Genomic DNA, 57,671 nt, shown 5'->3' with positions numbered 1-57,671 from the left:
TGTAGCCGCATCTCCTGAGTGACCACATGGCTCTGGTTTTGGCTGCCGGGGTTGTCCAGATCTCTCCATCGACTCCCGGCGTCCGCTTGCCTTGATTCTCGGTCACTCGTTTGACGGCCAAGGCCCTGCCGCTCAGTGAGTGGGTCAGCAGCCATTGCAAGGCTTTCACCTTGCCGCGGTGACCATCCTTCGTGGCCTTGACGATACGGGCTTGCAGCTTCCTAACTGTTCGATGTGTGGTGCGCCAATCAAGATGCTCCCACCACACCGGGTTGCCGAAAGAGGCACACGCGGTGTTCGCACTCGCGTTCATTTGCGTTTCTTCCGTACAAGAAGTTCTGCCAACGTTCTCATCAAGAAAGACCTGCTGGAAGTCTGCACCTTTTCAGGTTAGGTATCTTCACCTTTGTGCCCCTATCCGTCCCATTACAAAACGGCCTTCGCTTGCTCCAGCATCTTCTACCCGCACTGCCATCAGCGTTCCTTACGGTTGGCTTGCCATTCGCATGGCAGCACTACGGGCTTACCGTGTTTCGTGTTATTGACGCGATGGCGTAGGTTCCGGCTATTCCCCGACGGCATTATGGTCCGTGTGTTCCTATGTGAAAAAGGAACAACCCACCGCACATCATTTTGGTTCAGGCTTATCAGCACCTTGAGCCTGTTACGTTTAACGAGGTTTATCACCGATTCACCTGAGTTAACCTTCCCATCAAGCCTAGCCCCCGATCCGCCTTGGTGCTGGCAGACCAAAGATTGCTTCGCAGCGTTCTCTTGGCTCGCACCGGGGTACATTGTCCTGGCCGCTTCACACCCCGCGATTACTCCCGGCGCATGGGCCAGTAGGCTACTGCTGACGGCACAGCAGGTCTGGTTAGACGATGTCCATTCCACCAGACAATCAACAATACGACTTTGCACGTCGCACTCCACAATAACGCTTATCCGACAAAATCACATTCACGTGTTTGCTGTAAATGGTTGGCGTCCATCTTAAAGCGATACCAGTTCGGCTCAATAAATCCGGCCTTCATGTTGAACCGCCGAAATAATCCATCCCCTTCAATGAGCGAACACGGTTGTACGAAGACAAAAATATCGTCTTTGACATTGGTAGCGCGGAAGGCCGTTCCCGGCTTGAGCGCGTCGCGGGACATGATGCATACAGTCCCCTGCTCTATTCGTCTTCCGCCGGGTCATCATCTTTCGGGAATAACACCACGTCACCGGACACCGCAATATTGGCGAACAATCGCAGGGAAATACTGCCTTTGTCATGTTGAAAGGCGGTGCCAACCGTGGTCCATGCGGTTTTTTCGTTGTCGTCGCTGTCTAGGAATTTTTCCGGGACCCATGCGAAGCATGGGGCAAGTGAGAGGAGCGAACGCAGGGGAGGTGTAAATTTTTAGGTGCGACGTGGCGTAGCGTTTAGAAAACACGAAGCCTAGGAGCCTTCTTTGAGGAAAAGTGATGGGAGTGTTGAATAATGCTGATATCGAGCTGCAATATTCCTCGAGCACGTGTTGGATGTCAGAAGCCTCGGGTCGGTTCAAAAAAGTCCGTCCAGCAAGGCCACAGCCATTTTGACGCGCGGAGCGTACTGGTTATACGTGAGCACGGCAAAATGGCGAGAACGCCGCTGGCGGCTTTTTTCAACAGACCCGTGATGGATATTGATGTCCATAGGAACAAGACTATAGATGTTTAAGTAAGGTTAAAGATTAAGAGATTTTAAATGAGTGAAAATGCCTAAAATCAAGGGCTTATAAGTTTTTTGTTGCCCTCTATGCCTACATGTGATGGCAGAAAATGAATTTTCAGGGAAACATCGAGACTACGATCAGACGAGAGAAAGGTTTGGGAAGTAGGGGCGGTAATATCCGCGATCTCGGGTTAATAGCTGATCGGCTCGAAGTTCCGCATGCGGTCCTATCAAAAAGTCAGCCACGATATGCTGTCGAATCCGTAGTGGAGCTTGGCACTGCGTACAGGGGACCTGTTGGCTCAGCCCGCATTTCGCACAGACCATGACAGCCTTTCGGCGTTTGGCATACATTCCCCAGGCCTGACCAGCACGAACCCACACTTCTTGGTCGCTCGTCAGGAGTTCGAGCCTGGTATCCGCGAGAAATACTTCCTATACATGAGAGCTTGGGAAATATGCTGCAAGCTCGGCTAAGACGACTTCGCTAAGGATCACCTGGCCCTTTTCACTCGCGTCGTCTAATTGATGCTGAGCTTCCTTAACATTTGAAGAACCGGGAATGAGGAGATCAAGAAGAATATTGATATCAACCGCCGTAATCATTGTCCACGCATATCTTCAATAAGCTCATCCGAGGTTTTTCCTTTGAGCGGTTTTAAAAACCCACGATATTTTGCAAAGCGGGCAGGTGATGCTTTCTTTTGTACTCGAATTCCATCTTTCACCTCCCTCAATTCAACCTCATCGCCAGGGTGTAGCCCTAGGCGGTTTCGTAACAGTTTCGGTATGGTGATTTGGCCTTTTTCAGTCATTCGACTCGTGCTCATGCTCCCCCTCCGACCCAGGAAGTAATACCAAATCTGGTATACCATAGAAATACCACACTGCCCTCATGCATCCGTCAATTTGAAATTCCCAACATCCCTTAACCTATTCGAACGCACACTTGTACGTTCAGGCAAGGGATTACCAATCAAATCGGGCACTCGGTATTATCTGAAAAGAAGGAGAGGATATCGCGAGGAAGAAAGAGTTTGGTGCCGAAGGCGGGCACTTGAAGTCGCATGAGCGGAAGCCTGGCTATGCTCCCACTAGGGGGCCACGCCCCCTCGTGCCTCCGCTACGCTCCGGTCACCCCATGAAGGGGACATACCCCCTTCAAAACCCCCGGTTCAAGTCCTAGCTATTTTCTGTGGTAATGTTCGAATATTGAAGCTGGCGAGTAAACTGTAGATTTCTGTGTTTTTGGTGCCGAAGGCGGGACTTGAACCCGCACGGCTTGCGCCACACGCCCCTTAAACGTGCGTGTCTGCCATTCCACCACTTCGGCACTCGGCCCCCATTATGAATCGCTTTTTTCCCCTTGTCAACGAACTGGGGCGTAAGTAAAATTTAGAGATTCTTTTGACGATTCATCCATTCATCTTAAACGTTTTCATAATTATTTCATGTCAAAGCCTTCTTCTCAGCTTCCGTCGCCTGAATATCAAGAAAACTGGATTGGGGCTTTTTTCGATGTTGATAATACCTTAATCCCCGGCCTGTCGATCGAAGTCCTATTTTTTCGGCATTTGTGGAAGTTAGGCGTGATTGGGTTTCAGCAGATGCGAGAGAGCGTGTGGTTTTTAACGCAACGCATCCCGCCGGTTTCGCTCAGCCCACTCCGTCGACATAAACTCTACTTGGTTGGTCAGCAGCCAGGGTTTATCGAACCGCTCGCTGAGGAATTTGTGCGCAATGAGGTGTGTCCAAAGCTCTCGATTCGAGGAGAAGGAATTCTCTCTCGCCATCAACAAGCCGGACATCATGTCGCGTTAATCAGCGGATCGCCGGATTTTCTCGTCAAACCGCTTGCAGAGGTGTTGGGCGTCTCCATCGTCCAAGCCGCACGACTCCAGACCACGGAAGGCGGATACACCGGCCGAGTCTATGCCCCACTCCCGTACGGTGAAGGGAAACGACGCATCATTGAAGATCTCGCCACTCTGTATCACCTGGATCTGACGCGCAGCTACGCGTATGGCGATAGTCCAGGGGATTACCAAGCCTTAAAGGTGGTGGGCAATCCCATTGTGGTGAATCCCATTCGCGGAATGACGCGAAGGGCCCGAGAGCAGGGGTGGCCGGTCACTGAATGGGTATAATGCACGTCGCACGTCGCTAGTATCTCGTATCTCGAGAGATAATCTTTCTGGGTTAGGCTTTTTCGTATGACAAGATACAATTCACAAACGACGAAATACGAAACGTACAATGTGTGTTAAGATTGTATTGTCATGAGGTCACTGATACGTTGTTCTGTTACTGACTCCAAACGATTCCTGATGGATTTGACGACTTCTCACCTTCAAATTACAGAAATTTTCCACAGCATTCAGGGTGAGTCCTCCTTTGCCGGACAACCGTGTGTGTTTGTCCGCCTCACAGGCTGTCCCCTTCGATGTACCTGGTGCGACACCGACTATGCATTTCATGGAGGAGACCGCATGACGTTCGAGGCCATTCTTGAACGGATACACGCCTATGATTGCCGGCTGGTCGAAGTAACGGGCGGAGAACCCCTTAGCCAATCCGGGACGCCGGAACTCTTATCCCTCTTGTGCGATCAGGGTTTTGACGTGTTGCTCGAAACCAGCGGGGCGATCGACACTACGCCGGTTGATCCGCGCACCCATGTCATCCTCGACGTGAAATGCCCCGGCAGCGGCATGGTGGATCGCATGGACTGGTCAAACATTGACCGGCTATCCAAGAAAGACGAAGCCAAATTTGTCCTAAAAGACCGCCATGACTATGAATGGGCGAAAGAAGTTTTAGTACGTTATGGATTACCCGATCGATGTTCGATTTTATTCAGTCCCGTCTTTGGTGAACTCGACCTGCAATCCTTAGCTGAATGGATTCTTGAGGATCACCTGCCCGTTCGCTTTCAAGTACAACTCCACAAATACATTTGGGCCCCGGATCTGCGTGGCGTCTAGAGCCATTTCATTTTTTTCACTGTTACGTCAAACTTTTAACTTTCTGATGAGGACTGCATGAAAACTACTGTGAAGCAAGGAACACTGACGGGAACTCCAACAGAAGTGTTGGTGATTCCGGGATACGAAGGCGAGACCGGCATTGGAAAAACCATCCAACCCCTGGACCGAAATCTCAGCGGACAATTGACCGAAATGCGAAAAAGTGGAGAGTTTCAGGGAAAACCCAATCAAACCGTCTTGATACATACTCGTGGCGCCGTTCCGGCAAAACGCATTCTGCTCGTCGGTCTTGGAAAGCGCGAAGATCTCACGCTTGATCGCGTACGACAGGCGATGGGAACCGTTGCTAAGCGCGTCTGCCAGACGGAAACGCGCACATTTGCCACCACACTACTCGGACTTGATCGATCAGGGCTATGGCCAGATGATCTCGCTCAAGCAATGGTCGATGGCGTAATTTTAGGGGACTATCGCTTTACACCGTACCGAACCGATTCCTCCAAAAAGAGTAAACCCTTGAGCAGCATGACGATCTTGGTCGATAAACCCTCATTACTCAATACCGTCAAACAGGGCATCGAGCGAGGCGAAGCGACAGGTGAGGCAACCTGTTTTGCGCGAGATTTGTGCAACCATCCAGCCAATGTGATGACGCCTTCTCGCGTTGTCGAAGAAGCTAAGAGAATTTCGAAGGAAAAGAAGGTTCGGTTAACCGTCCTCAATCCAGCCAAGATGAAACAACTGGGAATGGGTGGCGTACTGGGAGTAGGACAAGCCAGTCAACATCCTCCACAGTTTATTATCTTGGAATACCAAGGCGGGAAAAAGGGGGAGAAACCTATTGTCTTTGTTGGAAAAACGGTGACGTTTGATTCAGGAGGGATCTCCCTGAAACCTTCAGAAAATATGGAACACATGAAGGCCGACATGACTGGAGGCGCAGAAGTGCTGGCGACCGTTCGTGCCGCTGCCCGCTTGCGACTACCGCTCAATGTAGTCGGACTGTTACCCGTTGCTGAAAATATGCCGGGAGGAAGAGCCACGAAACCAGGCGATATCTTAACCATGCTCTCGGGTAAAACCGTCGAAGTGCAAAACACCGATGCCGAAGGTCGATTGATTCTCGCCGACGGCCTGGCGTATGCCGACCGCCTAAAACCCGCCTGCGTCATTGATATTGCCACTCTCACGGGCGCCTGTATTGTCGCACTCGGACAATTTGCGATCGGGATGTTGGGCAATGATGACACACTCAAAGATCAATTTAGGCAGGCAGGCGAACGTTCAGGTGAACGCGTATGGGAAATGCCGCTGTGGGATGAATACTTTGAACAGTTAAAAAGTGATGTCGCGGATATGCGAAATATCGGAGGCCGTGGAGGCGGTATGATCACCGCAGCCCTGTTCCTTCAACAATTTGTCGGAAAATTTCCATGGGTTCATCTTGATATTGCGAGTACCGACTGGAGTGCATCCGATCGTCCTTGCATCAGCAAAGGACCTACGGCTATTGGCACTCGACTCCTCATTCAATATCTCTTGAATGCTGTCGCGAAACCTCGTAAATGAGAGATTGAGTGATGACGCTGCGCGAAAAAGTCGGTCAACTGTTTATGATCGGATTTGACGGAACGGAGGTGTCTTCAGCGTTGAGCGCTTGGATTCAAGCCTATCAACCTGGAGGTATCATCCTGTTCTCTCGTAATTTAGTCGACGCGCATCAAATTGCACGGATGACCAACTCACTGCAGAAGCTTGTGACTTCTTCCCCCTTGTTGATGGCTATCGATCAAGAAGGGGGAAAGGTGTCGCGTTTGCCGCCAGGGTTTACGATCTTCCCGCCCGCTGCAACCGTCGCGGCATGCGGATCATCGGACTTCGCCTATCAAGCTGCCGCCGTAACCGCCCAAGAATTACGCGCAGTCGGGTTCAATATGAATATGGCTCCTGTCTTGGATATTAATACGAACCCGTCAAACCCTATTATTGGGGATCGAGCATTCAGCGCAGACCCAGAGACAGTCTGCACATTGGGCAATGCCACCATCTCCGGTCTACACGACCATGGCGTCATTGCCTGCGGAAAACATTTTCCTGGACACGGCGAAACAACCAAGGACTCACACAAGGAATTACCAGTGGTGACGCTGGCCAAAGAACGATTGGAGCAGATTGAACTGCATCCGTTCCGATCGGCGATCGCGCATGGGCTCCAAACGTTGATGAGTGCGCACGTTCATTACCCCGCGCTTGACGACACCGTTCCCGCCACGCTGTCACACAGGGTTATGACAACGCTTCTTCGTGATGAACTTGGCTTTTCTGGCGTCATACTCAGCGATGATCTTGAAATGAATGCCATTGCTGAACATATGACCATGGGGGATGCCGCCGTTCGATCTATTCAGGCAGGCGTTGACCTCATTCTGATTTGCCATCAACAGACTCGTCAGGCTGAAGCCATTGAAGCTGTCGAAGGGGCCGTCAAGACTGGTGCAATCTCTACAAGTCGGCTAGATGCCAGCCTGTCTCGAATTTCCGCGCTCAAACAACGTTTTCTCACTCCCTACGCACCCGTGAATGACGATGAAATCACCAACATCGTCGGGTCGCCTATGCATCGGAATCTTCTCGCGGACATTCAAACCATGACCTCGACTCAAACCTAAAGGCTACAACACATTACCTGAAACCATTCAGCATTGAAGAACATGGGATATTCAAGGTGCTCTAGCCGTTCCAGTTATGCCGAATCAGTTACATGTCGATCCACTGAATTCGGCTTGACCCTTCGTTATTGAACAGTCAATCGTATACAGGGCATCCAGGCGGGCATAACTTTCCTCTATGTTTGCGCTGTGTACATGATGTACATTCGGGTGGAAGTTATTTGGGTTCGCTATAGACATGCTATCCTGCAATCTGATGAGGTAGACACGTAATCATCCATTCATAGGTATTCGAATACGAATTTCTTCTTTTCGAGAGGGCCAAAGAAAGGAAGTTGAACATGGCACTGAAAAAAGGCGATATCATTGATGAACGAAAGCACTATCCAGACTCCTGCGGACTTGTCGTCAAGGTTATGAGCGGAGGTGAAGGGTTCGAAAAGTTGCGGTGTTGCGGACATGACCTGACCGAAGAGGATGTGGTCTCATCTCCGGAAACCAGCAAAGGGAGGAAAAAGGGCAGCCTCATGGTCGGCATGACACTTGACGAAAAAAAGCTTTTCCCTGGATCCTGCGGACTCCGCATGATGGTCATGGATGGCGGAGCAGGATTTCAGGAAATTATCTGTTGCGGCCACTCCGTGAACGAGGCCGCCATGCAAACCCTGGAATTTGGAAGTGGGATGCGGGGCCCGGCCACCGATCCCAATACACCTCAAACGGGCAATGCCTAAAGCGAAAACACTCCTATGCACGGCTGGACACCAGAATCGACAAAACAATGGGTGAAATGGATGCAATGGCTGGACCGGTGGGGGTACATCACCGCCTGTTTAAGCTTTCTCGTCCTGGGCATGCTGATTTTTGGATACAGCTGGATGGAATTTTTTCATCAAGCCCCTGACGGTTTTCTGGAAGCATCTATCACACTGATCAATGATTTACTGCTCGTCATTATTCTGCTTGAGCTGTTTCGAACCGTTCTGGGATTTTTACAATCCGAGCGTGTGCGCCTCGAACCATTCCTTCACGTCGGCGTCATTGCTTCCGTTCGAAAAATTCTGACCACCGGCGCTGAACTTTCCCATATCAAAGGCATTCCCAAAGAAACCTTCTATCATTACCTGATGGACCTCGGCCTTCATGTCGTCATCATTTTGGTGTTGATGCTTTCTCTCTATTTAGTGAGAAAAAGTGAGGTGCCTCCTCCCTCAACAGTGACGCTCTAACCCTTATCCAAGAACAATCCTCGTTCACCTCTTGATCGATCACGATTCGTTCCCCATTTCATTCAACACTTTTCTCTCCCCATACCTTGCCGTTTCTACTTACCTTGTGGCACTATATTTTTTTTTGGACGGGATCGAGGTAAGGATGGAATCACTCCCTGAGTTTGTCGGCACAGTTCATATTTTCCTAGGGCCCTATCGAGGAAACCCTATCGCGCTCTACATGCGACGAGATGAGGCTGTGTGCCATATTTCACCAAGAGTGTATCCTTGGAATCGTACCGTAGGCAGTGGAGAAACGCCGAATAAGGCTGCAGCAGCCTTTGAGGCGAAATGGAAAGAGAACGATCTTTCTGCTGAAATGTATTCAGGACCCCATTGGGAGGGTGGCATCAAACCGGAAAAGCCCAAACCCCCGCCCAAACCCGCAGCCCCTAAGCCTGCAGCTTCAGCAGCAGCAGAGGAAAAAGGCAAACCGAGCGCTCCGGCAACTGCAACCGCATCACCTCCGGCCAAACCTGCGTCTCCACAAGCCACTCAGGACAACCCTGCTCCACCTCAGCAGGACGCTGCTCCCACTCCAGTCAAGACTCCCAAGGAAGTCCCTGCTGCCAGCGTCACGTCCAACCAGGAAGCCAAGCCAGCACAGGCGAGTGAATAACGCGCCTCCAGCTCTGAAACGTTCAATTAAAACATTCCGTGATTGCGTATAGCCTGCCGAATACGGTCTCTATGCTGACCGCCTGGCGCGTGAGATCTTGAAAGACTTAGCGGCTTTCACAAAGGCTTGAAACAATTTCTTTTGGAGAGGATCGTGCTTATAGAGAAACTCAGGATGCCATTGCACGCCAAGAAGGAAAGGATGGGCTGGCGCCTCAATGGCTTCGATGACGCCGTCAGGAGATACGGCACTCGTCACCAATCGACCTGGAACTTTTTTCACGGATTGATGGTGTGAACTGTTCACACGGATCGAAGACTTGCCAACAATCTTGTGCAAGAGGGTCTGAGGTGCAATCGTAATTCCATGTGCCTTCTTCGTGGCGGAACCAGGCGGCAAATGCGCAATATCCGTCGAATGCTGTACGGCAATGTCCTGGATTAACGTCCCTCCTAAAGCCACATTGATAGATTGCATTCCACCACAAATGCCTAATGTTGGATGATGTGTTCCATACACTAATTTACTCACCCCCAGCTCGAGGCTGCTTCGTTGATGACTCATCTGCCGAAATGGCACACACTGGCGTTCCCCATACAACTGAGGATCTAAGTCCGACCCGCTTCCTGTAACCAGGAGTCCATCAACCTGGGACAAGAGTTGACGTTGCCGGACCCTATCGATGACCAATGGGAACAGAATAGGAAGCCCTCCCGCATCTTCTATGGCTTGCACATACCGAGCTCGCAGAAAATAGGTCGGCTCCTTTCCGCCCATATCTTCACGATCGCCAGCATTATAATCAGGCGTAATGCCTATGATAGGTTTCATGCTTGCTCACCTTCACAAACGTACAACAATGCCTCTCATACTTATCGGTTCAATGACTATTGATCTTCATAGGGAGACACACCGTAAAATCGCACGGCTTCATCGCCTTTCAGATGCGAAGGCGTAATGACATAGGTCCCGTGGAAACTTGGCTTCCACACTGTTTGGGCCGTTTCAAGGTCTCCACCCGTCAACACATAGGTAAACCCTCCTACCACACCACCCAATACGGCATACACAACTTTCAACGGGAAATACACAAGGGTCAGCAAACCACTCCCAATTCCCAATCCAGCCTCACTGCCTTGACTCTCCTCCTCTTGGGCTAACACTGCGCCTGGATGCAACAGCATAACGGCAGTAAAACACATGACGATCAAAGCCATTGTTCCACGCCCACCACTCATCGGTCGATGTCTCATAGAATAAGTACTCATGGAATGTATCCCTCCCTTCCAAACATAATAGATAAAATTACCACTGCTTGAGGAATTTTCATTTCTCTGGGCTCTGTCAAACTCTCCTAAATTATTATCGACTCGAATCATGTAAGTCAGCCGGCACGGTTTCGTTCCAGCATCTAGGACCACATGTCACTCACGTACGCTCACACACGAACGTGTAACTATTTCACCAAGCATCTCGTCAAGACTCATGGCATCTCACATGGCAGCTGATTCCTAAAAGTGATATGCCCTTACACATGCGGAATACCCCCCTAGCACTACAGGGATTCGTGTGTTGCACAACATTCATTTATGAAAACTCCTGAGCCACAATTTCTTGCACATCGAGTTCGGTCAGAACCTGATTTTTAATTTGTTCGGCTGCTTGGGTCGTCGCCGTGTCTAACTCTTCAACCAACATCTCATGCTCTAATGTACTGTTTTCCTGTTTGATTCCCTGCTGAATAGCTTGCTGTAATTTCATGAGACACACTTGTTGAGCAAAAAGATCTTTGGCTCGTTCTTTACTCTCAGACCGGAAATCTTCCGGGAGCTGCGCGACAATGCCTTCTAACCATTCATCGAACTGAACAGATGCCCCCACTCGTGTGTACTGCGATTGCTCGACATCGACAACGATTTGTACGCCGCCCTTCCAACTTCTTTTTTTGACATTAAAGATACATTGAATGATTTGGGGCGAACCTTCAAGATATTCCGGTCCATAAAACAGTGTAATGCGATAGGGTGGAACTCGTGGTGAAGAATGCGTAGACATCGATGGTGAATTTTATCATGCTCATGGAGAAATACAATTGTTATTCTCACGTTTCGACTTGTTGAGATTCACGTATTACTCAAAAACAGCATCGACCGCCATTCCTACTCAAATAGGAAAAATGGGCCAAGTTCGAAAGAGCGTCCACTCTCCTGATGACGATTCGCGGGTTGACACCCCCTTGCCCTGAAGGATACAGTTTCTTAGGAAAAACCTTTAATTGATCAACGATTCCGTCGGATAGGGATTGGAAGAGCAACATGTTTGGAACAATGGGGTTCTCAGAGCTGATTATTATCTTGGTCATCGTTCTGATCATATTTGGAGCCGGTCGGCTCCCACAAATTGGGGAAGGCGTCGGAAAGGCCTTAAAAGGCTTTAAGAAAGAGGTGAATGACATACCTCCGCCTGTCGATCCAAACGCACCGGAGCCAGAAGCACCGACTCAAGCCAATTCAGAGGCTCAACCGGAAGCTTCAGCTCAATCGCCGACGAATGCCCAACCCCAACAAGCTCCTCCTTCTAATCAACCGTATCAACCAGGACCGGAACTCACTCCTGGAACAACAGCCGCTCTGCTGTACAAGGGGGCTGGGCCAGAAGTCGTTCAACCGAAAACAGCTCAACATGCTGAGGCATCGACAAATACGGCTCCACCACCTCTGACGATGGAGGAACGAAGCATGGCAGCCCCGTCTATGTCTGCTCCAACATATCCAGCGTTACCGGCTTCAGCACAAACAAAGCCTATGGCGAAACGGCCTTCTGCCATTGTCAATAAACAGGCTGTTGCTCGGGTCCAAGCCCAACAAGCGGCTATGAAAGCCAAAGCACAGCCGGCTGTGGCGCCGGCTCCTCAGGATATGCAAACCTTGGGAGAAGGTCTTGGCAGTGCTATTCGAACGTTTCGGGATGCAGCTTCAGACATTAAAAACTCCATTGATCCAGAAATGCGGACCATTCAAGCCGAAATGGAGGCAGCCGAAAAAGAAATGCAAGAGACCATTGAAGCTGCCAAACAACCCGCTCCGCCTAAAGAGTAACGAACCACCTTCTAGAACCTAGCCCTTGATCAGGTTGCTGCTTTTTTATCCATTCCATCTCCTGCTTGTGAGTAGTATCGCCTTTACGACGTTCATAGGCTGTTCCATGGAACCTCGCTCTCACGATGCCAATTCTTTGGTTCCAATCCTCACCGACCTCTTAGCCCATGACCCAAGCGCTGACATGCGCCGTACCGCAGCCATGTCCCTTGGCAAGGTGGCTGACTCAAAAGGCATTCCAGCATTAACGTCTGCATTAAGCGATGAGGACCCCGTAGTTCGAGAATATAGTGCCTGGGCCCTCGGACAAATGGAAACCGAACTTCCCGACCATTCAGCCTTAGCACTCATTACCACCTTAGGAGATTCGTCAATTCAAGTGAAACAGGCTGCTGCTAGGGCACTTCGTAATGTCGTACCGGAAGAAACATTATCAAATCTGTTACGGCAGGTTTTGTTGATTTCAGAAGTTTCGACAAGACGGGCTGTGGTTCAAGCACTCACCGAACTGGAAATTCCCTCTTCCTACTCTATATTTCTTGATGCGGTAAAAGATGAAGACGCTCGTGTACGCCAGACAGCCTTAGCTGGACTTGGTGAACTTGCCGATACTCGTGCCTTGATAGTTTTTCGAACATTTCTACTGAACGATCCTGATGAAGGAGTTCGTACTGAAGCCGCGTTTCGCCTTGGCAAACTTGGCGGGAAAAATGACGTGACCGTTCTCAAGAAAGCCGTGGAAGCCGACCCGACACCCAATGTCCACCTCTGGGCATCATGGGCCCTCAAAGAAGCCGCCTCTAATCCCGATTAAGTTACCTGCCTTGTGCATATTCCGAGATAACGTCTCCTCTAAGGCAAATCCGAGTGCTCACTATCTAAAAATGTTTCGTGAACATCCACCCTCAGGCGTTGAAAATCAACATGCAATACGTTGCGATCTATGGGTCTAGGAAGGGAGAACCTTAGAAGAGGACTTACTTTCCTTGATGGCTTTTAATTGAGGGGCAATTTCTTTCTCAAAACAATGCGGACACACGCCATGGCTAAATTGAATATCGATACGATGTGATAAATACTCTTCAACTTGCTGCCAATAATTTTCATCATTCCTAATTTTCTTACAATAACTACAGATCGGCAGCAGTCCTTGAAGCTGCTTCACTTCCACCAGGGCCCGTTCGAGCCATTGCACACGTTCCTCGAGTTTTTCCTGTAGCGAGAGAACACGAACCCCAACACGAACCCGAGCCAGAAGTTCTTGCAAATCGAAAGGTTTGGTCATGTAATCGTCCGCTCCAGACTCAAACCCTTCAATAACATCGGTACGACTACCTTTCGATGTGACCAAGATAAGGTACAGCATATTTGCACTCTCAACCTCCTTAAGAGATTGACATACTTGAGGTCCATGTAAATCCGGCATCACCCAATCCAAAATACCGAGCATTGGCCCATCTGCATTTTTCAGTTTATCGAGAGCTTCAGTCCCATTCCCACACTCAATAGTCTCATACCCAAACCCCGAGAGCGCACGAACAAGGAGCGCTAGTGTAACGGGATCGTCATCTGCCACAAGAATTTTTATCATGGAATTACTCATTCAAAACTCAGTATATGCTGACGAAACTCAATAACCTCCAACAGGTCACCTGGATACGATAGCTCAATAGCTCAAGTCAATGTCCTAACTCATGACAGACGTTTGGAAATTAATAGGGACGGATATAGGAATTCAACAAGTGATAGTATCTTTATCGGTTTCTTTTGCTCTCACTAAACACGAAGGAACCATTTGAGTAACAGTAATGAGGTTCATTTTCATAAAATTTCAGAACCTGCTGAATGCCTATTGAGCACGTCCAGATTTATGCAATGCCTATCACCACCTAGGAAATCTCTAGCCCTATTCTTCGGTAAAGAGCGTAATTCAGGTGCAAATGACAACCAATCCAAATAATTGCCATTCCATGTTTTCAACTCACCCTGCGACAACATGGCTTCATCTGTCGGAAATGATGTGTATTGGTTCTAAGCTGACATAGACATCCAACGGTTGAACGTTCGTGACCTAGAATCCAATTGCCATGATTTGATTCGTTAGAGTTGAACCTTAACGAAGACTGGCGTAAAATTAGCCCACTTTTCACTATGAAATAGAAAATGGAACTCACACGTAGGTATTCATGCGACTTGGTATAAGCCTCATCATCACGTTCAGCGTCTTTACGTTTGTTGCTGGCTGCTCATCTGGACCACAGCAGTGGTACAAACCAGGCGCATCTTCTAATAATTTTGAACACGATCGACTTGCTTGTGAAGATGCCATATTAAACACCGGCACAACAGGCATTTCTGCTAATACCTACTCATTTGCAGGATGTATGGAAGAAAAAGGGTGGACGATCCTTGACTCTTCTACGCCATAACACGATCAACGATTAAGCCCTGCAGAAATGGCCTGCAGGTCATGCGCCTAAGATATCCTCAAGTTTTTCGACATACCCCCCAAAAGGGGAATAGCTAACATCCGGTCAAACATGGTTGATTGAAGTCATCACGACCTGATGACTTTGGTGGAGTTAACTGAGAACACAACACATGAAACGAGTCTTATTAGTCGACGATAACCATGACGCCCGACGGGCCCTTAAGCTAGTGCTCGAATCACAAGGCCTGGAATGCATTGAATCGATCAATGGGGCATTGGCCTTAGAATGGTTAGACTCTGGACAAGCAGACCTGATTGTGACGGATAATAAAATGCCGGTTTTAACCGGCCTAGAATTTATCGAACGTCTTTCAAGCAAATCGAAGACTCCTTCTCCTCCGATTATTCTGCTCAGTGGAAATCTTGATGAATCAGATAAGACGAGAGCACGTAATGCTGGCGCTTATGCAATTCTGAACAAACCCTGTAATTTCAGCGAATTCCTCTCAATTGTTTCGCTAGCACTTGAGCAACCTTCCTGACACCGCTTCGATTTTTTCAGTTACGGCTTAGAAAGAATACCCCATCGGAGGTATGTATTCCTTCAATGAGTCATGAGTACCATTCAATATCGTTGCTTGGGAGAAAACTCTCTATAGCCGTTCCAATTTACTTCCGTCTGTACGAGGTGTGTTTTTTGCGCTGTGTACATGATGTATATTCGGGTGAAAGTTATTTGGTTTCGCTATAGATATATTCATAGGCTTGTACACATAAAAAATAGGTAGGTTTTACTATGTTTAAACTATTTTGTGGAATGGTCATAGGCTCCATGATCACGATGACTCTCTTGGGAGGCGCGGCGGCGGCTGATAAAGTGATCAAGAATGCTCAAACGGTCTTCGAAGCACAATCTTCGGAATTACACACAACGCTGACTATTTACCTCTTGGCCTTCTTGGCTTTCTTATTAGTACAGTTAGCAAGATCCATCACCAAACAAAACAAGCAAACCGACCTAGTCATTAAGAGGTTGCGTCGTTTCACATAAGAGCTCTCTGACCACAAAGTTTCTCGTCAATTCATCTTCCACTCACTCCCCCTCACTGTCAATTTTCTCGCATGCCGACAATAACCGAGACGAAGCCAAAACCGACTCTCCTCAGGATTGAAATTCCTGAATACTCCGCTACGTTAATAATTTAGATTCGTGGTCACGCGTCTCACTGCGTATTCAAAGCGAATGACATGTGGTTTCTTTACTGTATTGGATGAAACGCAAGCGTAGTCAGGGAGGTGTAGACGAGAAAAGTTGTTTAGTGCACAGTAGCGAGCCTCACTATATCAAGAATGCGAATATACCGACGCTCTTGCTCAAGAAGCCCATATTGAACAAATTGCGCCATGAGCGTGCTCACCGTCTCTCTTGAAATCCCGATCAAATTTCCGAGATTTTCATGCGTTAACCGGATTCGTAATTCAATCACTCCATCTTCTAATTTCCCCATCGTCTCACTTAATTCCACGAGAAGCGCGGCAAGCCGAGCTGAGGGACTTTTAAAGACGAGATCATGCACTCTGGTTTCAAGCTGTCGTATACGACCACCCGTAAACGTTAAAACCTTTCCTCCAATATCTGTATAGGTCTGAATATATTTATCAAAATTTTTTCGCTGAATTTCACAGACAGCCACTGGCTCAATCGCTTCCAGTATTGATTCATACGAGGCAGGATTTGACGCATCCATTTCCCCAAAAATTTCCCCAGACTCAAGAATTGTTAGAGTGGATTCACGTCCATCCTTACTCACTTTTGAGATTTTCACCTGACCTTCCTGGACTAAAGAAACATGCTCATTAGAATCACCAGATAGGACAATTCGCTCACCTTTTCGATAGCGTACTATTCGAGTCGTGCGATCAAATTCCTTTTGTTCTTGCCACGACAGGTCAGAAAACACTTTAATCTTCTTGAGGTACCATAGTTTTTTCGTCTGCAATTCTTTTTCAGCTGCTCGCATAATGACTCCTCGCTCATAAACGTACACAACCAACCAGTATTGTCTTATAAATCTGACTCATGAAAATCCACTTTTCGACTTCCCCCAATCCTACTCACAATCAATCAGAAATGTAACAACAACAAAAAACGAAACCAACTTGACACATTCAACACCTCCTCAACCAGCGCAATTGAGTTTTTGCCCTAACATACCGATATTATTCTTATTTACCAATATAGAAAGATATGTCTTGATGGAAATTTCTCCCACGACAATATCGTATAACTCTCCTGCTCACTTCTTTGAGCCAAAAACGAATGTCAATTCCCGTAAAGCTGGGGCCTCCTCTCCCGAAAATGAAGGTGAACAGCAAGAGATTGCAAAGCTTCGAGCACGCGACAAAGAAGTCCGTGCTCATGAGCACGCCCACAGCGCTGCTGCCGGAGGACTTGCGAAAGGTGGAGCTAGCTTTACCTATGAACGAGGGCCGGACGGACGGCAATATGCCGTAGGCGGAGAAGTAAACATTGATACATCTCCAATTGCCGGAGACCCTGAAGCGACGATTCGCAAAGCTCAACAAATTCGAGCCGCCGCCTTAGCCCCAGCCGATCCGTCCTCACAAGATCGGGCCGTCGCAGCATCCACGTCTGCATTGGAGGCACAAGCTCGACAAGAGTTAGCCAAAGAACAAGAAGACGATACTAAAGAACAGTCAAAAAACCCTGCCTCTCTAAATCAACCACAGATAGATTTGTTCGTGTAATACATTCGCCTGCGATCTCTCCTATATATCACACGCACTCCTTGCTTCTCCCATTTCGAAGTATTGAGCAATGAAAAATTCCTCAACGTATTTTTTCAATATTTGCAATTAAGGGCACCTCTAAAAACCAGGATTTTTTCGTGAGTGCAAGGAAGTCGCGCGCGCAAAACCGCAGTGTCTCGAGCGAATTTCTGTGACAGTCGGTAGAGCAAAGAGGACAGCCACGGCGTCCTGAACCGTCTCAAGCTTGGGCAGTCGAGCAACGCGGCGAGAGGCCAATACATGAGGATTTGAGCACACGGCTGACGCTGCAATCGCGGAAAAGGACGGTTTTTAGAGATGCCCTTAAGAAAGCACTGCGAACTCACAACAAACTCACAATCTCTCAGCATTGCGAGAACCAAAGAGTGAGTCCAAACGCGAGATCAAGCAACACAACACTCCTAATACATAGGCAAAACTTCGTATTAAAAAATTCGTTTCAGTTACTCATTGCCTTTCTCTCTATGAACACTAATTACTATTTCCTACACGTTACCAAGTATTCAAATTTTGCTAGGCATCGCTTGCCCATCAACTGGAGTCTGTTGCCTAAAACTAGTATTGCTTTGCGGTTACTCAGCAGCCCTTGGCGAAGGCAAAATGCTCAAGGCATCACCCACCGTCAAGTCTTAAACAGCATAAAAATTCTTGGATGAACCTGGCAAACATCTTGCTAAATAATTTTCTATCAGTTTGAAATTTTAGCGTAGGAAGCTCATCAGGCCAAAACGTCTGCACCGCACCATTCCATAGAAAGTTTTGTCAGTCGCTATACAGACGCGTAGGGTTTCACACACAGCACAGTACATAGATCCAAGGAATTGTTCATGAACATCATCACAAAAATGAAACACGATTGGGATCGTCGGGCACAACATCACACGCGATATTGGATTGCGACAGAAGATTACGAGAACGAAGAGGTCTTTGCTGAATCTGGACAGCGGACAGCTGACGCCATTTTATCCACCCTTGGGCCACGCTACAGGAAAGGATGGACAGGGCTAGATATTGGATGCGGAATCGGCAGAGTATTAAAACCCCTCTCGTGCTCCTTTCACAAACTGATGGGAATCGACGTATCAGCTGAAATGATTATGAAAAGCAAGGCCTGGCTACGAGACATTCCCAATGCCGCAACATTTGAAACATCGGGTGTCGATCTAAAACTTTTTCCATATCGCCACTTTGACTTTGTGTATTCGTACGTCGCATTTCAGCACATGCCGCGTCCTGTGTTTGACCGATATCTAGAAGAAATTAACCGTGTCCTCAAAAAGCAAGGGCTCCTCGTCTTCCAAATCCCTATTGGAAATCAACCCGATGCCCCGATGGAGGATACCATCGCAGTCCGTTTTTATGACTACCATGAACTCAACAAAAAGCTACAGGACAGAGGATTTGAATTGTTAGAGGTTAAAAAGAGACACGCTGGGTCCCCGCAAGGGGAAGAACCGCGTCATGAGTTCCATCAATTCCTTGTCGCTCAAAAAGTCGCCACTATTCGCCCAGACATCAACGTGGGCTGGATTCAAGCTGAGTGTCAAGAGCACACGTCTTTTCTTGATACGCACATGTACCTGTCCTTTGCAGAAAATTGCCTCAAGCAGGGAAACCCAGACGAAGCCATTCAGACGTATGAGCAACTACTCTGCCACAATCCATCCAGTCTCGAAGCGTGGCTTCAACTTTCTAAGGTTTTTCTCGATCACGGAAAAATCGATCAAGCCGTTTCAACGCTATCAGATTTAACTCGCATTCACCCTACCTATCTTGATGGACACCGAACACTCAGAAATCTTCTGCAAAAACGTCAGAATATCGAAAGGGTTATGCGCCCGACCGGCTAAAATACCTACATCTCCCCACATCCCATCCCGAAAGCCGTTTAATCAAGTCATACCTGAGACAATTTTCTATTCGAATTTTTCTCTTTTCATATCAAATGCCTCTGCTATAATTAGTTTCGAATCGGACCATGGTGGACCGAGAGCCATAATAACCATAACTTGAGGAGGAAGCGCATGGGTAAAAAGTTATCGATGATGTGTTTGACAACAGTACTGTCCCTGGGAGTCACTGGCCTTGCCTTTGGCAACCCGCCAAACAGTGGCCCGGGTTGCGGTCTAGGCCATTTGGCCTGGTCTGGTAGTAGTGCAAATCAGAATGCAATAGGAACTCAAGTGCTTATGGCAACAACCAATGGAACATTCGGAAGCCAAACATTCGGCATCAGTTCTGGAACCTCAGGATGCACCAATGACGGTACGATTGTCATGAAAGAAAAGGTCAACGTCTTTGCCGCTGTGAATTTTGAGAATCTTTCCCAAGAAATGGCGCAGGGACAAGGGGAGCACTTGGCTTCCATGGCCACGTTGATGGGCGTTCCAGAAGCTCACCATGCGGAATTCTTTGCCATGACTCAAGAAAAATACACCTCTCTGTTGAATAATGGTGAAACGACGCCAAAGGCCGTGGTAAAAGCCTTGCATGACTCAATGGTTGTCCACCCTGTCTTGGCTCAACTCTCAACTCGATAACACCTTCCGGGCCCTAGCCTACGTGCTGGGGCCCATTTCATTTTTTTTTACAATCAGCCTTGCTTCTCTATCTCTATCCCTATCTCCGGTCATTACACATGCGGCTGAGAACACGACATATATCCAGGAACTCCAACAACAGGCAATCGACAAGCATCTCTTCGACAAACGATACTGGCACTTACTTCTCCATTACAAACCTAACACCTTAGGCGGATACACAAGTGAAGTCGATGATCCTGGTTTTTTTATGGCTGAATCCGGGAAAACCGATCCCAAAGCCGAGCTACTAGCCACACTTCGTCAATTCTTCTCACGCGATCCTGTTGGGCGATCTCAACAACCTGCACAATGCGCCCTCAGGGGCCGTTACTTCTGGTTAAAAGAAAAACTACATTTCGACGACGAACGTCTTCATCCTTTACCATGCCTACGTTTTGCGTCATGGATCAACGAACTTAACCCTGACAATATATCGATTATTTTCCCCTCAGCATTCATGAACAATCCCGCCTCAATGTTTGGTCATACATTTTTACGAGTTGACCAAAAAGGCCAAACGGCACACACACGAATCCTGGCGTATACGATCAATTATGCGGCAGATGTACCACAACATGCAGGGATTGAATATGCTTGGAAGGGGATCTTTGGTGGATACAAGGGATTTTTTTCAACCATACCCTATTACATGAAGGTCAAAGAGTATCGAGATCTAGAAAACAGAGACATTTGGGAATATCGGCTAAATTTCTCACCAAAACAGATGCACCGACTCCTTTTGCATGCCTGGGAGATGGGAAACGCCTACTTTGATTATTTTTTCTTTAAAGAAAATTGCGCCTATCACATACTTTCATTACTTGAAATTGCAAATCCGGACATTCACCTTACAGACAATTTTCAATTTTGGACTATCCCGGCAGACACCATCAGACTCTTAATGAAACAAGAAGGTCTTGTTGAGGATATCGTGTATAGACCCGCGCACAACACTCAAATTAAAAGAAAGCAAGAGGCCTTACGAGACAATGAAATTGCGCTTTTTCATAAAGTTACATCCGACACGACTGTACGCACCCTACCAAACCTTGAAACACTCTCACCTACACGACAGGCATTCCTTTTAGATTTGACAGCAGACTATCTTCGTTATAGGAGTCGCACTGAACAGGACAACGTCAAAGACATCAAGGCTTTAACCCAAAAAGTATTAGTAAGGCGAAGCCTTTTAGGCATTCAATCACCGCAGTTTACGATTAAACCATTTACAACGTCCCCTGAACGTGGACATGAAACGTCCAGAGTCGGCATCGGATTTGGGTGGAGAGAAGACGAGTTATTCGAACAATTTTCCATCAGAGGGGCTTACCATGACCTCCTCGACCCTGATACAGGCTATACACGTGACGCACAGATTGAGCTCGTATCCTTGCGACTACGGCATTACGAAAAGCGAAATCAATTTCGACTCGAGCGTTTTACCTTTGCAAACGTTTTATCCTTGTCTCCAATAGACTCGCTATTTACACATCCATCATGGAAACTCAACCTGGGCATGGAAACGATCAAGACACGAGATTGCGATCTCTGCAGTAACGGCAATGTTAATGTTGGTATCGGAGGAGCATTCGAAACAGATGTCATTAACCGGGAAGTCTACTTTATGTTTGCTGAAGGTGATGCAAACATCAGTGGAGCATTTGACGATCACCACCGCATCGGACCTGGAGTGACAGGCGGGGTTGTGACGAATCTCACAGACAATTGGAAAGCCTTATTTTCAATAGGCTATTTTTACTATCCACTCGGTGAACAATCCGATGACTTCAGAGTCTCATTTGGGCAACGCTATACGCTCAGCCAAAATTGGGCACTACGCACAGAATTCAACCACCGCGATCATGACAATGAAGTCATGCTCAGGGTACAAGCCTTCTTTTAAACATGACACCACACCTTATCAACACGCCAAGCTTTGATTTGAATATCAACGTGAATGCATTTGACGATACGAACATCATAGTGAGAAACTCGACACAGAAAGATTCTTTTGGAAAAAGTTTTGACAATCGCTAAAATTGATACCCAATTCCCCCAACCACAGATTGCGACCGATAATCAACTGAGAACTTTTTCCAGTGATACTTCGCACGAATATATTTAAACTCCCCGAATAAAAATATCTTTTCACTCACATTCATGTGCAACCCGGCAAAGTACTGATGTCCGAAGGCGATGGCACTTTCTACGTTTTTATTCTTCCGTCCTTCCACTTTCGCATTAATCAACAGTCCGCTTGACGAACCAACTCCAACCCCGACATACGGCCTGATCTGCTTATGTGGATACCGGACAATAAGATTTACCATAGAATGGAGAGTCACGAGATCACTTGTTGACTCACCTTGGCGACCAATTGGTTGAACACGAATATCTCCTCCCGTTCCACCATATTCCAACTCAATACCGAGTATTCGCTTGGTTACATCATGGAATAGCCCAATTTTTACTCCCCCGCCCAATCCACCACCAATCGACGACTGCTGAACAGTTCGCCCATGTACCCGAATATCTTTATTCGAATCTAACGGCATGCTTCCTTGGGCATATCCCCCCAAATATATATCGATCTCATCCAGTGCCATAAGTTCATCTGTAGAACCAACAAGGATTACTGCCACCATCAGTAAGAGTATGCTTTTCATAAAGATGTTGGATGGAGGAGAAGAGTGATTGAGATCACGTTCACGCAATGGCAAAAAGACTCTTCCAGATAAGCCAACAAAAAAAGGTCCCACCGAAACTCACATTTCGGCGGGACCCTTTTTAACATGTCAGTGAAAGACTTCTGTAAGACAAACTATATTGCGGAGCTTAATTCCCTCGCGCAACCGTACATAGCTGCGTCCACACTCCCCACACAATATTTTTGTACTCATAGTTTATATAGACAAGTTTTGAAATACCGCCATCAGCCATGGCTGTTTCCACAGTATTATCGCCACTGGCAACAATTCCAAGAATTTGGTTACTACACGATTTCCCCGTTTTTGTTGCAGCCACTCCATTATCGAGAACTTGAGTTCCACCTTTCACATCAGAGTAAATGCCAGCAACCGCAAAAGCCGCACTAGGCTGATTCAGCCCACCAACTCCGCTACATGCTGTCAACATTAATGCATACGCTGCAACAAACAACAGGGCAAGTCCTCTTTTCATAAATCCCCCTTTGAAGTAATTAACAGATTACGAAACACGTCTTTACTCGTAACAACTACCGGAGATCACCCATCATGTCAAGAACTTTTTGGTAGACCATTCTTAGCGATCATTTTATCAAAAACATAAATTTAGCGGACATATTGAAGAGGTGACCTTCTATCGCCAGACTATGCTCAAAGAAACTAAACTGCAGATCTTGCGTGACCATATTCTTGAGAACAACACTGAGATTCTCGTGAATGCCACGAGCAACTCAACGTCAAAAAGTATCTCATACCTATCCTCTATCGAGTAATGCTTCTCTCTGTCTTAGAGTATGAACAAAAATACTCCAAAGAGAGTTGAGACGATTACTGATAATTGGGGTAGTCTTTTCGGAAGTCAGGATGGTAAGGACCGGCAGGAATGCCCACGCCCTTGGGATTCACCGCCATCGTATTGGCTTGGATTGCTAAGGGTCGGTAATCGACTGCACCGGCTGTGACTGCAGCATCCACCGCGGCGACAATAAGGGCAGCAATTGGATTTCCTCCTCCACCGGCACCACTCTGATGCACGGCCGTTCTCGTTTGCTCCCAGAGTACCGTGCCTGAACTCGTGTCGACCAATTTATAATGGACGGTCACTCTGACTGACGAACTAATGACAATATAGGACGTGACCCATTCTTTAATCGTGACATAGAGTATCGCATCGGCCCCAAATACGTCTTTGAATCGTTGAGGCGAGGCTTCGGCAAGGACTCCTTCATCGGACAATCCCAGGTCAATGAGCACATCCCGGGTGAGAAAAACCGGAAACACATAATAACCACGCTCGGCCAGCGGTCTCGTGACTGTCGTATCAAAGACAACAGGAGCTTCGACGGCCGTCGTCGTATTCGACGCCGGCACCACCACAATCGAACGTGGATGATGCTCAAAGAACTGTGAGTAATCAGGTTTTGGCGGAGGAGTGATGCAACCTTGCAGGCTTATCCCCACCAAGAACCCGGCCAACAAGATTCGGAATATCATGTTCCAGATTGACCTTGTATTCTGGAGATAAGCGAATCCATAAAGTACTTTGACTCAGGGTAGAGAACCGCTTCCTTGTTAAAATACACCACCGCTTCTTTGGCATTGCCCCGTTTAAATAACAGATAGCCATAGTCGGCATAGACACCGGGCGCCAGTCTCCCCTCCTTGGATTCAGCTTCTTCTATTGTCTCTTGAAGCAGAGTAAACGCTTCTAATTGACCTTCTTCGCTCGTATCCTCATATCGCAGCAATAAACTTTCTTCATACTCACCCCAATGAAAGAGTGAACTCGTGCAGCCCACAGAGGTTAAGACACAGAGAACTCCAATAATCATGAGAAGGACGCGTGGCATCATATTCTATGGAAGCTCGATAGTTTTCGTTGATCCGGTGCCAATAAAAACCTTGCGGTTAAAGACACTTGAACCACCGTTGGTGATTTCGACCGTATGCGTGCCAGGCGACAATGCCAGCAAGGCATCAGGAGTAAACTTTTCGCCCGTTCCCACAGAATTTCCATCGACAGAGATCAGGTCATCACCCGTCAGATTCGCAAAACGAATGAACCCTTGATCTTTTCCCTGATCCACATTGCTCGTTGACGTTTGATAGACAGGTCCTAACACAGGTGCGAGTAATCCACATCCAGAAAAGACCAGGCATCCCAACAGGATGACAATCCCATGTTTCAAGGGTCTATAGCTCATGACACTCTTCTCCATTAGAATTGAATAAGATGGTTCGTCGTTGGAGTAGGTCCCTCGACTATTGTACAGATTGACCCTTCGTTGGTTTCTGAATCGCCAAAAAATCCCACAATTTCCAGGAGACCTTCTTGTGTATGAGGAAGCTGCACATTGAATCCCGTCTGTGGACTTTTGAGCACCTTGCCAGGGACCATAACTTTTAATTGATCACCAACTTTTAAGCCTTGCCGTTCTCCACCAGAAATCATCACTTGCTCCCCTTCGACCGCAAGAATTCCACTTGTCCACGGCTTATCGTCAAGTTTGTTCAGAATTTTATCGAGAAGATTGGCCACCGATGCAGAAAGGGCTTTATCATTAAGGGTTGAATCGAAGGTGGCGCGATCGCCAAGGCCAAGAATAGTTTGAGAATCTAAAGACGCTTCGCCAGACCCATCTTCGCTAAAGAACACATGGCCTGCTCGAGGATCTACCAAGCGGACATTTACTTTTGAATGTGCCGCCTGTTTTCTGGATCGAGAAAATAGCGCAACATCTCCCGTATCTTTTCGACCATATTCAACAACAGATCCCAAGATCAGTGCATCCACACCTACGAGGTTTTTCTTGAATTCTTCAGATGTCAAACCAAGCAGTTCGCTTTCAGCTTCCAATTTATTCAAATCTGTGCGTTCCAGCACGATAAACTTGCCAGACTTCGTGAGTTCTGCCGCTAAGATATCCGATGCTTGTTTACCGATTCGGTCATAGTTTTTATCTGTAAACAGTCCGGCTCCATATTTGGTCTCATTCGTAAACCGCGCGATGGCGACCTTTCGTTTGAGCACTCGAGACTCCATGCCCCCGCCTTGCCCAGATGTCGTAGCGACAGAACTGTGAGATTGCGAACGGGGCGGATCGGGAAGAGTTTGGACGACCTCTCGTTCATCGATAGATGCGCAACCAAACACAATGGCTGTCGCAAAACAGATCGGGATGACTTTTTGCATAGTTCCCCCTCATAGTAAAACCTCATACGATAAAAACTGTGAATGCTGCAAGATAAATGAATGACGATGAATGAAATAGGAATCGAACTCACGCTCGCTCCAATCACCGTACTGGCAAAAGCAACTATTACAAGAATGGAATAAAAACACTCTCATGATTCCTGCAAATGACGAGGAAAGAATGCCTCAAAGGCTATTCTTCCATCAGCATACTTCACAAGTATCGTACAATCGAGGAATTAGGACAAGACCAAATCATATCTTGACATTCACAAAGCGATTTTTTATTCATTCGCCGCTAAGAAATTTCTCAAGATAACCACACGCGATCATATTACGATCAGCAGCGACTGAGTAAAAAGGCCATACTCACAGAGTCCAATTGACAGCCAGCATTGGCGATACAACGAAGTAGAGAGCCATGCAATTTGGTTAGATTTACGATGCTAGGACCGTATGCTAACCTAAGCCATCATTCGTATAACAACTAGTACCTAAGTGCGTTTAGAAATTCAAATCATACAGGGCAGCATCCTTGATGTCGCTGCTCAAGTCATTGTCAATGCCGCAAACAGCTATGGACTAATGGGTGGAGGAGTTGCTGGTGTGATCAGGCGTGCTGCTGGCCCTGAAGTTGAAACAGAAGCAATGCAACAGGCTCCCATCCCTGTGGGAAAGGCAATTCTGACTTCAGGAGGAAAGACCGCGTTTCAGGGAATTATCCATGCCCCCACGATGTCGGAACCGGCCATGCGAATCCCGGCCAAGAACGCAGCTCTCGCAACTCGCGCCGCATTGCAGTTAGCGGATCGCAAAGGATTTGCGTCGCTGGCCTTACCGGGAATGGGCACCGGAGTTGGAGGTGTTCCTCCTACAGATGCTGCAGAGCACATGATGAATGAAATGCTTTCTTTCTCGCCGCAATCTCTGGAAAGGGTTATGCTTGTCGACGTCGATGCCGCTATGGTTCAAGCATGGCGCAATCGAGTATCATAGAGTAACGTTACTCGTGAAGCGTATCTCGTCTCTCGTATTGCATAAATGCAAAGAGAGCTTCTCACGAGAGACGAGCAACGAACGACGTTTCACGAATTCGGCCTTTTGGACCTATCGCATAATGAGCTTAGAAGACGATTTCTGCGACATTATAAAAAAGTCCCGGCACGGGCAAGATTTGTCATTATCGGCAGTCACTCAACGCAGCTATCTGTCCCAGCACGACCTGGAAGCGCTTGAACAAGGCTCTCGACTGCCCACCAGCGATGAAGTCAACACGCTGTCACAAGTACTTAGCCTTCGCGCACAACCTTTATCCAGCATTGCGCTTGATGGTTGGACACCAAAGGCCGCTCCATCTTGGATATCGCAAGATGGACTCATCACAACGGTGTTAGGAGATATAGGCGGGTACGAGGTAAAGGGGTACTTACTGTCCGATCTCATGACGCGAGAATCATTGATGATTGATACGGGCTATAATCCCAAACAAATGCTTGAAACACTTCAGGTTCATCAACTGAACCTCAAAGGCGTCTGCCTGACACATGGTCATACCGATCATGCAGGGGGTCTTGAGGAAATACTGGAACGCTGGCCGGTTCCCGTGTATTTGGGGCAAGAAGATCTTGACCTTCTTTCTTGGAAGCCCCCTCAGTCACTCCTCACGTTTCCTCAAAATAGACAGAAGATTCCAATTGGCTCTCGCACGATTGAATGTCTCGCCACACCGGGGCATACACCTGGAGGCTTGTGCTTTCATCTCAACAATAACGGGCAATCGCTGTGCTTTGTTGGTGACACGCTTTTTGCTGGATCGGTTGGTCGGTCAAATCCATTTTCACTCTATCCAGTCCATTTAGCCTCCGTTAGAAATATTGTCCTTAGCCTTGAGAGCGATACCGTCCTGTTGCCTGGCCATGGACCATCGACAACGGTCCAAGAAGAACAGCAATTTAATCCATTCGCGTAACACTTAATCCATGATGCGAATCAGCCTCTTGCTGGTTCGTCAGAAACTCGATAACTGTGGACGAAAAATCGCCTAACCCTCAGAGGCCGGAACATAACCCACTTCATTCTTTATTGTCTCCTCCAGATAAGGATACGGAAGGATGTGAGCAGGAACCGTCCGATCCCTTGAGTCCCAATCGACTCTCAGACTCTCAATACCCCCAAGAATGGCAGGATGACAGTGCTTCGCACCCCCAGCCCATGGCCACGACATTTTCAATGTGGGTTCTCCCGACTATCCTGTTTCTGTTCACGATCTTGACAACACTCTGGGCTGGAGCGCTTCACCTCAATACCAAACCTGTCAGTGGAGCTTGGGATTTTCTCGTGAACTATCCAGGCTCGCTCATTCGCGGGCTCCCTTTTGCCGGTACACTTCTGGGGATTTTAGTTACCCATGAATTAGGACATTATGTCCTTTCGCGTATTCATCGAGTACCAGCCTCTCTTCCGTTGTTCATTCCAGGTCCTCCACATTTCATCGGGACCTTTGGAGCCGTCATTCGAATGAAATCTCCAATTATGCAAAAACGCGCTTTGTTTGATATTGGCGTAGCCGGCCCGATTACCGGTTTTATCGCCGCCGTATTTGCATTAATTATTGGGCTATCTCTTTCAGAAGTCGTCCCACGCCATCAAACGTTTGGACTCCAATTGGGCGAACCCCTCTTCTTGCAATTTGTAGCGTGGATCATATTTGGCCCCATTCCTGAAACCCACGATATTGTCCTTCATCCGATAGGTTTTGCGGCCTGGTTTGGATTTTTTGTGACCGCGTTAAACCTCATTCCAATAGGACAGCTCGATGGCGGTCACGTCGCCTATGCTGTCTTTGGTCAACGACAACGAACACTAGCCCTTCTTGCCGTTCCCATCTTGGTGTTTCTCGGGTTAATTGGCTGGCCTGGGTGGATATTATGGGCCTGCCTTGCAGGACTCGTTGGGCTGTCTCACCCGCCGGTTATTGATCCGAAATCAAGCTTAGGCACAACACGAATATGGGTTGCCTGGAGTGCCTTGGCAATCTTTCTCCTCTCCTTCTCCCCTGTTCCTTTTTATTTTTAATGTGAGCGAATCCAATCGAGTCTCATTGCTTGCATCACGGTTGTTGGTTGCAGCAAGCAGGGACGCGCAGACAGTTATAGCGAAACCAAATAACTTCCGCTCGTTGAAACATGGTACCGCGCGGAGTACGTGGTATTCTCCTGATTGGAACTTATTTGGATTTGCTATAGTGTCCCATTTGATCCGTAAAAAAGCCTTTTGAGGCTAATCAAAACAATTCCTCACTCGAAAAACAGTCGTGTCATGGTATAATGCGGACTGTTTTATTTATCTGGGGAAAATCGAACGATGCATAAGCATGACCCGCATCTTGAGTCCTATATTAAAAGTTCCCGACCTCAGTACGAAAACCTCCTTGCACAGATGGTCGAAATTCCGTCCATTAGTTCCGATCCTGCCCATGCACCCGATATTCGGAAAATGGGTATGGAAGCAACACGTATTCTAAAAAGTTTTGGAGCCGAAGCTAGAATGGTGGAAACCTCCGGGTATCCCGCTGTATCTGGTGGGTGGTTTGTGGGAAACCACTATCCCACCGTCACGATTTATAATCACTTGGACGTGCAACCGGCAAATGAACCTGAATGGCGTCACTCCCCCTTTACCTTTCAAAAAGAGTCAGATCGCTATCGAGGCCGAGGCACCACCGATGATAAAGGACCCGCACTCGCCGCACTTTTTGCCGCACGCTATGCGATTGAAGAGAAGCTTCACCTCAATATCCGGTTTTTGTGGGAATTGGAGGAAGAGATTGGAAGTCCGAATTTTGCTGAAATATTGCGACAGCAGGCGCTCGTCCCCCGTTCAGACTCGGTCTTAGTGTCCGATACTATCTGGATCGCCAAGCAGCGCCCAGCGATTCCCTGCGGCCTTCGTGGCCTTCTTTCAGCCCGCATGACCTTACAAACCGGTACGACCGACGTCCATTCCGGATTAACAGGGGGAGGCGCCCGCAATCCTCTTGCTGAATTATGTGAAGTGGCCAACGCCTGCGTCGATGCGAAGTCAGGAGACGTGAAGATCCCAGGATTTTATGACAAGGTCGTGAAGCCAACCCAAGAAGAGCTCAAGGAATTTCTTGCCTCAGGATTTCTCGTCAATCGATTCAAGCAAGCGTATCAACTGCGTTCACTTCGCACCGATAATCGAACAGAGTTGTTGAAGCGAATTTGGGCAGCTCCCACGTTTGAAATTCACGGATTAACCGGCGGACATATCGGACCGGGCGTAAAGACCATTGTGCCCGCATCAGGAGAGCTCAAAGTCAGCATGCGATTGGTTCCCAATCAACGCCCAGACAAAATTCTTACACTTCTGAGGCGTCATGTGAAAAGCATTAATCCGAATGTTCGGATTATCAGTGATGGAAAATTAGAACCGTTTCGAGGCCTCTCGACGGGGCCGTATGCCGAGGCACTTCGCCGTTCTGTCCAGGCTGGATTTGACAGAGCTCCGGTCATGGTCAGAGAAGGTGGGTCTATCGGAGCTATTGACCATCTAGACCGAACATGGAATGTCCCAATTCTGTTTATGGGATTAAGTCTTCCTGAACATGGGTACCATGCACCCAATGAGTACTTTGATTGGGGGCAAGCCTCTGGCGGCATACGAACGTTTGTTCATTACTTTCGCGAACTCTCCCAAATGGGACGGCAATCCGTGATGAAGAAAAAGCCGAAGCGATCAGCACGGTAAAGGCGTAGCCACGCTGCATGATCAATAGATAACAGTGACGCTTCAGAAGTCTTACAATACTCCTTTCTTTCTCCCTATTACCTTTTCACCCTTTTCGAACGTGTGCGTGTGGGCTTTGGTCTGTCTGCTGGTTTGAGTTTGCTTTTCGGCTTGGGCTTAAGCTTATAACTTGGCGTGGGCTTCAACTGAGGTGGTGGTGGTGGGTTTTTGTTACGAACCAGAACCTTGATGGGAGTACCAATAAAGCCAAAGACATCGCGAAGTGCATTTTCAAGATATCGCTGGTAGGTAGCATTCACATCTCCAGAATGCCGCACAAAGAGCGCAAAAGTTGGAGGTCTGGTCGCGACTTGTGTGATATAAACGGACTTTACCGGATTCCCTGCTCGAAGCGGGAGAGGATTTTTCTCTAACGTACGTTGCAAAAACTGATTCAACTGTCCAGTCGGAATTCGCTTTGCAAACTCAGACATCACCGTATTGACTTTTGGAAAGACCTGCGCAATGGTCTCTGGGTTCAATGCCGACGCAAAGACGACCGGCACAAAACCAAAAAATGGGAATCTCCGCTGTAATTCTTGCTCATACCGCATTTGCGCTTCTGGGTCTTGCGTCCGTAAATCCCATTTATTGACCATGAGCACACACCCGCGCCCCTGTCGCTGAATCAGGCCTGCGATCTTTGAATCTTGCTCGGTCACCCCTTCGACTCCATCTAATAACAGAATCGCAACATCAGAACGCCCGAGAGCACGCATGGCACGAACCACACTATATCCCTCAACTCCTCGGTCTATTCGTCCGCGCCGTCGGATACCTGCGGTATCGGTCAGAATATAAGACGAGCCCCGATACGAAACCTCTGTATCAACTGGATCTCTGGTTGTGCCAGGCTGATTGCTCACAACCAACCGGTCTTCACCAAGAATCAAATTAACAAACGTTGACTTGCCAACATTCGGTCGGCCCACCACCGCAACTTTTGGAATATTCCGAGAACTTTCCTCTTCATCCCCTTTAGGAAAGTATGGGAGCATAGCCTCGAGTAACTCATCTACCCCAATCCCATGCTCTGCTGAAATTGGAAAAACTTCCGTAAGTCCAAGTTTATAAAAGTCTGCGAGTAGCGGTTCTGACTTATGTGTATCAACCTTATTGACAGCCCAAAACACTGGCGTTTGAATACCTCGAACCAATGAAGCAATTTCTTCGTCAAGCGGAGTTAAACCGCTCCGTCCGTCCATCGCCAAAATCAAGACGTCGGCTTCGGCAATAGCCATTTCAGATTGTTGTTTGATTTGTGACAGCATGCCCTCAGAAGCTGATGGATCCAAGCCTCCGGTATCGATAAGCTGAAACACTCGTCCTTGATAGGCACAAGGTGCGGCATTACGGTCTCGCGTGACACCAGGTCGATCATCGACGATTGCTTTTCGCGAGCCAACAATTCGATTAAATAATGTGGATTTTCCAACATTAGGACGCCCAATGATGACGACTTGCGGCAATACCGGTCCAGTCGATTCCACGATTGCAGGCAGTGGAAGATTCTCACCTTTTTCGACTGTTTTCTTTTTACGCCGCGAAGGCATTGAATGAAATTTTCTCATAACCATCACCATACAGAACGCCCCATGCAGACACGTCATTTCCGTCTAGAGCAATCGACACTATCACAGTAAAAATTTCTGAACAATCACGATGCATGAATGGCCAGGATCGCCAGCTACAAACACCTAATTGTATCTGGCTGTATGGCGAAAAAGCCTGATACGCCTATAGCCGTTCCAGTTTTGCCGAGTCTACATGTCGTCCCGTTGAATGCTGATTGACCCTTCGTGATTGAACCGTCAATCGTCTGCAGGTCATCCAGGCGGGCATAACCTTCCTTAATGTTCACGTTGCACCGCGTTGGGTTATAGCGAAACCAAGTAACTTCCAGCCGAATGTACATCTTGTACACAGCGCAAAAACACACGTCGTACAGACGGAAGTATATTGGAACGGCTATAGTTGTATTTTCGTGTTTGGAAGTTATTTGGTTTCGCTATAGTCAACGAAGTCTCGTATATGTTCTTGTCTCTATCTTACAGCACCCTCAAAGCGAAGATGAGAGATACCAGCGAGTCATGACGCTCAATTCATCGAAGGTGGGTAGTGTGGCAGGGGAATGCCTAACTATGTAAATGCTTCATGGCTGCTGCGCAAAGGATGATAAATACCCCCATCCACAGCGTTCCCCGTTGGAATGGGACTGGCTCATACACCATCTCTTCTTTTTCTTCAGACGTTTCTTCTCCTGTCGGTTCATTCTTAAAGATCACGGTATAGAGAAATATCGTTAAAACCCCTAACACTAAACTCAGTTTGATAAAAAAGATCGTGAGATATTTGGCGTTATGTGATATGCCATCGCCCGTCATAAGCTCCATGGCTTTACTCACATAATGAAGATTCAGCCCACCTGTGAACAACGCCACAACAAGAATGACGCCCACAACTCGCTTGTACTGTAGGTAAAATGTTTCGGTAATTGGTCGAATATATTCTTTCGGTACAGATGTTCGGAGTCCTGGCGTAACGGCCATAACCAAAAAGGCCAGTCCACCTATCCAGACGACGGCAGAAAGTAAATGCAGCCAATGGACAAGAATAGGAATAACTTGATTGAGGTCTGTAAAGACCGCTTGAAGAGCTTCCATAGAACTATATTTCTTGATAATAACGAATTAAATTTTTATTAGCTGACCAACTTGCCTGACACAGATCGATACAATGGCCGGATTTTTGAGGTCGGATACAACAACACAGGATGGTTGCCGCTCAATCAAAACTTAAACACTGGCGTTTCATTTCCGAACCGCTTTTTTCGAAGTTCTTCCATGAGTTCAATCGTTACGACTGACAGATTTCGTTCGACCGCTTGGCGTTCAACGCCTTTCTTGACCATGGCACGTAAAAAATAGGGGATACGATTCAGTCGAGTCTCCGCAGCGTCGTCCCACACAACAGACGTGGTCTCAGGAACATTAAAGGCGACTTCAACTTTATCCCCACCTTTTGGTGTATAGAGGCACCATTCATCTTCATCAAGCCAATCCCCGTGATCAACATAGGGCCTTGCCCGACATCCTCCACAAATTTCACTGTACTCACAGTCGCCACACTTGCCTTTAAGATGTGGGTAGCGAAACGAATCAAAAATATCTGATCGTTCCCACAAGTCCACAAAGCTCTTCTCACGAATATTTCCAGCAGAAAGCGGCATGTAGGGACAGGGTGTGAGATCCCCATTTGGCGTGACTCTCGCATAATTCGTCCCAGCCAAACAGCCGCCCCCCATATACCCCTGAGCTTTGGTAATAGGTGAATTAGGATCTTTTTCGTACGCCAACCGCTTAAAGTGTGGGGCACAGCGAGCCCGGACTAGCATGTCGTTATACTTGTCTTGGCAGTCAACCAGATAGCCAAGGACTTCTTCATATTGAGAGGATGTGATATCAGAGAGTTCCTCCCCGCGGCCGGTACAGACCATGAAGAAGACATTGAGGACTTTGGCTCCAAGATCATGCGCCCAATCAATGACCTCTGGTAATTCCTGATAATTCATAGGTTGGGCACTAAAATGTATCTGGAATTGAAGGCCATTACGCTTACAGGCTTCAATGCCAGCAAGTGCGCCTTCCCAGGCCTTTGCAAGACCGCGAAACGCATTGTGTTTCTCTGGGTCGAGTGAATCAATACTGATCCCCACACCCATCACACCAATGTCGACCAGCTCTTTCGCCATCCGATCATCAATGAGCATCCCATTTGTTCCAAACACCACCATAAACCCTGTTTTGACCGCATGCCTAGCGATGTCCAGGATATCTGGACGGACTAAGGGTTCACCTCCTGTAATGACCAGAAGACAGCCACGATTGACCTCGGCAATTTGATCAATGAGCACATAGCATTCTTCAGTGGTCAGCTCATCATTGCCTCCACCGAGCTTAGTTGTGGCGTCGAGATAGCAATGATCACACTTTAAATTGCATCGCTTGGTGAGATTGAGCGCAACCAGGTAGGGCTTAAAATCATCAACCGTTCGGCCATCATATGGATTATCTGATCCCCCGGTCACTGGCGAATCAAACTTCATCACATTGGAAGGAAATGCCGATTGACTGACTAGATTGCCTTGCGAATTAAGTACAGGAAGAGACTTACCCATGTTGGCCAGCTCCTGAGGGAGCTTCTGATTTCTCTCCTGAACCAGTCAAGTTTGCAATAATATCTTTGACATTTCCAGTCTTCATCGCTTCTTCCATTGTATGCTTCGCCTGTTCAATACCTTCATTGGCAACATCAATGGTGATGACTGTCGTGCCCAGCTTTTCAGCATGTTTGATAATCAAAGCCTTTGTGCAGTCTCGCATGAAGCCAGCCGGAGCCCGCTCTAACCGCTCGGTGGCTGCCGGCTCCCATGTGTAAGGAGAGGGTTCCGCATCTTGACCATCAGTTCCATTTGACTTCATAGTGGGTTCCCCATTTGAAGGTGCCTTATTGGCAAAAATTGGCGTGTAGTCTTCTGCAGCTGCTTCTTCAATTGTCGGCGACGCGTACTCCAAGGTAATCGTCGTCATCCCCAACTTTCTTGCTGATTTTTCAATCCTTGCTTTTGCTCGCCTCCGTTGAAATCCAGCCGGAACAGCACGAATGGCCTCCTTGGCGTCCTTAGTCCACTGCATCGGTACGTCATCATACGCAAGATGTGTTTCAAGCTCGCCTTCCGCTTTTGCTGCAGCATCAAAGATAGCTTTATCAACCTCTTTAAACTGCGCACCATCTGCTGCACAGACTGGACATTTCACAGGTGCGGGATCGCCCTTCCCTATATATCCACACCCATTACACACATAATAAGCACGAGACATTCGATCAAGATATGACTGATTCGCCGCACTTACGCCAGGATTGATAGACGGTTTTTCCTCAACAATTTGAGTCATCATCCCGCTGAGCGACGAACCCATCAGATCATTAGCCACTGAATCATCAGCCTGCATCGTATCGCGGTCAATCCCCGCGGCATCCAGGTTTCCTCCCAGCGCTCTCATAGCATCCATAGCGCCCTTGGGAAGAATATCACCAATGGCTGCATCGATCACAGAATCGCTGATGATCGTATGTCCTTTTTCAATGGCATACCGATGAATAGCAGTCTTTGCAACACCTCTGGCAAAAACAGGAATTTTCTCCATCCGCTTTAGGGCTTCTTCTGTCCAAGCAATAGTATACTCAGCTTGCGTGTCAATCGGTGGTACAAATTTTTGATTTGAGATTAGGACATTACACGGCGCTGCTCGAAGAAGATTCTCTGCGTTGCTTCCAATGTCCATATCATCATCACTGTGGACGCCAATGCGCCCAACAATAAGCAGCCACGGTTGTTCTTTTCGAACATATTGAATGACCTTCTCAAAGGCCTTGCCATCCAACAGGGTAGTTTTGATATCGGCACCCTCGTCTTGAGCAACATCACGAGACACGTCAAGATGAGACTGGTAAATCTTGGCCAATCCACTATCGATGACCTCTTCATGTAACTTTTCCTGCTCCTTGAACCGAAAAACCTTTCCAGCTTCCTCATTTAACACACCGGAAATACTATGGAATGCAGCATAATGAAAGTATGGATCAAAAGCGGATATGGCTTCGACAGGCTTATTTAACGCTTTCCCAAGGGCTAAAGCCGTTTTAAGGCCGCCGAAGGAATAATGGCTACCATCGACAGCCACGACAATCTTACCTTCTTGCGTATCTTTGAGATCTTTAATGATCAGCATATCGGAGTTTCGCACACGTCGTACGACTCGTTCCGTATTGCTTCCCACGACCGAATCTTTGACAGCTCCAACACCCAGTGCACCCATAATGGTTAAGTCGTATCCGTTCGTGCCAATGTCTTCGGCTAACACTTTCCAGTTTCGACCTTCAAGCGATCGACGTTCAAGCGGAATATTGGCTTCTGTGCACTGTTGATCGACATAATCAAGATATGAGTCCGTGATGATTTGCAGACCTCGAGTAATCAGTGAATCATGAATTTGCCGCTGACGGTCGAGTTCTTTTTCATCGTGGTATTCTTCAGGAAGACCTGCCTCCATTTGCTTAAAACGCTTATCATGCATTTTGGCAGCATACACATGGCTTCCAACAATCTTGGAGCCAAACGTCTTTGCTAATGCCACACCCAGATCCACCGCCTTATTGGAATGGTCTGAATTATCAACAGGAATGTATATTGTTTTGTACATCTAAACAGCCTCCTTAAAACTTCTCTCACGACCAGCGAGTGCGCACAGAATAACTACCCTCTTCAAGCCTAGAAAGAAGAGCGATCTTGACCTGACTGTGACGAGGGTTCATATGGAGATGACGCGTGATCTTAACACCCGATATTTAGGTAATGCAACTCAATGATAACGCTGAAGAAGCTCTTTTCTGATCGTGATTTTAGCTACCATCTCCTGACTCAATCAGAGAGTTACCAATACGTATTTAAACGTATTTTAGGAGAAGGCAATTACCATCAGCATCTCAGTAATTTCACATAAACAATTAGCAGGAGAGACATTCAGATTCATGATTAGGATTTCGAGTCATTTCAATTTACCCAAATACTGCCAAAATGGGAATTCTCCCTTATCATTACCTCAGCAATCTTACATACTCCGTCTTTCAATCTTCGCTGGGAATGCACTCAAAAAACCCTGGTATGGCTTGCAGTTAAAACAAAAAGATTAAATTTGTTATTGACATGTAGGGGTACTTCTTTATTAAAGTGTAAGTCTTGCCCGCCGATTATCCATCACACAGGGACCCTATATCATGGACTTTTCGTTAGGTCCATATTGTCCCTAAACCAAATAGAGGATACTATTTAATGAGACGATCCAACTTTCTCTTTACGTCAGAGTCCGTGACAGAAGGCCATCCAGACAAGATTGCTGATCAGATATCTGATGGAATCTTAGATGCCATCATCAAAAAAGATAAAAATTGTCGAGTGGCCTGCGAAACTATTCTGACGACTGGCTTGGCTTTTGTCGCTGGTGAAATCTCAACCAAAGCATACGTTGAAATTCCTGACATAATAAGGGAAACGATCAGAGGAGTAGGGTATTCAGATGCCACGTGGGGATTCGACCACCGAACCTGTTCGGTGTTAACGGCCATCGATGCTCAATCCGGAGACATCGCGATGGGAGTTGATACCGGAGGCGCTGGAGACCAGGGCCTGATGTTCGGCTATGCCTCTAACGAAACAGCCGAACTTATGCCAATGCCGATCGTCCTTGCCCATAAGCTGACTCGACGCCTGGCGGAAGTTCGAAAGAAAAATATCTTGCCCTGGGTCCGACCAGACGGAAAAGCCCAAGTGACCGTGGAATATAAAAATGGAAAACCTGTGAGAATTGACACCATTGTCGTCTCAACTCAACATAGCGATTCCGTCACATCTAAAAAAATCGAAAAAGATATCATGGACAAGGTGATCACTCCCGTGATGCCCAAGAAACTGTATAATCCCAAAACCGTGAAATTCCATATCAACCCCACTGGACGATTCGTCACAGGCGGGCCCATGGGCGATACCGGACTCACGGGTAGAAAAATTATTGTGGACACATACGGCGGCGTCGGTAGCCACGGTGGCGGAGCGTTTTCTGGCAAAGACCCCAGCAAAGTTGACCGTTCAGCCTCCTACATGGCTCGCTATATTGCCAAAAATATTATTGCGGCAAAGCTTGCTGATAAATGCGAAGTTCAGCTGGCATATGCCATTGGCGTCCCAAACCCCGTTTCGGTACTCGTCGATACAAAAGGCACCGAAAAAACCGCAGCGGAACGCATTGAGAAGCTCGTCCGCAAACATTTCCCGTTAAATCCTCGAGGCATTATTGAACACCTGAAATTACGGCGCCCTATTTACAAGCAAACAGCGGCGTATGGTCATTTTGGCCGCAACGAACCAGGATTTACGTGGGAAAAAACGGACAAAGCCACCATACTTCGGCGCGAAGCCGGCATATAACCACAGCCACGAATGCATCGCGAGACAGGACAGAGCATTGATTCGGTCTCCCCTGTGTTGTTGGTGAGTCAAGAACGTTGATCTAATGAGAAAGGATTCAAAGCATATGAGCACAGCAGCCACCATAGACCCAAAAACAACAGATTATAAAGTCGCAGATATTTCCCTCGCCGATTGGGGGCGAAAGGAACTTGGGATTGCCGAAACTGAAATGCCGGCGTTGATGGCATTACGGGAAAAGTATCGAGCCTCCCAACCGCTCAAGGGCGCGAAAATCCTCGGCTGCATTCACATGACGATTCAAACCGGCGTGCTCATTGAAACATTGATTGAGCTTGGTGCGGAAGTTCGATGGTCATCCTGCAATATTTTTTCGACGCAAGATCATGCAGCCGCAGCCATTGCGGCAAACGGAATTGCTGTCTATGCCTGGAAAGGTGAAACGGCCGAAGAGTATGAATGGTGCCTTGAGCAAACGATATTGAAAGATGGTGAACCATGGGATGCCAATATGGTCCTCGATGATGGCGGCGACTTAACCTTGATGCTTCATGAAAAATATCCTGCCGTGCTCGACCATGTCCACGGCATCACTGAAGAAACAACCACCGGCGTACATCGACTTCAAGAAATGCTGAAAAAAGGGACGCTGAAGGTCCCAGCCATCAACGTCAACGACTCGGTCACGAAATCAAAAAACGATAACAAGTACGGATGCCGGCACAGCTTAAATGATGCCATCAAACGGGGCACGGATCACTTGCTCGCCGGGAAAAAAGCGCTGGTCATCGGATACGGTGACGTCGGAAAAGGCTCCGCGCAATCACTTCGCCAAGAAGGCATGATCGTGAAGGTCTCTGAGATTGACCCGATTTGCGGCATGCAAGCTTGCATGGATGGCTTTGAAGTGGTCTCTCCCTACAATAATGGAGTCAATACCGGAAAAGTCGAACACATCAATACGACATTGTTAGAGAATACTGATCTCATCGTCACCACGACCGGGAACTTTAATGTTTGCGACTCCGCCATGCTGCAATCGCTCAAAGCTGGAGCCGTTGTCTGTAATATTGGACATTTCGACAACGAGATCGATACGGCCTATATGCGTGAACATTGGGAATGGGAAGAAGTCAAACCTCAAGTCCACAAAGTCTATCGTGACAAGTCCCGCAACGACCACCTGATTCTCTTGTCCGAAGGTCGCCTTGTCAATTTGGGGAACGCCACCGGGCATCCGTCTCGTATTATGGATGGCTCATTTGCCAATCAAGTGCTCGCTCAGATTTATCTGTACGAACGAAAATTTGCCAGTCAACAAATCCAAGACGTCTATCTACAGGTCTTGCCTAAGAGCTTAGATGAAGAGGTGGCCGCGCATATGGTACGTGGCTTTGGAGGAGTCATTACTAAATTGACTCAGACTCAAGCCGACTACATCAATGTCTCGGTGGACGGGCCATTTAAAGAAGACAGCTACAAATACTAATATCCGCATGCTGTCATGACCTCAATGCATAGTCTCTATGCGTTGAGAACGTGTCAGCCTATGGGCCCAGACAAAAACATAACGAAATCGACCCACGCCTCCATCATGATTTGCTTTACGCCATGATGGAGGCAACTCGCTTCACGTCGCAGCCTCACTCCAAACCCACGATACGCCTCCGACGCTTTCCTCCGTCTCACGTACTGGCTCACGCAGGGTGTTTCGGTAATCAATAATCCGTGCCGAGACCGTGAATATACACAATATTTCATTTTGACAAGATTTCCGTCTGCGTGTATCCTATAAGCACCTGTCAGTTTCGAAACTTCCTTCCGGAAGTTTCATTTTTATACTTCAACAGCTTGACGAGTTGAATTCACTGAAGACCGAGGTTCTATAGATGGACGCCACCGTCAGACAATTCGATTATCTCACCACTATTCTCTTTGGCACAATCGTCGTAGGAGCAATGATCGGGCTGCCCATATTTACATACTATTACGATTTTTCTTGGGTGGACTGGACGATGTTTGCGATCTTGTATGTATTCACCGGACTCGGGATCACGGTTGGATACCATCGTTTATTTTCACATCGAAGTTTCAAATGCGCCAAGTGGGTCGAGATGATGTTGCTGATTGCCGGCGGCATGGCCTTACAAAATTCTGCCCTCAAATGGGCTTCCGACCACATTCGCCACCATGCGCAATGCGACAAAGACGAAGACCCTTATAACGCCAAGCTCGGGTTCTGGTGGAGTCATTGCGGATGGCTCTTCTGGAAAGAAACAGATCCATCGCGATACGACAAATATAAAACTCGACTGAAGCAAAACCCTCTCGTCATGTGGCAACATCGAAATTATATCGCCGTCGTACTCGCCGGATTACTGCTTCCGTTTGTCGTAGGGTTTCTCTATAACGGATGGATTGGCGGAGTGAGTTGCTTCCTCTTGGCCGGCGTGGCACGAACATTTTTCGTGCTCAACTCCACGTTCTTCATTAACTCAATCTGCCATCTCTGGGGTAATCAACCACACGGCTCATCTGACTCGAGTCGAGATAGCTGGATCGTTTCGCTCCTCACATTCGGCGAAGGCTATCATAACTACCATCACATGTACCAAAGCGATTATCGTAACGGCCCACAATGGTATAATTTTGATCCATCCAAGTGGCTCATCTGGATCTTAAGCAAACTTGGCTTCGCCCACGACCTCCGACGACAATCTGCCTCACAATAAGCCAATTGCTGTACTGTTATGATGTGACAACTTCATCAGCTTCCCCAATCACATCTTTTCCGGACAGCTAACATTTCCTCATACTCCCCTCCCAATGACCTCACAGGTAATCACACACCAACTCATATTGCGAACATAAGAACCTGTATGCTAGATTCGCCTGTATTCACGCGGGTTTTCGCGCCTACTAATCCGCTAACCCATTGCAGGTCTGTTCTCATTCTCAACGGACCTCATCAAGGTTTCAGCATGACCGTACATGACGAACAGAATCGATGCGTGAAAAAACCTACGACGTCAAACGGAGAATGATTACCAAACACTACGCTAACCCAAGGTTACGTTGGCTCCCTCATTTACTGGCGGATTAGTAGCCGCGCAAGTAAATACGGGTTGCCTGAAAATTATTTAGGCTTCGCGATACATGTTGACAGAAGAGCTTCAAGCCATCACTCATCAGTATGTCATGAATACCTATGACCGGCTTCCGTTGTCCATTGTTCGTGGACAGGGAAGCAAAGTCTACGACGCAGAGGGGCGAGCCTACCTGGATTGCGTGGGGGGTATTGCGGTCAACGCCTTGGGATATGGCCATCCAGATTTGATCGCCAGTATCGAACGACAAGTTCGCCAGCTCATTCATACATCAAACCTCTTTTACACAGAACCGCAAGCCAAACTGGCGCGTGAGTTGGCTCAACAGTCATTCGCTGACAAAGTGTTTTTTGCGAATAGTGGAGCCGAGGCCAATGAAGCGGCGATAAAATTAGCGAGAAAATATAGCCATGATCATTTTGGTCCCAACCGGTCGGAAATTCTCACGATGGAGAATTCCTTCCATGGCCGAACGCTGGCGACGCTGACCGCGACCGGCCAGACAAAAGTCCAGCATGGCTTCGAACCGCTCGTTCCAGGCTTCAAATACGTCCCGTACAACGACCTTCAGGCACTAGAAGCGAATGTTTCCGAGCAAACAGCCGCCATTATGCTGGAGCCCATACTCGGAGAGGGTGGGGTCGTTGTCGGGAATGCGGACTATCTCAAGGCTGTACGCAACCTCTGTACGGCACGGAACATCCTTCTGATTTTCGATGAAATTCAAACGGGAATGGGACGCACAGGCACCTTGTTTGCCTACCAACAATTTGGCATTCAACCGGACATCATGACGTTAGGCAAAGGCTTAGGCGGGGGCATTCCAATCGGGGCTTGTCTTGCCATCGAAGAAGTTGCACAAGCTTTTTCGTACGGCACCCATGGTTCAACTTTTGGTGGAAATCCTCTCGCGTGCACGGCTGCACTACAGGTACTCCGGATTCTTCTCGAAGGGGGAGAACTCAAGCGAGGTCATGAGCGAGGAGCCTATCTGCACAAAGGGCTCTTAGCCCTGCAGGAGCGTTTTCCCATTATTAAAGAAGTGCGTGGTCGTGGATTATTGCAAGGCATGGAACTCACAGTCGATGGGAAACCAATCGTGATGGATTGCCTTGCCCGTCGGGTCATCATTAACTGCACAATGGGACGCGTGCTTCGATTCATTCCACCGCTGACTATTACTCAAGCTGAAATTGATGTGCTTTTAACAACCCTTACAGATGTCTTAAACAAACAGCAGTAATCACCAGTCACACTTGACGATTGCAGGAAATCATCCTATGGCTCGATCAACAACACGAACTTCTCGAAAAACCAGCAAAGATCTCTTGACGATCGCCAGTCTTTCCAGTCAACACATTGCTGCTTTAATCAAACAGGCCCAATCGCTTCAAGGAAAGCGGCGCGCGCGTCGAACACCGAGACCGTTAGTCGGAAAAACTCTTGGCCTCATTTTCGAAAAACCCTCTACCCGCACACGGGTCTCGTTTGAAGCGGGCATGAACCAATTAGGGGGACAATCGCTGTTTTTGGATTCTGAGAAAATTCAGTTGAGCCGGGGGGAAAGCCTCGCCGATACCGCACAGGTCCTCTCTCGCTATGTAGATGGTCTGGTCGTCAGAACATTCGACCAAACCACACTTGAAGACTGGGCCACCTATGCAACGATACCCGTGATTAATGGACTCACCGATCAATGCCATCCCTGCCAGATCCTTGCAGACCTTTTCACGATTACACGTAAAAAGAAACAGCTCAAAGGCTTAAAGCTAGCCTATATCGGCGATGGGAATAATGTGACGCATTCTCTCTTAGAAGCCGGTGCACTCATGGGCATGCATGTGTCGGTCGGGTGTCCAACGGGGTATGAGCCAGACCAGAAAATTGTGGATTGGGCACAAGAAAAAGCTTTAAAAACGAAAACACGGATCGAAGTCACCTCAGATCCGATAGCGGCAGTTCGGAACGCTGACGTGCTCTACACGGATGTCTGGATTAGCATGGGACAAGAGCGGGAACAGAAACGGCGGCTCAAGGCCTTGACTCCCTACCAGGTCAATGAACGGCTACTACGAAAGGCCAAACCTGATGCCATTGTCATGCATTGTCTTCCTGCTCATCGAGGTGAGGAAATTTCAACAGGCGTGCTCGACGGCCCACAGGCCGTGGTCTTAGAACAAGCGGAAAACCGTCTCGACATGCAAAATGCCATTTTAATTAATTGGCTAGGAAAATAGTTTTGACACGTCGCCAGAATTCAAGACCTGCTCCAAAACTACAAGAATACGCATTGGATGGCGAGACGTAACAACGTCCACACATACCACACATTGCGTGACACGTACCCCCTACACTAGGATGAATTCAGTCATGAGAAAACCAGCAAAAACAAGAACATCAGCGCCTCAATCATCCCAGCAACCCAAGAATAAAGTTGTGCTCGCGTATTCCGGCGGATTAGATACCTCAGCCATCCTACGCTGGCTCAAAGATACGTACCAATGCGAGGTCATTGCCTTCTGTGCCGATCTAGGCCAAGGCGAAGACTTGCAAGAGATTAAACGAAAGGCCATAGCCGTGGGAGCTTCGAAGGTCTACGTTGAAGACCTTCGAGAAGAATTTGTCAAACAATATGTGTTCCCCATGTTACGAGCAAATGCGATCTACGAAGGCAGTTATTTGCTGGGAACATCAATTGCCCGTCCTTTGATCGGAAAACGCCAAATCGAAATCGCTCAAAAAGAAGGCGCCACATTTGTCAGTCATGGGTCCACCGGCAAGGGAAACGATCAAGTTCGGTTTGAACTGGCCTATGCGGCACTGGCTCCTGACATCCAAGTGATCGTCCCATGGCGTGAATGGTCATTTACTTCACGGGAGGATCTGATCGCTTATGCGAAAAAACATCGCATTCCCATTACAGTCACCAAGGCGAAACCCTATAGCATGGACCTCAATCTCCTCCATATCAGTTATGAAGGAGGAATCTTAGAAGATCCCTGGGTCGCCCCGCCGGAAGACATGTTCAAAATGACGGTCTCTCCTGAACGTGCGCCGAATAAAGCTGAATCTATCGAGATTCAATTCAAGAACGGCGATCCTGTTGCCATTGACGGCAAACGGTTGAAACCCGCGGCCTTGCTGCATCAACTCAATCGTCTTGGCGGAAAACACGGTATCGGCCGTGTTGATCTTGTAGAAAACCGGTATGTCGGAATGAAAGCGCGTGGCGTGTACGAAACACCTGGCGGAACGATTGTACAGATCGCTCATCGAGGGCTTGAGTCGATCACCATGGATCGAGAGGTCCTCCATCTTCGTGATAGCCTTATTTCACGCTACGCGGAACTTATTTACAACGGATATTGGTTCTCGCCAGAGCGCGTGATGCTTCAAACCGCCATCGATCAAGCCCAACAAGACGTGACGGGAACCGTGCGCCTCAAACTCTACAAGGGAAACTGTACGGTGACTGGTCGACGATCCCCTCAGTCGTTATACCGCAAACATCTTGCGACATTCGAAAAAGGACAGGGATTCGATCAACGGGATGCAACGGGATTCATCCGGATCAATGCGCTGCGACTGGCCATGCAAACTGGGAGAAACAAAAAGAACGATAGGTAAAGGATTGTCAATGGCCCAACGTAACTCAAAAAACTCTACATCGAAATCACCACGTCATTCCAAAGTTCGTCCATCGACAAAAACCACAAAGGGAGCATCTTCGAATACCCAGCCAACAAAACTTTGGGGCGGGCGATTCAAGAAGCGCACCCATCATCTTGTAGAACGGTTTACGACTTCGCTGCCGTTTGATCAACGACTCTATCCTTACGACATTCAAGGGAGTATTGCCCACTGCAAAACGCTCCACCACGCAAAAGTGCTGACACGGCACGAATGCCAAACGATTATTCAGGGCCTCGAGAAAGTTCTACGTGAAATTCAACGGGGTCGATTTGAATTTCGAAACGAAGATGAAGATATTCACATGAGTATTGAGCGCCGACTCACTCAACTCATTGGCCCGCTTGGCGGCAAGCTGCATACGGCGAGAAGTCGCAATGACCAAGTCGCGCTTGACCTTCGCCTGTACGTTCGAGATTCCCTTAAGACCTTAACGACAGGACTGCTCGAACTTCAAAAGTCGATGATCGTCCAGGCCCGACGGTATTTCAAAGTCATCATGCCTGGCTATACGCACCTTCAACGAGCGCAACCTGTTCTCTTTGCCCATCACTTTTTAGCCTATGTGGATATGTTCGAGCGAGATAAAGGAAGACTCACGGATGCCTTAACGCGGCTGAATGTCTTGCCACTTGGTGCAGGAGCGCTCGCAGGAACGAACTATCCAATCGATCGAAACGTTACGGCCAAACTGCTCGACTTTCCCACCGTCACAACCAATAGCCTGGATACCGTGTCAGACCGTGACTTCGTCGTCGAAGTGCTGAATGCCTGCTCGCTTCTTATGATGCACCTATCACGAATGAGCGAAGAATTCATTCTCTGGTCTTCCCAGGAGTTTCAGTTTATTGAAATGTCCGATTCGTTCTGCACCGGAAGTAGCATGATGCCGCAGAAAAAAAACCCTGATGTTGCCGAGTTAGTCAGAGGAAAAACTGGACGAGTCTATGGTCATTTGATGTCGGTCCTTACTACACTCAAAGGGTTACCTCTCAGTTATAATCGAGATCTACAGGAAGATAAAGAACCGCTTTTTGACGCGCTAGACACTGCGACAGACTCCGTAGACATCTATACTGAACTCATCAAACGACTCAAGGTTCGGCAAGATATCATGGCGAAGGCCGTCCAATCCGGGCTACTCTTTGCAACGGAACTCGCTGACTATCTTGTGCGAAAGGGAATTCCCTTTCGCGAAGCCCATGCCATCATTGGAAATCTCGTAGGGCAGTGTGCGGAGCAGAAAAAAGATCTGGCTCACATCACATTACCGGAACTTCGATCGCACTCGACTCGATTCTCAAAAGATGCGTTGGCCTTACTAACCCCAGAAGGCGCAATTGAGCGAAAAGCTCAAATTGGAGGAACGGCAAGAAAACAGGTTGAAAAGAGGTTGCGTGCGTTAGAGAAACGCCTGCTATAATGCTTGAACTTTACAGCTTGAATTTCCAGAGACCATGAACGGCACCTATCAATTAACATGGAACGTGGGGAGAACCGCAATTATACGAGCCTCTAGTATTATCCTTCTGCTCTGTTTCTGCACTGCGTGCGGGGCAGCTGGCCCTCCTATTGCGCCAGAAGAAGTGGGTCTAGAGGCCAAAATTCGTGAACAACGGCAGCCTCCTCCTCAGTTAGGTGAAGACGGGGAATTACTGATACCAATAGAAGAGGAATCTGTCCAACTCCCTGCTCTTCGTCCCGTGGGTACACGATAAACGTACGAATATCGACTGAAAACTGTTGTGAGTTCCGATAGACAAAGACCAAAGATACGCTTCGTTGTTTAAGAAAAACATTGGGTGAGACCACACCGTTAGGAACGTCACACAAAGAACATGAAAATACTTTGAATCAAGAACATTGCTCATTCGATACGACAAGCCGCACGATAAAAAATCATAAGACTTGAATTGACCTTTTATAAAGAGATCCTATTCTATGCATGACTTTCACTATCAAGATAACCAACTGTATTGCGAAAACGTGTCCCTGGAAGAGATTGCTCACAAAGTCGGCACTCCCTGTTACATCTACAGCTACCAAACGCTCATTCGACATTTTCGAGCGTTTGACCAAGCCTTCGGTGCGATTCCACACACCATTGCCTATGCCATGAAAGCCAATTCTAATATCGCGATCCTTCGGCTTATGGCACAAGAGGGAAGCGGAGCCGATATTGTCTCTGGAGGCGAACTTTTTCGTGCACTGGAGGCGGGAGTCCCTCCTCAAAAAATTGTATTTGCCGGTGTCGGCAAAGCAGGGGATGAAATTGAACAAGCTCTGAAAGCTGACATTTTAATGTTCAATGTAGAATCAACAGGTGAACTACAGTTGATACACGAAGTCGCTGGAAACATGGGGGTTCGTGCCCGAGTCGCACTTCGAATCAATCCGGACATTGACCCCAAGACACATCCGTATATTTCTACAGGTTTAAAGAAAAGCAAATTCGGTATCGGTGCAGAACGGGCTTTGGAGGAATTCAAGATTGCTACTGAATTGGCGCACATTGACGTTGTCGGAGTCCATTGCCATATTGGCTCTCAACTGACCGAATTAACTCCATTTACTGATGCGCTCAAAAAAATCTTAGCGTTAATTGAATCCCTGAAAGCTCAAGGAATCGGCATTCGTTATCTCAATATTGGTGGTGGCCTCGGCATTACCTATTCCGATGAAGTTCCGCCACACCCGAAGGAACTTGCTGCAGCCATTTCTCCCCTTCTCCAAGATTTGAAATGTCAGTTGATTATGGAGCCTGGGAGATCAATTGTTGGCAATGCCGGAGTCATGGTAACTCGCGTCCTCTACAATAAAGATACGGAAGCCAAGCAATTTGTGGTTGTGGACGCAGCGATGAACGACCTATTACGACCCAGTTTGTATGATGCCTACCACGACATTCAACATGTACGAAAACCGTCAGGGAATCAGGTAAAGACCGTTGACATCGTGGGCCCCATTTGCGAATCAGGAGATTTTCTTGCAAAAGACCGCTCCATACCAGAGACCGTGTCTGGAGACCTTTTAGCCGTCATGAGTGCCGGTGCGTACGGCTTCACCATGGCTTCAAACTATAATTCACGACCTCGTGTTCCAGAGGTGTTGATTAAAGGTCGTGAAATACATGTTATCCGTACACGGGAAACATATACCGACTTGATCCGCGGGGAAACAATCCCAGCATTTTTGAATTCGAATGGGTCGTAACATTCACGAACGTCAGGCAAGCAGAGAGGCGAAACCGTACTCATTGCCGTCTTTAGGACGTGTTCATCATTATTGAGGGGTTAAGATGTTCTCAGGTTCTTTAGTTGCAATTGTGACCCCATTTAACAACGGAAAATTTGATGAAGTCGCCTACGCCGATTTGATTGAATTTCAAATTGCGAACGGTACTCATGGTATTGTTCCTTGTGGAACAACAGGTGAGTCAGCCACGTTGACACCGAAAGAGCATGAGCGGGTCGTGGACCTGACAGTCGAGATCGTGAACCGGCGTGTAAAAGTTATTGCCGGCACAGGATCGAACTCCACCGATGAAGCCATCATGTTTACCAAACATGCAAAAGATGCCGGAGCTGACGGGGCACTCCTCATCACCCCCTACTACAACAAACCGATGCAGGAGGGACTGTTTCAGCATTATTCCGCTGTGGCCAAGGCGTCGGATATTCCATTAGTGCTCTATAATATTCCGGGTCGAACAGGCGTGAATATGCTACCTGAAACGATCGCACGGCTCTCGGACATTCCTTCAATCGTTGCCGTCAAAGAGGGGAGTGGATCATTATCTCAGGTTTCAGCCATTATCGAACAATGCGGTGACAACTTGACGGTGCTGGCCGGCGATGATCCGTTAACACTTCCGATGATGGCGATTGGCGCCAAAGGCGTCATTACTGTTACAGCCAATGTGGCTCCAGCCGACATGGCCAATATGGTCAACTTGGCATCAAAAGGGAACTACGACGAAGCGAGAAAACTGCATTACAAACTCAGTCCGTTGTTTACTGCATTGTTTTATGAAACCAATCCTATTCCCGTGAAAGCTGCACTGTCGAAGATGGGAAAAATTCAGAATGAACTTCGCCTCCCACTCACTTCGATTGCTCATCAACATCAGGAAAAATTACTCCACGCCATGAAGACTTGTGGTCTCAACTAAGGTTCATGTAACGATGATTCACACCATTATTATGGGCGCCGCTGGGCGTATGGGAAAACGATTGGTTGCCTTGGTTCAGGAATCCGCGACCATGAAACTTGCTGGGGCTATAGAAAACCCTGGCCATCCTGCATTAGATCGAGATGCTGGAGAAGAAGCTGGGAGTGGACGGGCAGGGGTGATCATACAAAATACGCTTGGGGATGTTCTGCAGAATGCAGACGTCATCATTGATTTCACCGCACCTCAAGCCACCCTGCTCAATCTGCAACTCGCCGTCAGACAAAAAAAATCGATGGTGATAGGCACGACAGGATTCGATCAAGCTGAACTTCAACAGCTGAAAGAATTCGCCAAACACATTCCTTGCGTCTTTGCCCCAAACATGAGTGTCGGCGTCAATGTGCTGTTGAGTGTCGTTGGAAAAGTCGCCAAAGCGTTAGGCGACACATACAATATTGAGGTCATTGAAGCCCATCACAATCAGAAGAAAGATGCGCCAAGTGGCACGGCCCTCAAAATTGCTGAAGTCCTTGCCGAAGGAATGGACTGGAACTTAGAAGATGTCGGGGTCTATGAACGGCACGGGATGATCGGACAACGGAAGGCCAAAGAAATTGGCGTCCAAACCGTTCGTGCAGGAGATATCGTCGGCGATCATACCGTCTTGTTTGGTGGACCCGGAGAACGTATCGAAATCACCCACCGAGCCCACTCTCGTGATACCTTTGCCATGGGGGCTTTACGTGCTGCTGAATGGGTTGTCACGCAACCCCCTGGACTCTACACCATGGCCGACGTTTTAGACCTTACCTAAGTTGTGTAGGGGTCAGATCTGACCATACGGACAAAGTCAGATATAGCCTTCATCTCCAAAACAGACATTCAAGCAGTATGATGGAACAGGTCGCTATCGACCCACAGCAGACATCGTGGTGATGTTAGTTTATGAAGCAAAGAAGTAAGAGAAAAGGGGATGGATTAATTTAACTCTTTTGTGAGTTTATTCAAATAAGTAGCATTATCCTGACCAGAATATGATGCCAAAATAACTGGACTTGTGGGCGTAACTAATTGAAGATATAACAATTCTGGCGTATTGATCAGAAGACTCGATGCGTGTTATCCGAACCGAATTTCGAAGACCCGTCCTCTTACACAGATCCATCTAAACATTGTTAGGTCTCCAATGAACGCAATGCGCCACCATTTCGTCCCTCAAGGCTATCTGCGCGGATTCTCAACAAGTGCGGAGAAATCTCGTAACCTCGTATGGGTGTACGACAAACGGTCCCAACGAAAACCGAGAAAAAAATCAATTCGGTCAATCGCTTGGGCGCCTGAGTACTATGCGCAGGAGCGTGATGATGGCAGCATCGATCTCGATACCCTAGAGAACTTGCTAGGTAAGACCATCGACAACGAGGCACCAGAAACTATTCGAAACATTTCCCCGCAAATCGGCGGGATTACAAGACTAGACGACGAGGACCGAGCAACTCTCGCGTTCTTCGTTGGACTCTCAATGACCAGGGTGCCGAGCTTTAGAGAAGGGATTGAAGATTTCTATACGAAGATCGCGCAACGTACGTTTCATATCGTTGCCCCGCACATTCCTAACAAACCAGAAGGCCTTGATCTCGATGATTTCTCTGTAACCGCGAAGCAATGGGTTTCCTTGAAACCGATGATCGAAGCTGCTCAGAACATCGCCGATGGAGCATTGACCAAGAGCTGGCAATTCTTTGTTCCACCCAAGCACGTTTCTCTTGTAACGTCCGACAATCCCGTTGTCTTTTCGGGCACCGCTGTTGGTCTGAATCAGCTAGGACCAGCACATCCCGGAGCAGAACTCCTTATGAATCTTCGAAGCGATCTAGCCCTTGTATGTACTCCTAAACGCCCATACACGCATACGAACACATTTCAGCTATCTTCTTCCGAAGCTCGCAGGTTCAACCGGGGTGTCGTCCGAGCAGCGCGATATAGAGTCTTCGCGAATCACTTCTCACTTAAGCTTGATGAGTTCGTCAAGAAGTACTCCGGCGAAGAGCAGAGAATCGTAGTGTGATACAGCCGAGATGTAACATCAGAATCAAACTAACCGTCTCATCGCTCCGGTCCTTGGCGACGAGTTATCTGGGGGTTATGTGAAATGAACATTCGATCATCGTGAGATTTGCCTTATCAGAAGGCGAAAGAATTGAGGCAACTCCTAAAGCAAAAGGAGCATGCCCCGGCTGCAAAACAGGCCTAATTCCAAAATGTGGACAGTACAAGGTTTGGCATTGGGCGCATAAAGGCAAAAGGTCTTGTGATGTTTGGTGGGAGCCCGAGACAAAATGGTATAGAACCTGGAAAAGCTGTTTCCCCATCGCTTGGCAAGAGGTCTTTCATACTGATCCGGCCACTGGAGAAAAACACATTGCCGATGTACAAACACCGTTTGGTCTGGTAGTAGAGTTTCAACATTCTCCGATTAAACCCGAAGAGCGATTTGCAAGAGAAGATTTCTACAAACGAATGCTTTGGGTCGTTGATGGGAACAGAGCCGAAACCGACAAATATTATTTTGAGTCTGGGTTGGAAGAGTTAGATAAAGAGATCAGTCGTCTTCATAGAACCCTCGGCAAACCGCGACAGAATGACAGTCTTGTCTGTGGCTGTGGTCCAAAGCCAAAAGGTGCTTCGGATGAGTAAGGATACCCACGGGGCTGTTGTTGCTGTCCTCCCCTTCGGAGAGGAAAGATCTGTACAGTTGGTAGCAACTCACGAAGAGCCGGGCAATGTCCAGGAACTGGTCGAAGACTCATTTGAACGCGCGGTCAGTCAACTTGAAGGGTCCGATACACTCCCCGATGAGGGTCTCTTTTTGGTGCACGGTAATCATGAGGACATACCATGGGTGACGACAGTGCCGGTCCGACGGAATACCCAAACGATTCCCTCGGGATACTCTTGAGTCGGTACTGATTTTTGCGATGTACGTAGATCTAACTGTGTTTATGCACAGCATATCACTGGCAGCTTTTGGCCGACTTGAGCCATTCGCGACGTAAACCTAAAGATCTATTGAACGTCCGCTTTTGATGACAGCTTGATATAATCTTACACCGCCTGTCAGATCGGATTTCGACAATTAATCTAAGCATACCGTTATTTCTTTTCTCTCATACACAAAGACCTATCCGTTTCTCCCAACAGAAGAAATCCATCTCCTGCATTTAATAAATTGATTGACAAAATCAAAAGGCGCGTGCTTTGATGCCCCCGTGCATCACAAAGACCGTTTATAAGATCTTAAGACATTATTGCATTGGTAGTAGGAGGAAGTTGTTATGGATATGTTTGGGAAGATTCCGTTAATCGAAGTTCCACTCCATATTACCCCTGATCAAAAACAGTGGCTGGATAAAATGGTGGAAGAAGGCCGAATTGCCGTTCCACCTGGTGGAAGCTTAGAAAAAGGTTCCGTCATTTCCATGTTTCTTCGTATGCTCATCCACAATGCGATGGAAGAGCAAATGCGCCAGGCCGCGCTCGAAGAGGATGATGACGATGATGACGACGACGATGATTGAGGAATAGAAAAATAAATTAGCGCAATCGTTTCATTACGTTCTCTGCAGCGCAGATTGTTTTGTCGATACTTCCCAGTGAATGGGCTGTCGATAGAAAAGCCGCTTCAAACTGTGAAGGCGCAAAATAGACGCCCTGCTTAAGCATGCCATGAAAGAATTTGGCATAGCGCTTTGTATCAGACTTTTTGGCACTCGCGTAATCGAACACGGGCCCTTTGGCGAAAAATCCACCAAGCATCGACCCCATGCGTGTTTGGTAATAGGGGACTTTAGCCTGTTTAGCTGCTTCGCCCAATCCTTCTTCTAATTTTTTTGACTTCTTTTCTAACCCTTCATAGACACCTGGCTCGCTCAATAGCTTGAGGGTTTCAATTCCGGCGACAACGGCAACCGGATTCCCCGATAGCGTTCCAGCTTGATAGACCGGCCCTGCCGGGGCAATCATCTCCATAATGTCTTTTCTTCCGCCATACGCTCCGATCGGCAATCCTCCTCCTATAACTTTTCCTAAGCATGTGAGGTCTGGTTTCACCTTGAACAGCGCTTGGGCTCCACCAGGGTGTACGCGAAATCCAGTCATTACTTCATCGAAAATAAGTAGGATTCCATGTTTTTTTGTTAGGTGACGCAATGCAAGCAAAAACTCAGGATGCGGGAGCACCACTCCCATGTTTCCGGCGATCGGTTCAACAATGATGCAAGCAAGTTTATTCCCATGTTTTTTGACTAATCGCTCAACGCTTGTGATGTCATTATACCGAGCGGTTAAGGTATGCCCAGCAAACGCCTTTGGCACTCCAGGACTATCAGGTATCCCAAGTGTGGCAACTCCTGATCCAGCTTTGACCAATAAGTGATCGGCATGACCATGGTAGCAGCCTTCGAACTTCATGATTGTATCTCGCTTGGTATATGCGCGTGCGAGACGTATGGCACTCATGGTTGCCTCAGTTCCGGAATTGACGAGTCGCACACGCTGCACTGACGGCACCATCGTTGTTACTAACTCCGCAAGTTCAACCTCTTGACTGGAAGGGGTGCCAAAACTCGTTCCATTTTTAGCGGTTTCAATAATAGCCTCTAATACTTTGGGATGAGCATGACCAAGAATCATCGGCCCCCAAGAAAGTACATAGTCAATATACCGATTCCCATCAACATCAATTACATATGAGCCTTTCGCTTTTTTCATTGAAAGAGGAGTACCGCCTACTGACCCAAACGCACGAACAGGACTGTTAACCCCTCCAGGGATATAGCGTTGTGCCCTTCGAAACACACGAACTGACTGACTCGTTTTCACGTTACACCCTCCATTACAAGCTATCCATTTTTATATTACAGTTTTGTCGTAGGAGCTGTTCTAAAAAATAATTCTTACTCTACAATAAATACGGTTTGTTCGTTGCTCAGCGTCATTGAATGCGGTAGTTCCATATCACACAGCCGTGCATAATATACACATCGTTGAATTGCGGCTTCATATTGAAATTTCAAACATCCTTGTGCACGATTTCCCTTGTTTTTATGAAGCAACCTTATAAGCAAATCTACGTTATTATCGTGTCCATCTGGAGCGTCTATTATCGGTATCCTTGAAGACGATTGCTCCAAATCTCCCGGCCAACCGCTGAGTATATTTGCGTTTGTGTTTCATGACCAACTGGTGCATGGGATTTGAGATGCTTGGGTGTACATGGTTACTCTTCCATCCATCCTTACAAGCAACTTTATAGATCATCTATCTTGGAGTCCTGCTCCAACGATATTCAGATCAAAAAGGTATCCTTGGAGGCGGTAGTTCTGATTATCTCAGCACCTAAAAGGACAACTTCCATCGCAATCCTGACGGCTTCAGAATTTTCTATTACACGCCTCCAAGTTAAGGTTTTTGGCTAACTCACCGATTTAATGTGTATATGGTGGCATTAACACCAGTTCCCGAAAGGAGACTTCATGTATATTGACCAACGACATCAACCGGAAGCAGTCATCTTAGACTGCTGTGGAAGATTTGATGAAACCGACCATGATCATTTTGTGGAAACTATTGAGCAATTACATACTGGTGGGCACGACCATGTCGTCGTCAACCTTACATCACTATACTTTTTAGACCCAAAAGTCATTAGTGTTTTGCATTTTGCGTACGAATATTTTCAGGACAATGAAGGATCACTATCTCTTGTTAGTCCACTAAGTGCTGTACGCAATGAACTCAATATTGCTCATGTGCCGGAAACCATTCCCACATACCCAACAGTTTACGATGCGCTCCATCGACCACATATCAATCCGCCAAAAGAAATACCCGTAGCCGCAGCTTCGGCATAACGTCTCAATAGAAAACTGGCGCCTTCCGTATTAAATCAAATCCAAATACACATCAGTCTGCTTGGATACAGTCGTTGAGCCAACCGGTTATGCCTGACGGGCAATTGTTCGCGCGATCTTGCGTGCAACTCCTGTCTCTTCCAGGTGTCCTTGTACACGGTCGTTGAGTGACCCAGCTGAGCCTGACAGGCACTCGTTGTTGTGATCCTCCTTGTACTCCGGTCTAGATTACAGGTGGCCAAGTGAGGACTTGCAACACAGTATCAAACGCTTAAAGCGTACGAAGTTATAGCCCTTCGAATAGATGTCCGTTTATACGACGTATCGTGTTGCGTTATGGATATGATAGACATTCGGCAGAGAAATAATTTGGTTTCGCTATAATTGAAACGGCTATAAATTCATTTTGGTAACCTGGCACCAACTTTTCTCACCATTCACTCATAAAAAGAAAGCCTACCATCCCAATAATTGGGATGGTAGGCTTTCAAAATAATCTCGGCAACGACCTACTTTCCCACAGCCTCGCAGCTGCAGTATCATGGGCCCAGGAGGGCTTAACTTCCGTGTTCGGGATGGGAACGGGTGGGACCCCTCCGGTATGGTCACCGAGAAATTTCCTGTAAGATCGTAGAAACCCTTCGTAGACATTAAAACACGAAACCATGTCTATACGATATGTTCGCTACGCCTTATTTTTATTTATGACCATGTCTATCAAGAGCAAAATGATGTTAAGTCTCACGGCCGATTAGTACTGGTTAGCTTCGAGCCTTTCAACTCTTCCACACCCAGCCTATCAAACTCATAGTCTTTGAGTGGCCTTTAGGGAGGTAAACCTCCAGGGTGATCTTATCTTGAGGCTAGCTTCCCGCTTAGATGCTTTCAGCGGTTATCTAAACCGGACATAGCTACCCGGCACTGCCGCTGGCGCGACAACCGGCACACTAGCGGTCCGTCCATCTCAGTCCTCTCGTACTAGAGACAGACCCTCTCAAATCACCTCCGCCCACAACAGATAGGGACCGAACTGTCTCACGACGTTCTGAACCCAACTCTCGTACCGCTTTAACGGGCGAACAGCCCGACCCTTGGGACCAGCTTCAGCCCCAGGATGCGATGAGTCGACATCGAGGTGCCAAACTTCCCCGTCGATGTGAACTCTTGGGGGAAATCAGCCTGTTATCCCCGGCGTACCTTTTATCCGTTGAGCGATGGCCCTTCCACACAGAACCACCGGATCACTAAGCCCGACTTTCGTCCCTGTTTGACGTGTCCGTCTCACAGTCAAGCTCCCTTTTGCCTTTACACTCGACGGCTGATTGCCGACCAGCCTGAGGGAACCTTTGGGCGCCTCCGTTACCTTTTGGGAGGCGACCGCCCCAGTCAAACTACCCACCAGACAATGTCCCTGCTCTGGATGACAGAGCCAGGTTAGAATGTCAGAAAACTAAGGGTGGTATTTCAAGGATGGCTCCACGAAAGCTAGCGCTCCCGCTTCAAAGCCTCCCACCTATCCTACACATACTCGCCCAACACACAATGTCAAGTTGTAGTAAAGGTGCACAGGGTCTTTCCGTCTAGTTGCGGGCACCCGGCTTCTTCACCGGAACAACAAGTTCGCTGAGTCTCTCCCCGAGACAGCGCTCCAGTCGTTATGCCATTCATGCAGGTCGGAACTTACCCGACAAGGAATTTCGCTACCTTAGGACCGTTATAGTTACGGCCGCCGTTTACTGGGGCTTCCCTTCGAAGCTTCGCCTTGCGGCTAACATCTCCAGTTAACCTTCCAGCACCGGGCAGGCATCAGACCCTATACTTCCTCTTACGAGTTAGCAGAGTCCTGTGTTTTTGGTAAACAGTCGCT

57 protein-coding genes, 1 tRNA gene and 2 rRNA genes (2 of these 60 cut by a window edge) are annotated in these 57,671 nt (G+C 47.7%); 36 read left to right on the top strand and 24 right to left on the bottom strand.

Going from position 1 to position 57,671, the window contains the following annotated elements:
• The 6 genes from ltrA to ACWHX8_RS00910 all read right to left on the bottom strand — a co-directional run.
• Window positions 1–313, bottom strand: the 5' end (the start) of a protein-coding gene (gene ltrA, locus ACWHX8_RS00935; protein WP_447970100.1) for a group II intron reverse transcriptase/maturase. Its footprint begins 1,169 nt before the window's first position; 313 of the gene's 1,482 nt are visible here — the first part of the coding sequence; it begins with the start codon at window positions 311–313; its stop codon lies off the left edge, out of view.
• 628 nt (window positions 314–941) lie between these two features.
• Window positions 942–1,157 (bottom strand): hypothetical protein, encoded by a 216-nt coding sequence (locus ACWHX8_RS00930; RefSeq protein ID WP_447970099.1) that lies wholly within the window; start codon window positions 1,155–1,157, stop codon window positions 942–944.
• Window positions 1,158–1,840: 683 nt separating this feature from the next.
• Complete coding sequence (locus tag ACWHX8_RS00925; protein WP_447970098.1) at window positions 1,841–2,086, bottom strand: hypothetical protein; 246 nt, start codon at window positions 2,084–2,086, stop codon at window positions 1,841–1,843.
• 51 nt (window positions 2,087–2,137) lie between these two features.
• Window positions 2,138–2,308, bottom strand: coding sequence for a hypothetical protein (locus tag ACWHX8_RS00920; RefSeq protein WP_447970097.1), 171 nt, complete (start codon window positions 2,306–2,308; stop codon window positions 2,138–2,140).
• Window positions 2,305–2,532: an AbrB/MazE/SpoVT family DNA-binding domain-containing protein gene (locus tag ACWHX8_RS00915; protein WP_447970096.1), complete on the bottom strand. Its 228-nt coding sequence runs from the start codon at window positions 2,530–2,532 to the stop codon at window positions 2,305–2,307. Before ACWHX8_RS00915 ends, ACWHX8_RS00920 begins: the two co-directional genes overlap by 4 nt.
• 419 nt (window positions 2,533–2,951) lie before the next feature.
• A tRNA-Leu gene (locus tag ACWHX8_RS00910) sits at window positions 2,952–3,035 on the bottom strand.
• Window positions 3,036–3,153: 118 nt separating this feature from the next.
• Between ACWHX8_RS00910 and ACWHX8_RS00905 the strand changes: the two genes are divergently transcribed.
• The 7 genes from ACWHX8_RS00905 (at window position 3,154) to ACWHX8_RS00875 (ending at window position 9,248) form a co-directional block, all read left to right on the top strand.
• Window positions 3,154–3,849 carry an HAD family hydrolase gene (locus tag ACWHX8_RS00905; protein ID WP_447970095.1) on the top strand — a complete coding sequence of 232 codons (696 nt, stop codon included), beginning with the start codon at window positions 3,154–3,156 and terminating at the stop codon, window positions 3,847–3,849.
• Between the two features lie 180 nt (window positions 3,850–4,029).
• Window positions 4,030–4,686 carry a 7-carboxy-7-deazaguanine synthase QueE gene (gene queE / locus ACWHX8_RS00900; RefSeq protein ID WP_447970094.1) on the top strand — a complete coding sequence of 219 codons (657 nt, stop codon included), beginning with the start codon at window positions 4,030–4,032 and terminating at the stop codon, window positions 4,684–4,686.
• Between the two features lie 57 nt (window positions 4,687–4,743).
• A complete protein-coding gene (locus ACWHX8_RS00895; RefSeq protein WP_447970093.1) occupies window positions 4,744–6,258 on the top strand; it encodes a leucyl aminopeptidase in 1,515 nt (504 codons plus the stop codon).
• An 11-nt stretch (window positions 6,259–6,269) separates the two neighbouring features.
• Window positions 6,270–7,358: a beta-N-acetylhexosaminidase gene (gene nagZ, locus ACWHX8_RS00890; RefSeq protein WP_447970092.1), complete on the top strand. Its 1,089-nt coding sequence runs from the start codon at window positions 6,270–6,272 to the stop codon at window positions 7,356–7,358.
• A 341-nt stretch (window positions 7,359–7,699) separates the two neighbouring features.
• Window positions 7,700–8,092, top strand: coding sequence for a hypothetical protein (locus tag ACWHX8_RS00885; protein WP_447970091.1), 393 nt, complete (start codon window positions 7,700–7,702; stop codon window positions 8,090–8,092).
• 15 nt (window positions 8,093–8,107) lie between these two features.
• Window positions 8,108–8,587, top strand: a complete 480-nt coding sequence (locus ACWHX8_RS00880) for a phosphate-starvation-inducible PsiE family protein (protein WP_447970090.1) — start codon at window positions 8,108–8,110, stop codon at window positions 8,585–8,587.
• Window positions 8,588–8,732: 145 nt separating this feature from the next.
• The gene (locus tag ACWHX8_RS00875; RefSeq protein WP_447970089.1) at window positions 8,733–9,248 is read left to right on the top strand and encodes a hypothetical protein; all 516 of its coding nucleotides are present in this window, start codon (window positions 8,733–8,735) and stop codon (window positions 9,246–9,248) included.
• A 69-nt stretch (window positions 9,249–9,317) separates the two neighbouring features.
• Here the strand turns inward: ACWHX8_RS00875 and ACWHX8_RS00870 are convergent, their stop codons facing one another.
• The 3 genes from ACWHX8_RS00870 to ACWHX8_RS00860 form a co-directional block, all read right to left on the bottom strand.
• A complete protein-coding gene (locus ACWHX8_RS00870; protein ID WP_447970088.1) occupies window positions 9,318–10,079 on the bottom strand; it encodes a gamma-glutamyl-gamma-aminobutyrate hydrolase family protein in 762 nt (253 codons plus the stop codon).
• 56 nt (window positions 10,080–10,135) lie between these two features.
• The gene (locus ACWHX8_RS00865) at window positions 10,136–10,516 is read right to left on the bottom strand and encodes a hypothetical protein (protein WP_447970087.1); all 381 of its coding nucleotides are present in this window, start codon (window positions 10,514–10,516) and stop codon (window positions 10,136–10,138) included.
• Window positions 10,517–10,835: 319 nt separating this feature from the next.
• Window positions 10,836–11,303 carry a hypothetical protein gene (locus ACWHX8_RS00860; RefSeq protein ID WP_447970086.1) on the bottom strand — a complete coding sequence of 156 codons (468 nt, stop codon included), beginning with the start codon at window positions 11,301–11,303 and terminating at the stop codon, window positions 10,836–10,838.
• Window positions 11,304–11,563: 260 nt separating this feature from the next.
• On the opposite strand from ACWHX8_RS00860, the gene tatA reads away from it, so the two are divergent.
• Complete coding sequence (tatA, locus tag ACWHX8_RS00855) at window positions 11,564–12,346, top strand: twin-arginine translocase TatA/TatE family subunit (RefSeq protein WP_447970085.1); 783 nt, start codon at window positions 11,564–11,566, stop codon at window positions 12,344–12,346.
• 106 nt (window positions 12,347–12,452) lie between these two features.
• Window positions 12,453–13,160 carry a HEAT repeat domain-containing protein gene (locus ACWHX8_RS00850; RefSeq protein ID WP_447970084.1) on the top strand — a complete coding sequence of 236 codons (708 nt, stop codon included), beginning with the start codon at window positions 12,453–12,455 and terminating at the stop codon, window positions 13,158–13,160.
• Window positions 13,161–13,295: 135 nt separating this feature from the next.
• Here ACWHX8_RS00850 and ACWHX8_RS00845 read toward each other — a convergent pair whose 3' ends face one another.
• Window positions 13,296–13,937 (bottom strand): response regulator transcription factor, encoded by a 642-nt coding sequence (locus ACWHX8_RS00845; protein WP_447970083.1) that lies wholly within the window; start codon window positions 13,935–13,937, stop codon window positions 13,296–13,298.
• 595 nt (window positions 13,938–14,532) lie between these two features.
• On the opposite strand from ACWHX8_RS00845, the gene ACWHX8_RS00840 reads away from it, so the two are divergent.
• The 3 genes from ACWHX8_RS00840 (at window position 14,533) to ACWHX8_RS00830 (ending at window position 15,828) form a co-directional block, all read left to right on the top strand.
• Window positions 14,533–14,775, top strand: a complete 243-nt coding sequence (locus ACWHX8_RS00840; protein ID WP_447970082.1) for a hypothetical protein — start codon at window positions 14,533–14,535, stop codon at window positions 14,773–14,775.
• Window positions 14,776–14,947: 172 nt separating this feature from the next.
• Window positions 14,948–15,319: a response regulator gene (locus ACWHX8_RS00835; RefSeq protein ID WP_447970081.1), complete on the top strand. Its 372-nt coding sequence runs from the start codon at window positions 14,948–14,950 to the stop codon at window positions 15,317–15,319.
• 254 nt (window positions 15,320–15,573) lie between these two features.
• Window positions 15,574–15,828 carry a hypothetical protein gene (locus ACWHX8_RS00830; protein ID WP_447970080.1) on the top strand — a complete coding sequence of 85 codons (255 nt, stop codon included), beginning with the start codon at window positions 15,574–15,576 and terminating at the stop codon, window positions 15,826–15,828.
• A gap of 265 nt (window positions 15,829–16,093) precedes the next feature.
• Here the strand turns inward: ACWHX8_RS00830 and ACWHX8_RS00825 are convergent, their stop codons facing one another.
• Window positions 16,094–16,798: a Crp/Fnr family transcriptional regulator gene (locus tag ACWHX8_RS00825; protein WP_447970079.1), complete on the bottom strand. Its 705-nt coding sequence runs from the start codon at window positions 16,796–16,798 to the stop codon at window positions 16,094–16,096.
• A gap of 235 nt (window positions 16,799–17,033) precedes the next feature.
• On the opposite strand from ACWHX8_RS00825, the gene ACWHX8_RS00820 reads away from it, so the two are divergent.
• The 4 genes from ACWHX8_RS00820 to ACWHX8_RS00805 all read left to right on the top strand — a co-directional run bounded on the left by ACWHX8_RS00820 (window position 17,034) and on the right by ACWHX8_RS00805 (window position 22,073).
• Window positions 17,034–17,546, top strand: a complete 513-nt coding sequence (locus tag ACWHX8_RS00820; RefSeq protein ID WP_447970078.1) for a putative metalloprotease CJM1_0395 family protein — start codon at window positions 17,034–17,036, stop codon at window positions 17,544–17,546.
• Between the two features lie 869 nt (window positions 17,547–18,415).
• On the top strand, window positions 18,416–19,438 hold the full coding sequence (locus ACWHX8_RS00815; RefSeq protein ID WP_447970077.1) for a methyltransferase domain-containing protein: 1,023 nt from the start codon (window positions 18,416–18,418) through the stop codon (window positions 19,436–19,438).
• A 174-nt stretch (window positions 19,439–19,612) separates the two neighbouring features.
• Window positions 19,613–20,128 (top strand): DUF3015 domain-containing protein, encoded by a 516-nt coding sequence (locus ACWHX8_RS00810; protein ID WP_447970076.1) that lies wholly within the window; start codon window positions 19,613–19,615, stop codon window positions 20,126–20,128.
• The gene (locus ACWHX8_RS00805) at window positions 20,079–22,073 is read left to right on the top strand and encodes an Lnb N-terminal periplasmic domain-containing protein (RefSeq protein WP_447970075.1); all 1,995 of its coding nucleotides are present in this window, start codon (window positions 20,079–20,081) and stop codon (window positions 22,071–22,073) included. The genes ACWHX8_RS00810 and ACWHX8_RS00805 overlap by 50 nt, the downstream gene beginning before the upstream one ends.
• A 130-nt stretch (window positions 22,074–22,203) precedes the next feature.
• Here the strand turns inward: ACWHX8_RS00805 and ACWHX8_RS00800 are convergent, their stop codons facing one another.
• From ACWHX8_RS00800 to ACWHX8_RS00775, 6 genes are all read right to left on the bottom strand, one after another.
• Window positions 22,204–22,929 carry an outer membrane beta-barrel protein gene (locus tag ACWHX8_RS00800; protein WP_447970074.1) on the bottom strand — a complete coding sequence of 242 codons (726 nt, stop codon included), beginning with the start codon at window positions 22,927–22,929 and terminating at the stop codon, window positions 22,204–22,206.
• A 76-nt stretch (window positions 22,930–23,005) separates the two neighbouring features.
• Complete coding sequence (locus ACWHX8_RS00795; RefSeq protein WP_447970073.1) at window positions 23,006–23,350, bottom strand: TRL domain-containing protein; 345 nt, start codon at window positions 23,348–23,350, stop codon at window positions 23,006–23,008.
• Between the two features lie 353 nt (window positions 23,351–23,703).
• A complete protein-coding gene (locus ACWHX8_RS00790) occupies window positions 23,704–24,369 on the bottom strand; it encodes a GNA1162 family protein (protein WP_447970072.1) in 666 nt (221 codons plus the stop codon).
• Entirely contained in the window at window positions 24,366–24,728 is a 363-nt protein-coding gene (locus ACWHX8_RS00785; protein ID WP_447970071.1) for a DUF4810 domain-containing protein, read from the bottom strand. The genes ACWHX8_RS00790 and ACWHX8_RS00785 overlap by 4 nt, the downstream gene beginning before the upstream one ends.
• A 3-nt stretch (window positions 24,729–24,731) precedes the next feature.
• Window positions 24,732–25,079 (bottom strand): hypothetical protein, encoded by a 348-nt coding sequence (locus ACWHX8_RS00780; RefSeq protein WP_447970070.1) that lies wholly within the window; start codon window positions 25,077–25,079, stop codon window positions 24,732–24,734.
• Window positions 25,080–25,093: 14 nt separating this feature from the next.
• Complete coding sequence (locus ACWHX8_RS00775) at window positions 25,094–26,068, bottom strand: CsgG/HfaB family protein (RefSeq protein WP_447970069.1); 975 nt, start codon at window positions 26,066–26,068, stop codon at window positions 25,094–25,096.
• Between the two features lie 498 nt (window positions 26,069–26,566).
• On the opposite strand from ACWHX8_RS00775, the gene ACWHX8_RS00770 reads away from it, so the two are divergent.
• The 4 genes from ACWHX8_RS00770 (at window position 26,567) to ACWHX8_RS00755 (ending at window position 30,838) form a co-directional block, all read left to right on the top strand.
• Complete coding sequence (locus tag ACWHX8_RS00770) at window positions 26,567–27,064, top strand: macro domain-containing protein (protein ID WP_447970068.1); 498 nt, start codon at window positions 26,567–26,569, stop codon at window positions 27,062–27,064.
• A gap of 121 nt (window positions 27,065–27,185) precedes the next feature.
• Window positions 27,186–28,037, top strand: a complete 852-nt coding sequence (locus ACWHX8_RS00765; protein ID WP_447970067.1) for an MBL fold metallo-hydrolase — start codon at window positions 27,186–27,188, stop codon at window positions 28,035–28,037.
• A 56-nt stretch (window positions 28,038–28,093) separates the two neighbouring features.
• Window positions 28,094–29,143, top strand: a complete 1,050-nt coding sequence (locus tag ACWHX8_RS00760; RefSeq protein WP_447970066.1) for a site-2 protease family protein — start codon at window positions 28,094–28,096, stop codon at window positions 29,141–29,143.
• Window positions 29,144–29,431: 288 nt separating this feature from the next.
• A complete protein-coding gene (locus tag ACWHX8_RS00755; protein ID WP_447970065.1) occupies window positions 29,432–30,838 on the top strand; it encodes a M20/M25/M40 family metallo-hydrolase in 1,407 nt (468 codons plus the stop codon).
• A gap of 77 nt (window positions 30,839–30,915) precedes the next feature.
• Here ACWHX8_RS00755 and der read toward each other — a convergent pair whose 3' ends face one another.
• The 4 genes from der to ACWHX8_RS00735 form a co-directional block, all read right to left on the bottom strand.
• Window positions 30,916–32,448, bottom strand: a complete 1,533-nt coding sequence (gene der / locus ACWHX8_RS00750) for a ribosome biogenesis GTPase Der (protein WP_447970064.1) — start codon at window positions 32,446–32,448, stop codon at window positions 30,916–30,918.
• 564 nt (window positions 32,449–33,012) lie between these two features.
• Window positions 33,013–33,540: a hypothetical protein gene (locus ACWHX8_RS00745; RefSeq protein WP_447970063.1), complete on the bottom strand. Its 528-nt coding sequence runs from the start codon at window positions 33,538–33,540 to the stop codon at window positions 33,013–33,015.
• Window positions 33,541–33,665: 125 nt separating this feature from the next.
• Window positions 33,666–35,054, bottom strand: coding sequence for a radical SAM protein (locus ACWHX8_RS00740; RefSeq protein WP_447970062.1), 1,389 nt, complete (start codon window positions 35,052–35,054; stop codon window positions 33,666–33,668).
• On the bottom strand, window positions 35,047–37,140 hold the full coding sequence (locus ACWHX8_RS00735) for a universal stress protein (protein ID WP_447970061.1): 2,094 nt from the start codon (window positions 37,138–37,140) through the stop codon (window positions 35,047–35,049). The genes ACWHX8_RS00740 and ACWHX8_RS00735 overlap by 8 nt, the downstream gene beginning before the upstream one ends.
• Before the next feature lie 629 nt (window positions 37,141–37,769).
• Here ACWHX8_RS00735 and metK point away from each other — a divergent pair.
• The 15 genes from metK (at window position 37,770) to ACWHX8_RS00660 (ending at window position 53,470) form a co-directional block, all read left to right on the top strand.
• Window positions 37,770–38,921 carry a methionine adenosyltransferase gene (metK, locus tag ACWHX8_RS00730; RefSeq protein WP_447970060.1) on the top strand — a complete coding sequence of 384 codons (1,152 nt, stop codon included), beginning with the start codon at window positions 37,770–37,772 and terminating at the stop codon, window positions 38,919–38,921.
• Between the two features lie 106 nt (window positions 38,922–39,027).
• On the top strand, window positions 39,028–40,410 hold the full coding sequence (gene ahcY / locus ACWHX8_RS00725) for an adenosylhomocysteinase (protein WP_447970059.1): 1,383 nt from the start codon (window positions 39,028–39,030) through the stop codon (window positions 40,408–40,410).
• 400 nt (window positions 40,411–40,810) lie between these two features.
• The gene (locus ACWHX8_RS00720) at window positions 40,811–41,653 is read left to right on the top strand and encodes an acyl-CoA desaturase (protein WP_447970058.1); all 843 of its coding nucleotides are present in this window, start codon (window positions 40,811–40,813) and stop codon (window positions 41,651–41,653) included.
• Between the two features lie 424 nt (window positions 41,654–42,077).
• Complete coding sequence (locus tag ACWHX8_RS00715; RefSeq protein ID WP_447970057.1) at window positions 42,078–43,271, top strand: acetylornithine transaminase; 1,194 nt, start codon at window positions 42,078–42,080, stop codon at window positions 43,269–43,271.
• Window positions 43,272–43,308: 37 nt separating this feature from the next.
• The gene (gene argF, locus ACWHX8_RS00710; protein WP_447970056.1) at window positions 43,309–44,265 is read left to right on the top strand and encodes an ornithine carbamoyltransferase; all 957 of its coding nucleotides are present in this window, start codon (window positions 43,309–43,311) and stop codon (window positions 44,263–44,265) included.
• Between the two features lie 133 nt (window positions 44,266–44,398).
• A complete protein-coding gene (locus ACWHX8_RS00705; protein ID WP_447970055.1) occupies window positions 44,399–45,655 on the top strand; it encodes an argininosuccinate synthase in 1,257 nt (418 codons plus the stop codon).
• A gap of 10 nt (window positions 45,656–45,665) precedes the next feature.
• A complete protein-coding gene (gene argH, locus ACWHX8_RS00700; protein ID WP_447970054.1) occupies window positions 45,666–47,141 on the top strand; it encodes an argininosuccinate lyase in 1,476 nt (491 codons plus the stop codon).
• 34 nt (window positions 47,142–47,175) lie between these two features.
• A complete protein-coding gene (locus tag ACWHX8_RS00695; protein ID WP_447970053.1) occupies window positions 47,176–47,436 on the top strand; it encodes a hypothetical protein in 261 nt (86 codons plus the stop codon).
• Window positions 47,437–47,659: 223 nt separating this feature from the next.
• Window positions 47,660–48,931 carry a diaminopimelate decarboxylase gene (gene lysA / locus ACWHX8_RS00690; protein WP_447970052.1) on the top strand — a complete coding sequence of 424 codons (1,272 nt, stop codon included), beginning with the start codon at window positions 47,660–47,662 and terminating at the stop codon, window positions 48,929–48,931.
• 85 nt (window positions 48,932–49,016) lie between these two features.
• The gene (dapA, locus tag ACWHX8_RS00685) at window positions 49,017–49,889 is read left to right on the top strand and encodes a 4-hydroxy-tetrahydrodipicolinate synthase (RefSeq protein ID WP_447970051.1); all 873 of its coding nucleotides are present in this window, start codon (window positions 49,017–49,019) and stop codon (window positions 49,887–49,889) included.
• A gap of 13 nt (window positions 49,890–49,902) precedes the next feature.
• Window positions 49,903–50,706, top strand: a complete 804-nt coding sequence (gene dapB / locus ACWHX8_RS00680) for a 4-hydroxy-tetrahydrodipicolinate reductase (protein WP_447970050.1) — start codon at window positions 49,903–49,905, stop codon at window positions 50,704–50,706.
• A 372-nt stretch (window positions 50,707–51,078) separates the two neighbouring features.
• Window positions 51,079–51,960, top strand: coding sequence for a DUF4238 domain-containing protein (locus ACWHX8_RS00675; protein WP_447970049.1), 882 nt, complete (start codon window positions 51,079–51,081; stop codon window positions 51,958–51,960).
• Window positions 51,961–52,061: 101 nt separating this feature from the next.
• A complete protein-coding gene (locus tag ACWHX8_RS00670) occupies window positions 52,062–52,589 on the top strand; it encodes a competence protein CoiA (protein ID WP_447970048.1) in 528 nt (175 codons plus the stop codon).
• A complete protein-coding gene (locus ACWHX8_RS00665) occupies window positions 52,582–52,851 on the top strand; it encodes a hypothetical protein (RefSeq protein ID WP_447970047.1) in 270 nt (89 codons plus the stop codon). Before ACWHX8_RS00670 ends, ACWHX8_RS00665 begins: the two co-directional genes overlap by 8 nt.
• 376 nt (window positions 52,852–53,227) lie before the next feature.
• Entirely contained in the window at window positions 53,228–53,470 is a 243-nt protein-coding gene (locus tag ACWHX8_RS00660; protein WP_447970046.1) for a hypothetical protein, read from the top strand.
• A gap of 16 nt (window positions 53,471–53,486) precedes the next feature.
• Here the strand turns inward: ACWHX8_RS00660 and hemL are convergent, their stop codons facing one another.
• Window positions 53,487–54,773 carry a glutamate-1-semialdehyde 2,1-aminomutase gene (gene hemL, locus ACWHX8_RS00655; protein ID WP_447970045.1) on the bottom strand — a complete coding sequence of 429 codons (1,287 nt, stop codon included), beginning with the start codon at window positions 54,771–54,773 and terminating at the stop codon, window positions 53,487–53,489.
• 653 nt (window positions 54,774–55,426) lie between these two features.
• On the opposite strand from hemL, the gene ACWHX8_RS00650 reads away from it, so the two are divergent.
• Complete coding sequence (locus ACWHX8_RS00650) at window positions 55,427–55,804, top strand: STAS domain-containing protein (protein ID WP_447970044.1); 378 nt, start codon at window positions 55,427–55,429, stop codon at window positions 55,802–55,804.
• Window positions 55,805–56,300: 496 nt separating this feature from the next.
• Here the strand turns inward: ACWHX8_RS00650 and rrf are convergent.
• Together rrf and ACWHX8_RS00640 are read right to left on the bottom strand one after the other, a co-directional pair.
• Window positions 56,301–56,417 (bottom strand): 5S ribosomal RNA (rrf, locus tag ACWHX8_RS00645).
• A 117-nt stretch (window positions 56,418–56,534) separates the two neighbouring features.
• Window positions 56,535–57,671: ribosomal RNA gene (locus ACWHX8_RS00640) — 23S ribosomal RNA — on the bottom strand; it runs 1,876 nt beyond the window's last position.

This window comes from Nitrospira sp. M1, assembly GCF_965152605.1.
This window is presented reverse-complemented; position numbering and strand designations above follow the sequence as displayed.

What these genes read in the sequence shown, in the direction of transcription:
- ACWHX8_RS00930 (WP_447970099.1), bottom strand. Translation starts at nt 1,157, where the DNA reads ATGTCCCGCGACGCGCTCAAGCCGGGAACGGCCTTCCGCGCTACCAAT.
- ACWHX8_RS00920 (WP_447970097.1), bottom strand. Translation starts at nt 2,308, where the DNA reads ATGATTACGGCGGTTGATATCAATATTCTTCTTGATCTCCTCATTCCC.
- ACWHX8_RS00915 (WP_447970096.1), bottom strand. Translation starts at nt 2,532, where the DNA reads ATGAGCACGAGTCGAATGACTGAAAAAGGCCAAATCACCATACCGAAA.
- ACWHX8_RS00905 (WP_447970095.1), top strand. Translation starts at nt 3,154, where the DNA reads ATGTCAAAGCCTTCTTCTCAGCTTCCGTCGCCTGAATATCAAGAAAAC.
- queE (WP_447970094.1), top strand. Translation starts at nt 4,030, where the DNA reads ATGGATTTGACGACTTCTCACCTTCAAATTACAGAAATTTTCCACAGC.
- ACWHX8_RS00895 (WP_447970093.1), top strand. Translation starts at nt 4,744, where the DNA reads ATGAAAACTACTGTGAAGCAAGGAACACTGACGGGAACTCCAACAGAA.
- nagZ (WP_447970092.1), top strand. Translation starts at nt 6,270, where the DNA reads ATGACGCTGCGCGAAAAAGTCGGTCAACTGTTTATGATCGGATTTGAC.
- ACWHX8_RS00885 (WP_447970091.1), top strand. Translation starts at nt 7,700, where the DNA reads ATGGCACTGAAAAAAGGCGATATCATTGATGAACGAAAGCACTATCCA.
- ACWHX8_RS00880 (WP_447970090.1), top strand. Translation starts at nt 8,108, where the DNA reads ATGCACGGCTGGACACCAGAATCGACAAAACAATGGGTGAAATGGATG.
- ACWHX8_RS00875 (WP_447970089.1), top strand. Translation starts at nt 8,733, where the DNA reads ATGGAATCACTCCCTGAGTTTGTCGGCACAGTTCATATTTTCCTAGGG.
- ACWHX8_RS00870 (WP_447970088.1), bottom strand. Translation starts at nt 10,079, where the DNA reads ATGAAACCTATCATAGGCATTACGCCTGATTATAATGCTGGCGATCGT.
- ACWHX8_RS00865 (WP_447970087.1), bottom strand. Translation starts at nt 10,516, where the DNA reads ATGAGTACTTATTCTATGAGACATCGACCGATGAGTGGTGGGCGTGGA.
- ACWHX8_RS00860 (WP_447970086.1), bottom strand. Translation starts at nt 11,303, where the DNA reads ATGTCTACGCATTCTTCACCACGAGTTCCACCCTATCGCATTACACTG.
- tatA (WP_447970085.1), top strand. Translation starts at nt 11,564, where the DNA reads ATGTTTGGAACAATGGGGTTCTCAGAGCTGATTATTATCTTGGTCATC.
- ACWHX8_RS00850 (WP_447970084.1), top strand. Translation starts at nt 12,453, where the DNA reads ATGGAACCTCGCTCTCACGATGCCAATTCTTTGGTTCCAATCCTCACC.
- ACWHX8_RS00845 (WP_447970083.1), bottom strand. Translation starts at nt 13,937, where the DNA reads ATGATAAAAATTCTTGTGGCAGATGACGATCCCGTTACACTAGCGCTC.
- ACWHX8_RS00840 (WP_447970082.1), top strand. Translation starts at nt 14,533, where the DNA reads ATGCGACTTGGTATAAGCCTCATCATCACGTTCAGCGTCTTTACGTTT.
- ACWHX8_RS00835 (WP_447970081.1), top strand. Translation starts at nt 14,948, where the DNA reads ATGAAACGAGTCTTATTAGTCGACGATAACCATGACGCCCGACGGGCC.
- ACWHX8_RS00830 (WP_447970080.1), top strand. Translation starts at nt 15,574, where the DNA reads ATGTTTAAACTATTTTGTGGAATGGTCATAGGCTCCATGATCACGATG.
- ACWHX8_RS00825 (WP_447970079.1), bottom strand. Translation starts at nt 16,798, where the DNA reads ATGCGAGCAGCTGAAAAAGAATTGCAGACGAAAAAACTATGGTACCTC.
- ACWHX8_RS00820 (WP_447970078.1), top strand. Translation starts at nt 17,034, where the DNA reads ATGGAAATTTCTCCCACGACAATATCGTATAACTCTCCTGCTCACTTC.
- ACWHX8_RS00815 (WP_447970077.1), top strand. Translation starts at nt 18,416, where the DNA reads ATGAACATCATCACAAAAATGAAACACGATTGGGATCGTCGGGCACAA.
- ACWHX8_RS00810 (WP_447970076.1), top strand. Translation starts at nt 19,613, where the DNA reads ATGGGTAAAAAGTTATCGATGATGTGTTTGACAACAGTACTGTCCCTG.
- ACWHX8_RS00805 (WP_447970075.1), top strand. Translation starts at nt 20,079, where the DNA reads ATGACTCAATGGTTGTCCACCCTGTCTTGGCTCAACTCTCAACTCGAT.
- ACWHX8_RS00795 (WP_447970073.1), bottom strand. Translation starts at nt 23,350, where the DNA reads ATGAAAAGAGGACTTGCCCTGTTGTTTGTTGCAGCGTATGCATTAATG.
- ACWHX8_RS00790 (WP_447970072.1), bottom strand. Translation starts at nt 24,369, where the DNA reads ATGATATTCCGAATCTTGTTGGCCGGGTTCTTGGTGGGGATAAGCCTG.
- ACWHX8_RS00785 (WP_447970071.1), bottom strand. Translation starts at nt 24,728, where the DNA reads ATGATGCCACGCGTCCTTCTCATGATTATTGGAGTTCTCTGTGTCTTA.
- ACWHX8_RS00780 (WP_447970070.1), bottom strand. Translation starts at nt 25,079, where the DNA reads ATGAGCTATAGACCCTTGAAACATGGGATTGTCATCCTGTTGGGATGC.
- ACWHX8_RS00775 (WP_447970069.1), bottom strand. Translation starts at nt 26,068, where the DNA reads ATGCAAAAAGTCATCCCGATCTGTTTTGCGACAGCCATTGTGTTTGGT.
- ACWHX8_RS00765 (WP_447970067.1), top strand. Translation starts at nt 27,186, where the DNA reads ATGAGCTTAGAAGACGATTTCTGCGACATTATAAAAAAGTCCCGGCAC.
- ACWHX8_RS00755 (WP_447970065.1), top strand. Translation starts at nt 29,432, where the DNA reads ATGCATAAGCATGACCCGCATCTTGAGTCCTATATTAAAAGTTCCCGA.
- der (WP_447970064.1), bottom strand. Translation starts at nt 32,448, where the DNA reads ATGAGAAAATTTCATTCAATGCCTTCGCGGCGTAAAAAGAAAACAGTC.
- ACWHX8_RS00745 (WP_447970063.1), bottom strand. Translation starts at nt 33,540, where the DNA reads ATGGAAGCTCTTCAAGCGGTCTTTACAGACCTCAATCAAGTTATTCCT.
- ACWHX8_RS00740 (WP_447970062.1), bottom strand. Translation starts at nt 35,054, where the DNA reads ATGGGTAAGTCTCTTCCTGTACTTAATTCGCAAGGCAATCTAGTCAGT.
- ACWHX8_RS00735 (WP_447970061.1), bottom strand. Translation starts at nt 37,140, where the DNA reads ATGTACAAAACAATATACATTCCTGTTGATAATTCAGACCATTCCAAT.
- metK (WP_447970060.1), top strand. Translation starts at nt 37,770, where the DNA reads ATGAGACGATCCAACTTTCTCTTTACGTCAGAGTCCGTGACAGAAGGC.
- ahcY (WP_447970059.1), top strand. Translation starts at nt 39,028, where the DNA reads ATGAGCACAGCAGCCACCATAGACCCAAAAACAACAGATTATAAAGTC.
- ACWHX8_RS00720 (WP_447970058.1), top strand. Translation starts at nt 40,811, where the DNA reads ATGGACGCCACCGTCAGACAATTCGATTATCTCACCACTATTCTCTTT.
- ACWHX8_RS00715 (WP_447970057.1), top strand. Translation starts at nt 42,078, where the DNA reads ATGTTGACAGAAGAGCTTCAAGCCATCACTCATCAGTATGTCATGAAT.
- argF (WP_447970056.1), top strand. Translation starts at nt 43,309, where the DNA reads ATGGCTCGATCAACAACACGAACTTCTCGAAAAACCAGCAAAGATCTC.
- ACWHX8_RS00705 (WP_447970055.1), top strand. Translation starts at nt 44,399, where the DNA reads ATGAGAAAACCAGCAAAAACAAGAACATCAGCGCCTCAATCATCCCAG.
- argH (WP_447970054.1), top strand. Translation starts at nt 45,666, where the DNA reads ATGGCCCAACGTAACTCAAAAAACTCTACATCGAAATCACCACGTCAT.
- ACWHX8_RS00695 (WP_447970053.1), top strand. Translation starts at nt 47,176, where the DNA reads ATGAACGGCACCTATCAATTAACATGGAACGTGGGGAGAACCGCAATT.
- lysA (WP_447970052.1), top strand. Translation starts at nt 47,660, where the DNA reads ATGCATGACTTTCACTATCAAGATAACCAACTGTATTGCGAAAACGTG.
- dapA (WP_447970051.1), top strand. Translation starts at nt 49,017, where the DNA reads ATGTTCTCAGGTTCTTTAGTTGCAATTGTGACCCCATTTAACAACGGA.
- dapB (WP_447970050.1), top strand. Translation starts at nt 49,903, where the DNA reads ATGATTCACACCATTATTATGGGCGCCGCTGGGCGTATGGGAAAACGA.
- ACWHX8_RS00675 (WP_447970049.1), top strand. Translation starts at nt 51,079, where the DNA reads ATGAACGCAATGCGCCACCATTTCGTCCCTCAAGGCTATCTGCGCGGA.
- ACWHX8_RS00665 (WP_447970047.1), top strand. Translation starts at nt 52,582, where the DNA reads ATGAGTAAGGATACCCACGGGGCTGTTGTTGCTGTCCTCCCCTTCGGA.
- ACWHX8_RS00660 (WP_447970046.1), top strand. Translation starts at nt 53,228, where the DNA reads ATGGATATGTTTGGGAAGATTCCGTTAATCGAAGTTCCACTCCATATT.
- ACWHX8_RS00650 (WP_447970044.1), top strand. Translation starts at nt 55,427, where the DNA reads ATGTATATTGACCAACGACATCAACCGGAAGCAGTCATCTTAGACTGC.